Raw genomic sequence first — 55,837 nt, 5'->3', positions numbered from 1 at the left:
CTTCGAATCCGTGAACAACATCCTTTGTAGTTAAGGTAAAATGTACAGTTGAACCAGCTGGTACTTCAATATTGCCTGGATTAAAACTGAATACCTGCAGCGTCATCACCACGTTGTATTCCTTTTCGCCCACTTTGGTAATCCCCGGCTTATCGAATGGCGCTGTTTGATCGACTTTTTGCGGATCGATGAGTTCTTTATTACTTGGAGGTGCCATATCTAACGCAAATGCTTGGTAGCCCGTGATCAGCATAAAGATTACAATGATCCCAAAGCTTAAGGACAGCCATATCTTTTCATCCAAATGCATTTTCATCTCTTTTCCCCCCTAAACCCGATCCATATATAGCCCGAAGAGGACTAAATACGTAAATAGAATGACGGCAGCGACGACTCCTACGGAAATCCAGGTTCCTATATTTGTCTCTTTTTCCGCCGTTTTTTTCTGGTTAACTTTTGTTGCTCCCACCAAAATCAACCCCTTTAATTATTTCTTACCTACATCATAATTGGGAACGGTTTTCACTGAAGTGAACTGCGTCACACGAAAATAACAATTTTAAAAAAATAGGAGGCATTTTGCTTGACAGGAGGTCCTCAAACCGCGCCGTTATTATGGTTTCCAACGTGGCTATGTACTTAAATAGCAAAAATGACAAATCCGTGAACAAAAAAACTGCCTCCGATTGGGGCAGTTTTTAATTATGGTTAATGTGATTTTTGCCAATCTGTTGATTGGAGCGGAAGGCGCGAAGACTCCTGCGGGAGTACGGGGCAGGGGAGACCCCGCAGGCGCTTAAGCGCCGAGGAGGCTCCCCGAACCGCCCGCGGAAAGCGAAGCGCATGGAGCGCAAATCAACAGCCAAGTTTAACAGAACCTTTCATTAAAAAATAGGTAAAGTTACAATCACCGCTAACAGAAAAATAATCATGATATAATTCACGGAATAGAGAAAAACAAGACGAGCCCATTGCTGATCATTTTTTGTATAAAATCCTTTCATGCTCAAAGCTATCCAGCCAACGTTAAGCAGTGAAGCAACGACAACAAACGTCAACCCAATCGGCACTAAGAAAAATGGCAAAGGAAGTAATCAGGCAGCATAGACAAAAATTTGCCTCTTCGTAATCGCAAACCCGCGCACCACCGGAAGCATCGCGACCCCTGCGGCTTTATATTCGTAATATTTCCTCATGGCAATCGCATACGTATGCGGCATCTGCCAAATAAACAAAATCAAAAACAACATCATCGGGACAACATGAAAACCAGACTCTATCGCTGTCCAGCCAATTAAAGGAGAAACCGCACCCGAGACACTTCCGATAATCGTATTAAAGGTATATCTCCGTTTCGACCACATCGTATACAAAAATACATACGTGAACCAACCGACAAAAGCATAAATAGCTGCTTCAATCGTGGTAAAAAGCAACAACGTGAAACCCAAAATCGTAAAAGAAATTCCCATGGTTAAGACAACTTTTAAGGAAATATTCCCAGTTACCGTTGGCCGATGTTTCGTCCTGTCCATGACGGAATCGATATCAACATCGTACCAGTTATTAAGGACAAGGGCTCCGGCCATCACCAACGTACTTCCAATCATCGTTAGTAAAAAATCCCCCCAATAATTGGTTAAGGATGAATCCGTAAAATATAACGCTAACCAAAATCCGGAGAAAACAGGCAATACGTTGGCAATTAACACACTTGCTTTAAAAAGTGCTTTTAAATCTTTAATCAGACTGGTTGGTTTTCCAGCACACGATAATGATGTCCTCTGTATTTGATATGGCAATCCATCCCGGCTCATCGATTTCCCACCATCCTCCTAAATTTTTTGTAGTTTGATTCCATTAAACCATACATCCAAAAACTGATATATGATTTACATCACTCTGGTGTTGTTTTCCCCATATGAAAAGGCACCTAAATTTATAGGTGCCTTTCTAAGCTATATAACCCGAACGTTAACAATACCTTCAATCTGCTTAATTTTTTCTTCCAAGCTAGGAATGATATCGCCGTTTACTTTGTTATCAATATCGATGATGGTATAGGCATAATCCCCTCTGCTTCTGTTAACCATGTCAGCAATGTTCAATTGATAGCTTGAGATTGCTGAGGTAATCTGGCCAACCATATTAGGAACGTTATGATGGAAAGCTGCGACCCGGCGCTTTCCGGTATACGGCAGGGAAGCGTTTGGAAAGTTGACTGAGTTTTTGATGTTTCCTGTTTCAAGAAAGTCCTTCACCTGACGCGCCGCCATAATCGCACAGTTTTCCTCCGATTCTTGAGTAGAAGCACCCAGATGAGGAATAGGCACGGCATTTTTCATTTTTAGCACATTTTCATTCGGGAAATCGGTGATATACTTGCCAACCACGCCGCTTTCCAAGGCAGCTGCCATATCGGTTTCATTCACAAGCTCTCCGCGTGAGAAATTCAATATATGAACACCAGGCTTCAAAAGGCTAAAAGTAGCTTTATTAAACATTTCTCTTGTATCATCCGTTAACGGGACGTGAACCGTAATATAATCAGACTCAGCAAACAATTGCTCAATCGTCATCGCTCTTTGAACATTGCGGGACAAGTTCCATGCTGTATCAACAGAAATAAACGGGTCAAACCCAATCACATCCATATCTAAATCAAGCGCATCATTCGCAACAAGCGCTCCGATCGCACCCAGGCCAATGACCCCAAGCGTTTTTCCCTTAATTTCTTTTCCAACGAATTGCTTCTTACCTGCTTCGACAAGCTTTGGAATTTGCGCGCCCTCGCCTTCCAACGTCTTAGTCCAGGCAATTCCGGCAAAAAGGTTACGGGATGAAGCCATCAAAGAGGTCAGCACCATTTCTTTTACTGCGTTCGCATTCGCACCAGGGGTATTAAAGACAACGATTCCTTGGTCCGTACATTGAGTAACCGGAATATTATTGACACCCGCTCCTGCACGGGCAATGGCTTTGACCTTGTCACCGATTTCTAATGTATGCATGTTAAAGCTTCGAACCAAAATAGCATCTGGGTTTTCACAGTCATTGTCGATAGCAAATTGACCCTTTTGAAAAACCTTAAGCCCGCTTTCTGCAATATTATTAAGCGTTTTAATCGTTTTAACCTTTTCTAAAGTTGTTGTGTTCATCCTTATTCTCCCCTTTTCGCTTGTGGTGGTTTCCTAGAAAACAGAAAGAGGCAAGGGATAATATCCCTTACCTCTGCCCAGGCGAACGGCTGCGACACTATGTGCTCCCTCACGGTGATCCGTGTTTCGCCAGTTACACATAGCCTTTTTCATTTATTTTAATTTACCAAATTGTCACTCAACTTTCAACCCTAAAATTTTTTGTTCTTTTATCAATTGTTTCACTAAGGCCTTATTCCGCTTTTTAAAGAGTTCATTGTGGGAAGAAACCATCCCCGCTTTATGGGCGTCCGGCTGGATATAAAAGGAGAAAAATCCATGGGCTAGCAGGGAATCTTAGTTACCTACAGTGACCGGCAACCTCTTATTGGAACCGCAGCGGGCACTCTGCCCCCACTTACCACGTTATGTTATTTCTACCTTTTGCTGCTTTTCGACAACCGATTTACGCTTCGAGCCCAGCAAATTAACAACAATGACACCAGCAATCGCAATCGCACCGCCATTAATCGAAAGCAGAGTTGGCCATTCATTCAACCAGATTCCCGCAACCAATATAGCAACTACCGGTTCAATATATAACATGCTCGTAACGGCACCAGCCTTTCCTGCCCCAAGCGCAATTGCCCATGTGACGTAACCAATAGCTGTCGGAAAAATCCCAATATAAAGCGCAGATAGATTGGCCTCCATTGTCGCATGTTTGATATCGTCAAACAGACCCGGGAAAAAAATAAAAAATGGCAGCGTTCCTGCCCATGTAAAATAAGCTGTTAATTCCATCGAGGTATACCGTTTCAATAGTGGTTTTTGATAAGCAAACAACACCGACGTTGCTACAGCGGCCATAAGCACTAAATAGGAGCCCTTCGATATTTGAAGTGACGAACCTGCTGTTGCCATTGTAATCAGTCCGATCCCAATAAAGCCTAGAGCTAATCCAATCCAGCCAAACAAACCCATGCGCTCTTTTAAAATAAATACCGAAATAAGAGCGGTAAAAATGGGTGCAGACGACACCAACATACCTGCCGTCGCTGCTGATACGGTTTGTTCCCCGAACGTAACCCCAATATGATAAATGCTGATGCCGACCCAGCCAAGAACTAATAAGCGCAGCAAATCCTCTTTTTTCGGCAGCCTGAATTTTGTCCCCGGCCATAAAGCATAAATAGCGAAAAGGGCCGATGCAATAAGATAGCGGCTGAGGATTAAATGGCCGGATGAATAGCCCCCTTGCAATCCTACCCGAATCGCTGCAAACGTCGAGCCCCAAATGATGACAGTGATGGATGCCATGGTAAATGCTTTGGTGTTCAATTCTTCTCACCTCAATCAAGTATATACAACCTCAAGATTATCACGCGAGAAGAATAGTTACAATAGTTTGAATTGTCGGGATTTCAAGTTCATTTACCTTGGACGATCGTTTTTTTGTCTTTCGGGCAATGAAACGGCTTTTCATTTACCTCGGCTGCTCGCTTTTTGGCTTTTCGGGCAATGAAATGGTCCTTCTCATATGTTTCTATTTAGTTAGTCCAAAAATGTACTACTTTACTATTTCCATATTTTTAACCTATCACTTATGCAATAATTTTGCTAAACTAAATAGCAATTGCAATAAACTTTGTAAGTTTTTAGGAGGTTTTTTCATGAGATCTCAAAAAAGGAAAAGCAAAAAATGGATGAAAGTGACCAGTGCCATCCTTGCCATTATGTTACTAGGCGGAGGAGCATACGGGTACACTGTATATAAATCTTTAAATAACGCGGTTGAAACGATGCATCAGCCGATTGAACGAACACAATCTAAAAAACGGGAAAAGCCAGTCGAAGTGAAGGCCAAGGATCCATTTTCAGTTTTAATGCTTGGTGTGGACGAGCGCGAAGGGGACAAAGGCCGCTCCGATACGATGATTGTGTTAACCGTCAACCCTAATAACAATTCCGTGAAAATGCTTAGCATTCCGCGTGATACAAGGACCGAGATTGTCGGCAAGGGGAAAGAAGACAAGATTAACCACGCCTACGCTTTTGGAGGAGTTCCTATGGCGATGGATACCGTTGAAAACTTTCTTGATATTCCAATTGACTATTACATTCAAGTCAATATGGAGGGCTTCACGGAAATGGTCGATGCCGTTGGCGGCGTAACGGTCCAAAATGACCTTGATTTTACACAAGATGGCATTCACTTTGCTAAAGGCGAATTAACGCTAAACGGCAAAGAATCTTTAAGCTATACAAGAATGCGACATGAAGACCCGAGAGGTGACTTTGGCCGTCAATCAAGACAGCGTCAGATCATCGAAGGAATCGTTAAAGAAGGTGCTAGCCTTTCAAGCTTAACCAAGTTTTCCGATATCTTTACCGTCCTTGGCAAAAATGTAAAAACGAACCTTACTTTTGACCAAATGGTTGCGATCCAACACGGCTATAAGCATGTAGGAACTTCGATTCAACAAATGGAATTAAAAGAGCAAGGAAAAATGATTAATCATATCTATTATGGATTGGTTTCAACAGAAGAAAAGCAGCGCGTTCGTAACGAATTGAGGACACAATTAGAATTATCAGGGAATAGCGAAAGCTGATTGGAGGAATCCAATCAGCTTTTTTATTTCCAAAAATTAAAATTAGATTAAAAAAATTAAAAAACGGTTAAAAAATTAATTTACTAGATTGATATTTTAATAGTAAAATACTCTAGAATCAGATAAATAGGGGGCACTACATTGAAAAAAACATTAAAAGCTGTAACATTAGTAGCTGGACTTACATTGCTTTCTTCACCAGTATCATCCTTCGCAGCAACAAGCGGAACCACTGCTGTTCAGTACCATAATCAGTGGGTAAAGAAAGGTTCTTACTGGACATACTACAATGCAAAAGGAGCTTTGCAAAAAGGCTGGCTTTCACTGAACAACAAGTGGTATTACTTTGATTCAAATGGCTACATGAAAACGGGCTGGGTTTCAGTCAGCGGCAAATGGTATTATTTTGATGCCAGCGGCGTTATGAAAACGGGCTGGGTTAAGGTTTCCACTCAATGGTATTTCTTTGATGCATCAGGTGCCATGAAGACTGGCTGGGTGAAGTCTGGTTCTGACTGGTATTATATGAATGCAAATGGAGCAATGAAAACAGGCTGGCTTCAATCAGGCGGCAAGTGGTACTACCTAAATCCTACTTCCGGTAAAATGGCGCTTGGCTGGAATAACATTAACGGAAAAACATATTTTTTCTACAACACTGGAATTATGGCAGCCAATACAACGATTGAAGGCAAACAAATTGGTGCTGACGGAGCTGTTGTACAAGCTAACCCAACATTAAATAAATTGAATGAAGTGGCTGCTCCATACGGCGTAACAGTTGAATATGACGCAGAAACTGAAGCGTACTATCTATACCATGGTGAAGAAAACATCGCGTTGGTTTTTGCTGATGGGTACGTAAATGGTGATTCTGCATATGGAGAGTTATTGAAAAAAGCTGCTCTTGCTTTAGGAGTACCGGCAACTGAAGAACAGTTAAATGATTACGTTTTACAAGCTCAAGCAAGTGAAACTAGTGAATTCTATAATGACTCTATCTACATTTATGCAGATGAAACAGAACTATGGATCTTATGGGGACCTGAATATTCAGCTGAGTAAGACCTCTTCAAAAAAAATGACCTATTCAACTTCTGAATAGGTCATTTTTTAAACCATTTATTTTTTACGAGCCGCTACCACAAGCGCGCCCAATGATAATACCACTGAAACAATCGATAAAATCAACGGAAGTGAATTAGAATCTGAGTCTTCCTTATCGTCTGCTGCTTTAACCTCTTCTTTTTTCGGCTCTTCCGTTTTTACATCATGATGATCGGCCTCTGCCGCACCCGCCACGATATCCGTAATCGAATGAGGGGAATCCGATCCTTCGTCACCTGTCCATTCTACAACACTGCCATCTTTATAATATTGAAAAGCATCCCAAGCAGCCTTACCGGCATTGTCAGGGTTTTTCCCTACAAATGTGAAGGATTGGAATTGGCCTGGCAAAATCCCTTCTCCTGTTGCTTCAAACGTGAATGACTTTACAATGCCCTTTTCATCTTTTTCATCGGAATACTTCCAGCCAGGAACCGGCTGGTACGACTTAATTTCAATTCCGGCTGGCGCCTTAATGGTAACCTTTGTCGTGGCAACTTCCTTTTCAACCGGAACCTTCACCGTATACGTTTCCCAGGCACCTGTTGTTGATGTTTTTGGAACGACGGTCACGTGCGCACTTGCGACACTCGTAAATAAGAATAACCCCAAAACTGTTGGTAAAAATGCTTTTAAAATATGTTTCATCCTCATATCTCCTCTTCTATTGGCTCCCTACAAGAACCTTAAAATCAGTATCCATTGTTTCTAAATCCTTGGTCAGGACGTGGACACGGACGTTCCAGCGGCCCGACATATTGAAATTCAACCCTTTTGAGCCGTATTTGCCATCCTTGATCTTTAATAAACGAATCGTATCGTCCCCCATCTTCATCTCAAGAGATGTAAACGTCAGCGTGATCTGCTCAACCGCCTTAATCGGTCGGCCGTTTCGGTCTTTCAAGGAAACTTCGAAAGTGTTTTTTCCAATCACATTCGGAGTCGCCGCAAACGTGATGCTGCTGCCTTTAACTTTATTCGTTTCCTTCACAGGCCCAGGCGACGCCATCGCAGTCGGCAGATTCGTCAGGATCACAGACAGAACCAGAACAATGATTCCTGCTGACATTTCCCCCCATAACGAACGTGATATTCCTTTTTCATTATTACGCTTTCCTTTTAAAAAATTAACCCCCGCAAACAGCACCATGATGACTAAGAGCAGAACCTTCCCTAGCAAAGCCTTTCCGTAATCTGTCACGAAAAGCGACCGCCAATTTGGAATGTATAACAAGCTTCCATAAAGGCCTGTTGCGGATAAAATGATCACGATGGCAATTCCCCATTTTGAAAACCGGCGGACCGTTTCAAAATAGGCTTGTTGTTTGCGCAATGGAAGCAAGGCAATCAGCGCAATCAAGCTGCCGATCCAAATGGACGCCGACAGTAAATGAACAAAGTCCATAATCACCGGCAGCATACCACTTTTGGAAGAGGCCGCGTGGCTGGTGAACGTCTTCGTCCTTAGCATCCCTATTCCAAGCGCAAGCGAAATCCAAATCCATATTTGTTTTTGAAAAGGTTTATAACATAGTAAAAATGTTGACGGCCAGAGAATAAGCAGCATCACTATTGCTGTGATCCATGTTTTCCCAAACACACTTTTTGTCAACAGATCCCCTAATACTTTAACGTGGAAAACCTTCCCCCATGATAAGCCCGATTCAATCGTTGCCTGAAGCGGCAAGCTCATAATAATGCTAAAGCATAAGGTTATGAAGGAATAGACGATTATTTTTGTAAAACGACTTCGAACCCATGTGTCTTGACCCAATTCTTTCGGGAGAACAAATAGGTAGAAGAACAGAATCCCAACAAAACCGGCGCTGCTCATATATTGCAGCCAGCGAATCAGGATCAAATCCACTTTAGGCTTATACCCTTTCGACCCCTGGGTAGTGGCTGAACCCTTGGAATCGTGCCCGATTTGGAAAGGAATCACCCCTTCAACTGGGTGTCCATCACCTGATACCACCCTCCATTGGATGCTGTAGGTATCGTTCGGCAGGTTACTATTTAAGTCCGCCTCGATGATGGAGGGATCATTCGGATTGATTCTCTCATTCTTTTGGTCCACCCGCTTCCCGTTCGAATCGAATACCTCAATCGAATGATAATCAGGCTGAATCGGTTCATCAAACTGAATCGTTACTTTTTGCAGCGGTTCATCAAAAACCTCATTTTCAGTCGGCGTTGATTTTTTAATATAGGCATGGGCGGAAGGAATAGTCGGAAATAGAAAAATAACTAGGACCGGAATAAGGAGAAGAAGCTTCCTGCTTACACTCATTCGACCATTCCCTCTCTTTTACTGCAGCCGCAGCCCTTCTGACCGTTCATTCTTGCTTGGTTTTCTTCAATCGCTTCCTCAAATGAAAGTATTATTCCTCCAAAGCCCTTTTGAAATTGCTCGGCCTGTTTGAGCGAAGCAAAGGTCAATACTTGCGGCTGGCAGCAATTCAAATTAAAATCCGCATCCATTAAAAAGTGCGCCATTTTTGCGCTGATGGTCGTATTTTGAAGGAAATCCCGGCATATAATTTGCGAGACCTCTTTTTCAATATCCTTATATCTTAATAATCCACAATGTGGACAGCATAGCTGTTCCACCCTTAAATCATGCGTGATAATTTGAAACGGGTGACGGTTATTCCCTTCCTTGAGACAGTATGTACAAGCGGTCGAGGAAGCATCCGCAGCCGGTGCCAAACTGATGCCGCCTGAAGTTTTGATGATTTTTTTATCATCTATCAGTGGCTTAATGTCACGATAAACGGTCATTTCCGAGACATTTAGACGCTTGCTGATTTCGGTAATCGAAAGCGTGCCTTCTTTTTTCAGCCATTTTAACAATTGTTGCCGGCGCTCTATTGGCAGCATTTTCACACCTCCTACTGTAAGGTTAGATTACTTTCTATCTTTAAACAACACGTAAATGTGAATATTATGTGAAAAAGCAACAAGCTTTTCACATCTTTTAACATGATATTAACAATATGCACCGTCAGGCAGGACTATGACTAAAGTTGGATAGGTAACATAATTCTCAAAAAAGTATCATATATTGCTTTTAAAACAAAGGGGGAGAAGGCAATGGTACTTTTGTTCAGCATACTGTTAGTTTTTCTCCTAACGAGTTATGTTACCTACCTAACGTACCAAAAGAGTAAAAGGATCACCACGATGACGGGCATGATGATTAGCATGTCGAGTTCCATGATAGCAAGCGTCACCCTTGGGACGATTTTGGGCATTAGTCTCCAGGATAATGATTTAACCCTTCCTACGATTATCGCAGTATCCATCGGAATGCTGGTCGGACATCTAACCGGAAAACCCGTCTCCCTTACCGCGTCATTAAACGGCGTACTTTCGGGCATCATGGGCGGAATGATGGGAGCGATGCTGGGCGTGATGTTAAATCCCAACACCGCCGCGGCAATGATTTACTTTATCATTGTTGTCTTTGTTTTTGTTAACATCCTGCTCATTCTATTAATTCATGAACAAACACAACTCTATGGCAGGAAGCCATAGAGTTGTTTGTTATTCTTGAAGATTACCCTTTTTGAGGTCCAGATGGAAATTTATTGGGCGCTATCAATTTTCTTCATCCGGGTCAATAAGTAGATTTAAACATTGAAAGAGCGGCTTGGATAGTCGCTCTTTTTTTATTTCAAAAAAAATTCCCCTCCACCCTGCCCTTTCCGCCTCTAAATTCCTATATAAAAGGTGAAAGGAGGTGAGAGACAATGGCACAAACATTATTAGAAGGAACAAAGCTTCGTATCGTTTTCGAAGCCGGCATGGACGAAAAGGGCAATCCGCTTTACAAAGCCAAATCGTTTAGCAATATCAATAACGATGCAACGGCTGACCAATTATACCAAGCAGCCCAAGCCATCACCACACTAACCAGCGACGTTTTAAACAAAGTAGAGCGAAACGACAGCTCCGAAATCCTAGCTTAGGTGTCAGGCACCGTCCGTGGACATTTGTACACAGCAGACGGACGCGATTAATCAAAGGTAACTTTATTGATAGGAGGTGAAGAAAATGGCTAAAACGTTGGAATTGCAGTTTGGTACGGAGTTTGGCAAAACTGCTCGTTTATCGATCGATAATCCAAAAGAACCGATTGATGAGCAGGTTGTTAAACTTTCGATGGGACAGATTATTGCATCCGAGGTTTTCACTTCTGCCAGCGGCAAGTATGTGGAAGCAAAAGGAGCAAGAATCATAGACCGTAATGTAACTGAATATGAACTTGTTTAATTTTAATAAAGAAGAGGCCGGATTCTCGTCAACGATGAAGCCGGCCTCTTTTTACAAAACTCTTAATTAGGAAAGGAGCAAATACCATGGATCAGATTATCCCGATCATTAACGAGGTGGGATTCCCAATTGCCGTGACCCTCTTCTTGCTTTACCGCGTTGAGTCCAAGCTTGATATGGTCGTCCAGTCGATTCAGGACCTTCCTGACAAAATGAAAGTGTAATTTTGCACCAGTGGTGCGCCGATAGAAATCTACGTGACTGAATTGGGGCGTGGGCAGTAAAAACGGTCACTTAGAGGCAGTCTACGTGACCAGATTAGGCCGCGAAAAGAAAATACGGTCACGTAAACTGACTTATACAAATAATTTCATTTCAAATAAATGAAATTACCCCCAAACTAAAATGGGGGTTTTGATTTCACTCAGGATTATCAATTGGTTTTCGTCGCGGCTGGGATTGATCCAGTTTCTCCTTAATCCTTGGATCAATCCCTTCCGTCCGCGTTTGCCAAATACTATATTTAATCGAATTTGGCGGTTTTGTCCTTTCATTTGTCATCCATGCCCACCTCCATTAAATATAGTTTCTACAATAAATAATTTGGATTATAAGTGGAAAATTATATAAAAACATAGTATTAGGAGCTGAGCAGATGGATCTATCCATCATTTGGAAATCATTAATTTTAATTGCAGCAGGGACTCTCCTGTTAAGAATATCCGGCAGAAAATCGATTGCCCAAATGACCTTGGCACAAACCATTGTTGTAATTGCCATTGGGACAATCATCGTTCAACCAATAGTAGAGGAAAGTGTAACAAAAACCATCGAAGGTGCTGCCGTTTTTGTCGCAATTTTATTGATTTTAGAATACTTACAAATAAAGTTTAATTTTGCTGAAAAACTTCTAAGCGGAAAATCGAAGGTCGTGATTGAGAATGGCAACTTGAATATCCAAACATTAAAAAAGCTGCGACTGACCGTTGACCATCTTGAAATGCGGATGCGCAACGAAGGCATTTCTAAAAACGAAGACATTAAATACGCCACAATTGAACCTAACGGCCTGCTTGGATATGAATTAAAAGATGATGCCAAACCAGTCACAGTCGGTGAGCTGAAAAAACTCCTGGACCTCTATTTTCCTAATGTGAGTGTGACTACACATCCACGAATAAGGAACAGCCAAATATTTTCTCAGAAATCAATCAGCAGCACAAACAGGATCATCCGGACTACTTACAATAAGGTTTGCCCTCGGAAAAGTCTTTTCAGACAGAAGGTCCGGGGGTATTTCTAGTGCCTCGTCCCCCATTTTTACCGAACATCTCACAAATCCCAACTTATCCCATCCTAATAAGAGCAATTTACTGGCCTTTTGAATATCATAACAATGTTAACGGAAAACACAGTGGATAAATTATATTGAAAGGAGAAGTAAGTCATGACCTATCCAATTAAAAAAGATTTAATCCCTGGTTTGCCAAGAGAGCCGTATCGAAACGGTGTTGGCGCATATGAGGGGGTAGTAGCTCATTCAACCGCAACCCCGGAAGCAACGGCAGAAGCAGAATCTGCTTATTTTCACAGAGAATGGGACAATCGTAATGCCTTTGTCCACTTTTTCGTCGATTGGGATTCGATTGTTCAAACAGCCAATACGGACTACAAAGCATGGGGCGCTGGGAAGGGGAATCCTCGTTATGTCCATGTGGAATTATGTGAGACAAGCGACCATGCTAAATTTATAGATTCCTATCATCGCTACGTCTGGCTAATTGCCCATCTTTTAAAACAAAAAAATCTAGATGTTATCAATGGCCAAACCCTGGTATCACATGCATGGGTCTCCAAGAATCTAGGCGGAACAGACCATATGGACCCGTTAGCCTATTTAACTTCCCATGGGGTGACCTGGACAGAGTTTGTCAATGATGTACGGGCCGCCAATGATACCCCGAAAAAAGGCTGGGTAAAAGAAAATTCAACATGGTATTTCTATGAAAATGGCAAAAGACGGCTTGGCTGGCTGCAGGACAAAGGAAAATGGTATTACCTCAATGAGGTTACCGGGGCTATGGTAACTGGATGGTACATTGCCGGAGAAAACTGGGCCTACTTTGATAAGCAGGGAGTCATGCAGACAGGCTGGACCCGTTCCAGCGGAAAATGGTACTATCTCGATGAAAAAGGGAAAATGGTCACTGGAGAACGCGAGGTCAATGGAACGAAATATACCTTTGACAGCAACGGCGCTTTAATCCAATAATGCGAAAGGCCCTTCTCATTGGGAAGGGCTTTTTCAGTGGCAATCTAAATTTGGTTTTCCCCTTTAGCCCCATTAATAGAGTAGCTGACGGTTATTTCGGCATTTAAGGAATGCGAAACGGAACAATATTTATCCTTCGACAATTGAATCGCCCGTACAACCTTGTCCTCAGGCAGTTCCCCTTCGAACGCATAATGAATGTTAATAGCTGTAAATCGCTTAGGATGCTCCTCGGCCCGTTCGCCTTTAACCTCCATATGAAAAGACGAAGGCTCAAGCCGCATCTTATGCAGGATGGAAATAATGTCGATTCCGGTGCAGCCCGCAACCGCCTGCAGCAGCAGTTCCGTCGGCCTTGCGCCGGAATTCTCTCCACCCACCTCGGGAGCCGCATCCATGATAATTTCATGTCCAGAGGGAGTCACACCCGAAAAGGCCATTTTCTCTTTCCACTTAATCGTTAAATCCATATCCATACCCCTTTCCCCTGATATTCTTACCAATCGGGCAATTCCATATTTAAGTCATTTTAAGTTTTGTCTTTTTTTCAAGGTGTTTTGTCTATTTTTTAAGCCGGTTTGTTTATTTTTCAGGCAGGATTGTCCATTTAGACAGAAATTGGAACCTCCCCATCAAAAAATTCCCGCCGATTACGGCTGAATTTCAAACAATGGCGTAACCTTCGCATCCGCCGCAATATGCTCGGGAAAAATAAATCCCATCGGATCTCGCCCAAATACAATATCCATTTGCTTGAAGCATACATCCACAAATTCCGAGCAAATAAACGACTTATCATCCTTGTGCTTGCCGATCCCTAAACCTACACGGGCTACAATACGGGCGATTTCGTCTTTATCATAATTATAATTAAGCAAGTCCACGGCATTTCCCAGCATTTTATTGATTTTTCCTAAATCAAAATGAGGACTGTCCACCTCTTCATGGCGCGCCAAGTACATTTCACCATTATACTTTTTATTACTATTTTCATAGTTATAAAGGTAATGAGACAACGGAACCGCCCTGACACCATCATTCTCCACACTTTCTAAAACTACTACGCGATCATTCCAATAGCATAACAAGGCCACATGGCTAAACATCGAATCCGAAACCTTCTTGATCAACTCACTAACTATATGCCGTCCGCTGCAAAATAACAGGTCCCCCGTCCTGATCTCTTGTCGCGCCAATTGATACGACAGCTGCTTAGTACCAATGAATTTACTTGTCCCCATCAGAAACCCCCTCAATAGTTCTTCCCTAAGGCATACCCCGCCATTTTTAAATATTCATTAACGGTAATCATGATGCTTTTGTTATTGCTCCACCACTTCGTCTTGTTAAAATAACGATCCTTCACACCGGCGTAATAAAGCTTGACTCCACTATGTTCAAAGTCGCGGTCAAAAATCATTTTGACTCTTTTCATATGATAATTGGACGAAACAACAATGGCAGAATCGATAGGATAAGACTTAATGACCCTCCTTGTGAAATCGGCATTTTCGTAGGTGCTATCAGCACGGTCTTCTAGGATAATCACACTTTCCGGAACCCCGAGCTTTAAAGCATGCTCCTTCATCAACTCGGCAGCCGTCACATCGTTATAGATGATGCCGCCAGAAATAACAAAATACTTGCCATATCCCTGATGATACAGCTCTGCGGCTTTTTCCACTCGTTCGCCGCGGTCGCCGCTTAAGACAATAATGGCGTCTGCCTTTTGTACGGTGTCCTTAGCAACCAGGAACTTCCCGGCATTCACCAGCAACAGGAGCAATACCACCGCAAACGCTATTACAATGACAAATTTCTTTTTGTTCATGAAATTCCAATTCCTAACCTAATCTATTATTTTTAATCTTAGTATATTAAAGGCAAGGGCCAGATTCAATTAGATCTAGGCCTTGCTAAAAAAACTATTCCGCTTTTTTAATATCGCTTAGCTGATGTTGCCCATTTTCACTTTTTACCGTGTAGATTTGCCCCAACAAACGAATAATTTTTTTAAAAAGAAGAAAAATAACTAAAAAATGGTAAGGTGAATGATTTGGCAAAAATGATTAAACCAATAAAGATTGGTTCCAAAAAGACTACTCCCATCGAAAATCTTTTAACTTCAGAAAAAGGTTCCGTATCAGAAAAATTAACAGCAGCCGAAATAGCGAAGCTTTGGGCGACCTATATGGGAAATAGCATGTCTAGATGTATTTTAAGATATTATCAGCAACACGTAGATGATGAAGATATAAAAAAACTGCTGAATCATGCTTTATCGTTAACAAATGAATTTATGAGTTCAATCGCAGGAATTTTTAAAAAGGAAAACTTTCCGATCCCGGCTGGGTTTTCAGATGAGGATGTTAATCTTGGTGCTCCCAGATTATTTGAAGATCAGTTCTACGTCCATTATTTAAAATATGCCGCAAAAGCGGGGCTCAGCATTTATGGTGTGGCGATCCCACTAATGTATAGAGAGGATGTAAAGGAATTTTTTATTCACTGCATGAATTCCACCATTGAATTGATGGAACACATAAATGATTTATTAATGAAAAAAGGCTTTATTATGAAACCGCCTGCCATTCCAATACCGGAAAAAGTAACTTTCGTCCATCACGATTTTCTAAATGGATATTTTGGTCAAGTACGTCCTTTACACGCTTTAGAAATCACCCATCTTTATGACAATATTGAAAATAACGTGACAAGCAAAGCGCTGATTTTGGGTTTTAGTCAAGTAGTAAAATCGGAAAGGGTCCGTGATTTATTTATAAAAGGCAGAGATATTACACATAATGAGTTAGAGCGGTATATGAATAAGCTACATGAAGAAAACTTACCATCACCGTCTTTTCTTGACCATTTAGTCACAACATCCACCTATTCTCCTTTTTCGGATAAATTAATGTTGTATCATAAGGTAGATATGTTCTCGATGAAGATTCGGGCATTTGGAAATTCTGCAGCTGTAAATGGAAGACACGATATTGGGTTCATGTACACAAGAGCGTTAATGAATATCTCATTATTTGTAGAAGAGGGCGCAAAAATCATGATTGATAACGGCTGGATGGAACAGCCGCCCGAAGCGGTCAATCGAGATAATTTAGCATCAAAATAGAACGTACTCCTCCCGTATAATCTATGAAAAATTTGTCCATCCTTATTTTAAAGAAATAGATTAAAAATTTGGGAGGCTTCAAGATGGGGAGAGAATTAGGAAATATTTTCAATGAGCTTAAATTAGTTAAAAACAGGGAACTGGATGAATGCAACGCGGAGCTTAGCAACGAAAATTATAGCTCCATCGTCAAAAAAGCGCTGCTTGCCTACAAGCACGAACTTCTTGAGAATCTGGAAATGTATGACCACTATCTTGATTTAAAATAAGCTATAAAAACAAAAGACTCCTGCAATATGGAGTCTTTTGTTTTTGACAAAGTACATTGCGTGAAAGGGACCCTATCTCGTAATCACTCTTTCTTTCTTATCCTTCGAACGAATGAATACCTTATACGCATCATCCTTAATAATCTCCTTTGTTTCCTTGGAGGTTAAAAATTCCCGAATGGTGTCTTCGATTCTGTCTGTCACTTCTTCATAATCGGCATCTTTGGAGGATACCGAGGTACTAATCGTAATTTGCATAAATTCAGCCGAGCGATTTGTGTATCCTACTCCGATTACTTTATATTTCTTACTGCTGAACATGCCATCTGCAATGGTTGTAATGATGTCCGACCAGCGCATTTCCCGCTCTCTTTTTTTGACATTATACACGACAGCGTTAACCGTGAACGTTCCAAGTCCTTTCTCAGCAAGCTGGCTTTGGATTTTTTGCTTGATTTCATCCTTTTTTGTTTCCGTATTCGGCAAATTGATTTCAATCGTCTTATTCGCTAAGCCTATGGGTTCTTCATTGCCATAGCTCTTTAGTACATTGGATACAACATCAAATACCTGTTTGTTTAACTCCTCGATTTTCTGTTCTTCTTCGCTTAGTACTGGCGGTGTAAATTGGGACGCTTCGACCCTCACTCCGTAGGCATCAAACCCTCTTGACAGCAACAGGTCTTTCACAATCTTCTTCACTTCCGGTTTATCCTTATTTACCTCTTCCTCCGTTCCCTGAAGCCTCACGGACATTACTTTCTTTGGCTCGTATCGAACGCCGATTCCATCGACTTTATACCCTTTTTCGGTGAGCGTCGTGAGAATGACATCCGAAATCGGCTGCGATTTAAAAATCATATTTAAAAATGGCACTTTTGCCGCCACCTCGGCCACTGCCGGCGAGAAAAAGGCCAACACCACAAACACTCCGAAGGCTGCCACCGCCGCACCGCTGAAATAGAACAGCCTTCTCCACCAGTTAATCCGTTTCGGTTGAATCTGTTGTTGAACCCGGTCTTTAATTCTATTAGCGATTTCGTCATGGAAATAATTTTGCTGGTAGTAATCTTTTACCTCTTTAAGATCTTTTTCCAAGCAGATCACCTCCTGAAAAAGAATGTAACTTCTCTTTTAACATTGCCCTAGCCCTTGATAGTCTTGTTTTCACCGTATTAAGGTTTAAATTCAAGATTCCGGCAATATCCTCCAGTTTTTCATCCTGAAAATAATAGAGGACGATTAGCTCGCGATATTTAGTGGGCAGACTAAGGACAGTTTGCAGAACCGCTTCCCGCTCATCCTGCTGGATCTTCTCCTCCTCAGGGCTCTGACTCTTTGTAAAATTTTCAAAAAAGGCTTTCGGAAACTTAAGGCATTGAAGCCCTTCGACCGGAGCATATCCTTCGCTGTATTGACCGTAATCCGATAAATCCAGCTCGAAATCTGCGACTCCCCTCTAAATTGATTGAGAGACTTATAGCATTTGATAAACACTTCCTGCGAAATATCCTCCGCCAGCCCGCGGTCTTTCACATAAGAATAAGCCAGCAAATAGACCTTTTGGGAATACAAATTCATCAGATCATCAATCTGTTTCTCTTTATCTAGATTATAAGGCAGATCTGCAATATCAACTTTAAGCACCTAACCGCTCCCCCTTTCTAACACCTTTAAGACTGAAAAAGCATGATATTAGTTTCATTTTTTTCAAAAAATAAGAACCATTTTATGGGGGTTTTCCTTTTACTCGCCAACACCTGAAATCTATCACTCGGGCATTAGGGGCCCTTCCTAATTACCGTACTTGCTTAATTCTCTTCCACCCAGGCATTAGGCGCCCTTCCTTATTAATGACCGAGAAAACAAAAAAACCAAGGAAAAATATCCCTTGGTTCAGACCTCAATTAATTTCACCATTTGACCCGGCTTCAGCAAGGAAAGCAGCGGCAAATCGCCCTCGACAACTTTCCCAACCACATTCACCCGCTCATCCGCCGGCAGATCATGAAGCGTGATTTGCACCTCGCCGCGATACCGGCCATAACGGTCGTTGTCCATTGTAATCGTTCCCCTTGGCCGCACCCCCGTATTCTCAGGGGCTACTGCCTCCGAACTCCTCGTATCCATGAACCTTAACACATCGCGGGAAAAATCAGGACGGAGCCGGAACTCACCTTCTTGAAAACCTTCGACTTGAATCGAAATCCGGCCAAAAAGGTCAAAATCCAATAACCTCCCAAGAAGCTCCTCGCTGACCTCGGGATCGCCGAGATAAACATCATAGGCACCGGCCCGGAACAACTCCAGGGCCGCCACAAACGGATCGACACCACGATGCGCCTCCAAAGTCGGCAGCCCTTCAAACAACGGACCGCGTTTCTCTCCGTCACCTGCAATATAAGCACTGACCGGAATGCCATACCGTCCAAAAAGTTCATTTTGCGCTCGAAAAAACGATTCCGCTAACCCGGTTTCTCTCCTTGGATAAAAATTATGCCAGGCCATAAGCTGCCTTGCCTCAAGCCCGCCATCCAAAAGCGCACTCAGCTCTTCTTCAAACATAATGCTAGCATTAAGCGCAAGCTTGAAATCCTTCGCTAACTCCAAAATCGTTTCATTATCAAAAAAATCATCCAGCCGCAAACCGCCCACACCTAATGATTTTAACGAAGATAAGCTCTCCAGTCCCAAATGTGCGGGCGTCCGCGCCGACACATCCGCATAAACCTCGATTCCAGCTTCCTTTGCGGTTTGCAGCAGCATTGCAGCACGGCCCGCTAAATCTCCGGATTCTTCAGGAATGTGAAGGGAGGTAAACGCCCGCTTCACACCCTTTTTTCCTGCAAAAATAATCCGCTCTTCCGCCAAAGGATCATTTAAATAGAAGGAAATGCCGATCAATCAAATTCACCAGCCATCTCATCTTTGAAACCGAATAAATAAGTGAATAGAAAACCAGCCGCGTACGCAATGACGACCCCTGCTAAATACAGCAGCACCTGACCAGTTACAACTAGGAAGGCAAGCGGTAAACCAGATACCCCTACTGCAATCGTAGCTACATGGAAGGCTGCCTGGAACGCACCGCCGACACCGGCCCCTAAACACGCTGTTAAGAATGGACGTCCTAATGGCAGCGTCACACCGAAGATTAACGGCTCCCCGATACCAAGAATACCGGCAGGAAGACCCCCGCCAATCGCTCTTTTTAAGCGAGTTTTCTTCGTTTTAAAATAAATCGCAAACGCCGCACCGACTTGGCCGGCACCGCCCATTGCCAGGATTGGAAGAAGCGGGTCATTGCCTAATGAATTGATCAATTCAAGGTGGATTGGGGTTAAACCTTGATGCAAGCCTGTTACAACGAGCGGCAGGAAGGTTGCCCCAAGGACGAAGCCTGCAACGACACCACCCATATCAAGTAAGGAAGTTAATCCTTTTGTAATCGCATCTGAAATAAAACCACCAAGCGGCATAAAAACAAGATAAGTAACAATGCCAGTAACCAATAAAGCAACCGTTGGTGTGATAAACAGATCAAGTGATTGTGGAACAAACTTGCGAACTCGTTTTTCAACAAGGGCAATGAAAATAGCGGCAAATAGGACGCCAATCAACCCCCCGCGCCCCGGAAGCAGCGCTGTATCAAACAATTTGATTCCTGCAACAGCCGGATTAATGATCAAGATACCTGCAATCGCTCCAAGTGCTGGTGAACCGCCGAATTCTTTCGCTGCATTGATCCCAACTAAAATTCCAAGGTATCCAAACAACCCTCCGCCAATGACAGACAAAATCGTTGCCAGTTGCGAATCTCCTGCCAGCCATCCCGCCTGTACAATCGCTTTCGTGATCCCCGTGATCAAACCGGATGCTACAAGAGCCGGGATTAATGGAATGAAAATACTAGAGATTTTTCGTAAAAACAGCTTAAATGGTGTGGCATTTTTTTGATTAATTTCCGCCTTCTTGCTCGCGGCCTTTTCTTTCAAATCAATTCCGCCGGCTGCCTCTATTAATCTGCCAAACTCCTCAGTCACTTGATTTACTTTTCCAGGGCCAAGGATAATTTGCAGGGTTTCCTCTTCGACTACCCCAATGACCCCTTCTATTTTCTTAATGGCCGCTTTATCGATAATCGAATCATCCTTCGGTGTGACACGAAGTCTTGTCATACAATGTGTATAATTGCCGATATTCGCTGGGCCGCCTAATTGTTCCAGAATCTTTTCTGCTAAAATCTTATTCTCTCCAGCCATGTTTTTTCCCCTCTCTCTGTTGTTTTATTTTTTTTAAAAAAGTCAACGGAATGGACGTCACATCACCCCCCAAAAGGATTATTTACCTTCCTTAATAAATCGGATTGCTTCTCTTGTTTTATCAATCGAATGAATCGTGTCCTCATATTGAACCGTTGCCATCGATAAAAACAAAATATCCATGATATATAACTGGGCAAGCCGTGATGACGTGGCGGCACTTCGAAATGGCGCCTCGCCGGAATAAGAGGTAAACAATTTAATATCCGCCAGGGATGAAACCGATGATTGTCCGTATTTCGTTAAACTGATCGTTTTCACGCTGCGCTCTTTCGCCAGTGTCATAATTTTTATCACTTCAGAGGTTTCGCCTGAATGGGAGATTCCAAACACAACATCCTCCTGACTGGCATTCGCGATTAGAGTAGCGACAAGATGGGTATCCGTGAAAGCGGTCGCATTTTTATGAACCCGAAGGAGCTTTTGCTGTGCGTCACCAGCAATAATGCTGGAGGCGCCAATGCCAAAAAAATGAACATTTTGCGCACCCGACAAGGTGTGAACAGCACGTTCCAATTCCTCATAATTGATCATCTCTTCTGAATCGCGAATGCTTTGGATGCTGTTTGAGGTCGTCTTCTGAACAATCGAGAAAAACGATTCCCCCGGCTCGATATCACGATAGCCTTGTTCGACCGGTTTCACTAAATCCCCGGCGATTCGTACCTTTAAATCCTGAAATCCATTTATGCCAAGCGACTTGCACAGCCTAATCACAGCTGCACCGCTTGTATGGGCCTGTACGCCAATGTCCTGGACGGTACTGTTTAAAACCGTTTGCGGATTTTCAAGAATAAACTCAGCAATTTTTCGCTCCGAAGCCGGAAGCTGCTCCAGCATATTTTGAATCATTTTTAAGCCGCCTGCTGCCACACCAAAGACCACCTTTTACATTTGGATTGCTTTTTTTACATAACCGTTTGCTTCTTTTAATAATCGTTCTGCTTCTTGTTTCGTTCTATTCGTCTTAATCATGACAATCGCCGTTTTCACTTGCAGATCGGCTTGTTCCAATATTTCCGAAGCCGTTTCATAAGAAACCCCGGTAATTTTTCGGATGATGCCAATTGCTCGTTCCTGCAGCTTTTGGTTGCTCACATGAACATCGACCATTAAATTTTCATAAGCTTTTCCTAAAAGAATCATTGAGGAAGTGGAAATCATATTTAAAATCATTTTGTGAGCCGTACCCGCTTTCAGCCGCGTCGAACCAGTTAGTACCTCTGGACCGACAATCACTTCGATGGCCTGGTCGGCTTCTTTGCTAATCGCCGCATTTTTATTGCAGGATAAAGCGACGGTTTTTGCGCCAAGGCTCCGTGCATAGCGAAGCGCTCCAATCACATAAGGAGTACGGCCGCTCGCTGCGATGCCGATAACGGTATCGTTCTTTGTCAGCCCCAGTTCCTTCAGGTCACTGACACCAAGCTCCGTCTGGTCCTCAGCCCCTTCGACTGCTTTTAAAAATGCTCCTTCTCCCCCTGCAATCAGGCCTTGCACCATTTCAGGGTCCGTGCTGAAGGTCGGCGGACATTCTACGGCATCCAGTACGCCTAAGCGCCCGCTCGTGCCTGCGCCCATATAGATGAGGCGGCCGCCTTTTTGAAAGGAATCCACTACAAATCGAACCGCCTCCTCCACTTCTGGCAACACTTCCTTGACCGCTAAAGCGACCAATTGATCCTGCTCGTTCATGATTCGTAATATCTCATTCGGATTGGCTGTATCAATCTGCATCGATTGTTCATTTCGTGATTCTGTCGTTAATAATTCGAGATTTTCGTCCATTGCTGCGTTCTCCTCCTGTTAGTTTGTCTAAGATGTAAGCGATTACCCGTACCTTCATTATATTACGTTTGAAATTTCATTTCAATATTTTTATAAAAATAATGAAATATTATTTTAAAATCTTATTCTAATAAATAGCGGCTGATCGCCTTGGCAACCCCCGCTTCATTGTTTCCCCCGGTTATCTGATCCGCCAATTGTTTCACTTTTTCCGGCGCATTTCCCATGGCAATTCCAAGGCCTGCTGTTTTGAGCATAAGCGAATCGTTATAATTATCACCAATTGCCGCGGTTTGCGAGATGGGAATCCCGAGTTTTTCGGTGAGCTTAACCAGGGCAGATGCCTTTGTCACTCCGCTCGGGGTAATTTCTAAATTAAGAAAATCGAAACTGCTGCTGATTTCCATGTCCACGATTCGCTTGGAAAAATCATGGAGCTTATTTTTCTCGTCAAAAACGGCAATTTTTGTAATGCTTGGTGTTTGTTCCTTCATGTATTGGTAGATATCATCAATCACTTTCACCTGGCACTGCTGCCTGAATTGCTCGCAGTTTTGCCGGCTGCCTCCCGAACTTTCAAGAGTTGGAATGTTATTTTCAATCCATCTTTCGTTCCATTTATTCACTTGCGGGACCAGAAGCGTATCCCCTTCGTAAAAATGAGCATATATGCCATCGGCTTCACATAGTTCCCAAAAGTTGATAAGCGATTCTATCGAAAAAACGGATTGCGCGCTGATTTCTCCGTTTTCATCGATGAGGATCGCCCCATTATAAGCAATGATCGGCTCACTCTTAAGGCCGATGGTACTGGCAATCCATTTGGTTGAAAGCGGCGAGCGGCCGCTGCAAATCACGACCCTGCCGCCTCTTTGGCGATACTCCTGAATTGCTTCGATGGTTTCTATAGCAATCTCCTTTTGATCATTTAATAATGTCCCATCTAAGTCCGTTGCCAATAGTGGATACTTCATTTTTATTTCCCCTTTGTGATGTCATTTTGGTATTATTATATTTTTTGTGGAATTTTATTTCAAAATAGGGTTTGGATGAAGGGGATGCGCGACTCTGAGAAGTGATTGGACATTTTTTGGGGTGCTTTGGACAATTTTTGCGGCGCTTTGGACAATTTTACATACACATTGGACATTTTATGCGGCTCTTTGGACATTTATTTAGATGATTCGGACATTTTAACAGTAACTGGAAAAACAAAAACAAAAAAACCGAAGGAATACCCCTCGGTTTAAAAAACTCCAGACCCATACTTCCCCAAAACCCACTTCGGAAAAAGAAACCTTGCTGTTACCAGCGGGTCCACCACCTGGCAGATTTGCGTCTGGCCAATGGCACTACACAACATATTGATTTGATTGAAAGAAAGATCAATCCGATCCTCTAAAAATGAAACCATGTCTTCCACTGAACGCTTAACTGCCAGGTCCAGCGTCTCCTCAGAAGCAATCGTACTAATAAATTCTTCCGATTCCAAAATCGGATTTTCAATACTAAATCCTTTAATGACCTTTAATGTGACGGTTACCTTCGCTGCAATTTCAATTCCCGTCACGCCAATTTCCCCGTCCCCCATAGCGGCATGTAAATCGCCCAATGCAAACAGTGCACCATCTGCATGAACCGGAAAATAAAGGGTGGCACCCGTGGTAATCATTTTATTATCCATATTCCCGCCATGAGAACCCGGTGTCCCACAGGAAACTGCTCCATCCTTCGGCGCCACACCGATTACCCCAATCATCGGGTTTAAAGGGATTTCAATTAAATCATTAAAAATCGCCTTGCCATCACGGATCGGGATGATCTTCGCTTCAAACTCTTCAAAACGGTCACCAAGTACCCCCATACCAGGACTAACCGCCATCACACCTTGATCCGCAAGCTCTATCTCATCAATCGTAACAGCAAGAATATCTCCGGCTTCAGCTCCATTCACATAAATAGGGCCGGTCGCTGGATTGACCTTATCCCAATCCATCGCATGATAAGAAATATCCTCTGAAACGATCTGGTTCTCAAAACAATCACAGGTTTCGATGACAACCTGTGTGCCGGAATCCACCTGTAAAACCGGTTTGTTTTCCTTACTGAACGCATAAATCAAATTGGACCGACTTACTAACATAGTTATCCTCCTGTTACACTTTTTTTATAAAAACAGCGCCCCATATGCTAATGAGCCCATGATCACGTATGCCGGGTGCACCTTAAATTTTTCCAAAAGCAACAAACTCGCTGCTATTAAGAAGACCGTTTGGAGCACACCAGAATTATGGTAGGACGTGAAGAAAAAGTTAAACGTCATCACACCCAACAAAACTGCAATCGTCGGGCGGATATAGGTCGTCATCCGCTTCACTTTCGGCGAATCCTTGTACTTATATAATATACCTAAAAGAAAAATCATTAAGATCAGCGAAGGGGCAACGGTCGCAAACACCCCGACCACCGAACCGACGACTCCGCCGACTTCGTAGCCAATATAACCGGCCATTTTCGTCGCAATTGGTCCTGGCAAGGCATTGCCGAGTGCCAATACTTCACTAAACTCTTGAACGGTCATCCAGCCGTAATGGCCGACAACTTCATTTTCGACAAGCGGAATCGAAGACGGACCGCCGCCATAACCGACTATTCCCGGTATGAAAAAGGCAAGGAAAATATGCCAATATAACATCATCCCACCCCTCTTTCTACATTTTTTTCCGCACCCTTAGGGGCCTTATCCCTCTTAACAAGGGCAAAAATTAATATTGCTGCAATTAAGATCCCTGGATGGATCCCCAAAACCTCTAATACTAGCAAACTGCCAACTACCACTAATCCCGCTTTTATTTTTCCAAGCGTTTGATACGATTTCCTGAAAAAATCCCAGGTTAACGTAGCCATCATCACGCCTACAACCGGAACAACAGCTTTCGTCATCCCCGCTACCCATGGCAGGTCCTTCACAGAGGACAAAGAGGTCAGCAAAATGATCATGAGTAAAATGGTTGGGAGAATCGAAGACAGGATGGCATTGACCATTCCCAAGTATCCTCCAACCCGGTACCCGATATATCCTGCCATTTTGGTATTAATCGGACCTGGGAGAGTATTCGCTAAGGCTAATACGTCGCCAAACTCATCATCATCCATCCACTTAAACCGCTCGACCACCTCTTTATGAACGAGCGGGATCGAAGATGGCCCTCCCCCGTAGCCTAAGATTCCGGATCGAAAAAATGCAATACTGATATCAAGCTGTTTCATCATTTATTCAACACCTTTTTTGAATTTACCAAGCTGCAATCGTACCGTCCGTTCTCGATTCTGTTCCGCCTGAAAGCACACCTGTACTTGAGTCGCGCCAAATGATCTGGCCTCTTCCGAATGGACCGCCATCTAAAGCAATCTCGATGTCATGCCCTTTTCTTGCCAGCGCCTGTGCAATATGGGCAGGGAAGGTATTTTCAACAATAATTTTCTTGCCCTCCATCCATTGCCATCTTGGCGAATCCAAGGCCGCTTGCGGATTTAAATGGAAGTCGATTGTGTTCATGATGACTTGAGCATGACCTTGCGGCTGCATATATCCACCCATGACACCGAATGGTCCAACCGCTTCACTATCCTTTGTTAAAAAGCCTGGAATAATCGTATGGTACGTCCGCTTACCCGGCTCAAGGCGGTTTTCATGCGAAGGATCCAACGAGAAATCTGCGCCGCGATTTTGTAGCGCAATGCCTGTTCCCGGTACCACGATTCCTGAGCCAAAGCCCATATAGTTGCTTTGGATAAACGAAACCATATTACCTTCGCCGTCGGCCGTCGCTAAATAAACGGTACCGCCTTTTGGAGGAGTTCCTGGTTCAGGGGTCAGCGCTGAATCCCCAATCAAGCTTCTTCTCCCCGCGGCATATTCTTCCGATAATAATTGCTCGGACGTTACTGACATTTTTTCCGGGTCTGTCACATATTTTTGGGCATCGGCAAAGGCTAATTTCATAGCTTCAATTTGTTTATGATAGGTTTCGAAGGATTCTTTTTCAACAAAATCATAGCCTTTAAGCATGTTTAGCGCCATTAATGCCACAATTCCCTGGCCGTTTGGCGGAATCTCCCAGACATCATAGCCCCTGTAATTCACTTTAATCGGCTGCACCCACTGAGGCTTGTAAGTCGCTAAATCTTCTTTGGACAAGAAGCCGCCGTGCTGCTTGGAAAACTCGTCAATTTTGTCAGCTAGATCGCCGCGATAAAAGCTTTCAGCCTTCGTTTCCGCGATTTCGCGCAGTGTTTTCGCGTGACCTTCCGATTTCCAAATCTCCCCGATTTGCGGCGCCTTGCCTTCTGGAGCAAAGGTTTCGAACCAGCCCTTATACTCATCACCTGTATATAAATCTTTAAATCTATTAAAAGCTGCGTTCCAATACTGTCCTAACACAGGAGAAAGCGGGTAACCTTTTTCGGCATATTCAATGGCGGGCTGGAGGACCTCTGTTAATGGCAGCCTGCCGAATCGTCTGGACAGTTCTGCCCATGCAGCCGGTGCACCCGGAACCGTTACAGGCACAAGGCCAAATGTTGGCATTTTTTCATGTCCCTTTTCCTTTACAGCTTCAATCGAGATGCTTTTTGGCGCCGGACCGCTGGAGTTCAAGCCGTAAAGCTCGCCATTTGTCCAGACTAACGCAAACGCATCGCCGCCAATCCCATTGGAGGTCGGTTCCACCACCGTCAAACAGGCAGCCGTAGCAATCGCCGCATCAATGGCATTTCCGCCCTTTTTTAAAATATCAAGACCAGCTTGGGCGGCTAACGGCTGAGAAGTGGCGACCATCCCATTCCTGGCGATGGTCGCCATTCGTTGGGATGGATAGGGATAATTTAAGTAATCAAAATGCATGATGTTTCTCCTTTCATTCATATCGTATGTTAAGTGGATTATTTAATTTCCTTTTGTAAACAATTTTATCTTATTTGCCTTACAAACGAAATATGTATTTTTACAAATAAATACTTTTGTTTTATAATTTTAAGTAAACAAGGGAAATGTGGTGGGCTGATGATAATTGATGAAGTCGATCGAAAAATACTTCAGTTGTTAAGTGAAAATGGCAGAATGTCATACGTTGATATAGGCAAAGAATTGAACTTATCCCGTGTCTCCATCCGTGAACGGGTTTATCAATTAATTGAAAATGGCGTGATTGAAAAATTTACGGTCGTTATTAATTCCGATAAAGTGGGGAAAGGAGTGTCCGCTTTCTTCGAAGTCGATTGCGAGCCGGCCTCCCTGGTCAGAGTGGCGGAAACCTTAGCCAATAATCCCGTTGTAGCAAGCTGCTACCAGATGACGGGGCCAAGTACCTTACATATGCACGTTCTGGTGGAGGACTTTGTGCGCTTAGAGAACTTTATCAATGAGGAATTATATAGCTTGGAAGGCATCACACGAGTAGAAAGCCACATTTTATTACGCAGATTTAAAAGCAGGACAGGGTTGAAATTATAAACTTTTCCCGTTCTGGAGGGTTTGTCTATTTTTAAGGCCTGTTTGTCTATTTATTTCGGGGTTTTGTCCATTTTTGATGGAACTTTGTCTATTTTTTAAGGGATTTTGTCTCATTTTTTCATGGGATTGTCGATTTTTATAAAAAAAGGAAATTAGAGACATAATAAACAAAACGAAACCGGGGAGTATCCCTCGGTTTCGTTTTGTTTATTCAATTCGATAAAAACCAAGGCTTCCCCTTGGTTTCTTTCAGCTATTTATTTTTAGTCCAACGACCGCGAAATTGATTAATAACATAATAGATTGCGATGCCCAACAAAGCTCCCGAACTATCGATGAAAACATCCTTCACCTGCGGCCCCCGGCCAGGAACAAATATTTGGTGTATTTCATCGGACGAGGCGTAGAGGACGCATATCCCCTGAGCTAGGAGCATCATCAACCCACTTAATTTTCCGCCTCTCCTCAAAGCATGCACCGTCAAAACAGCGAGTACTAAATAAGCAAAGAAATGCGCATTTTTTCTCACCACATGATTGACCGTTTCCATGTTCAAATCTGCTCCCGGTTTCAATTTGTTCACCGTTTCGATGACTTTCTCGGTTACTCCCATACTAAGAGAGTTAGATTCAGTAGCCGGTTGAGCGGACATATTAAATATAAGAAACATCCAAAGGAATACCAATAGCCATGGGAATAAGGCTTTGATCCTCTGATTAACAGATACCGTCTTTTCCATTCTCATTTGCAAGTTAATTACTCCTAAACTATTAAGATAAAACCTATTCTATCATTTTTTTAAAATATGTCCTATTAACAGTGCACAATTCCCAGTCAATTCCAAAGCCATCAAAAAAGAGAAGTGCTCATAACACTTCTCCATACTACTGCTTTTTCGCACCCGCCCCGCTCAAATCGATAAACGGAGTAGCCCCGCCGGTAACGCTTGGCAAATGTCCATCCCATTTTTCCAAAGCCTTCTCCTGGACCTCAATTTGCTTCAATTCAATTAACTCAGGCGTGACTTCCTGCTTTTTCAGCTTTAACGCTTCCGCCTCAGCACCGGCCTGTGTGATTTGCTGCTGGGCCTCGATTTTGATTCTTTCTAAATCTCTTTGTGCCTTTAATGCATTTTGTTCAGCGGTCTGTTTTTGTTCAATCGCCTTATTGAATTCCTCGCTGAAAGCAAATTCCTTAATATTGATATCTTCAAGTTTCATATAATACTTGGTTAATTTTTTCGCCAGCATATCCTTCACTTGCGCCGAAACCTCCGGCCGTTTCGAAATCAGCTCTTCTGCAGTGTACTGCGCCGTAATCGCCTTAAGGGATTCGGCAATGGCCGGGTCGACAATGCGGGAGCGATAATCCAAGCCAATTTCTTGATACAGCTTATTCACGGCCTCGGGATCCACTGAAAAGTTAACAGCCACCTTTGTCGTTACCATTTGCAGATCCTTAGAAGCAGCCGACTGCGAGCTTTCTTCCTTTTGAACCCGGACTTCAACCTCCTGAACAGATTGTAGAAACGGAAGCTTAAAGTGAAGCCCTTCCGTTAAAATCGTTGGCTTAACCTCACCCATTTGCAACAGAACTCCTCTATTCCCAGCAGCAACCGTAGTAATCGAAGCAGCAATAAGACCCAAGACAACAAACACGATAATACCAGTAACCACATATCGTGTGTACTTCATGCTTACTCCCCCTCTACAAACGGATCATGCAAAAAGAGTTACATTTAGATAAATTTATGAAAATAGTACCAAATTTATACAATATTTTGTTGTTTCAGAACCGTTGGCTTTCATATTTTATAGTCTTATTGATGAGTAGGGAGAAGTTGCAAGAAAAAATGGATACTCACTATTCCCAAAACCACTGCTAAAGCGACTTTTGCTTTCGGAAGGTATTTTGATTTTTTCCAAAGAAGTTCATAAAAAGTGACATAACCAATGGTTCCAATTGTCATTCCCATTATGATGGTAGACCACTTTATGGAATCTACTCTCATATTCATACCCATAAGTATGTTAAGGCCGATTACAATGGAGAGCATAGAACAAAAGGTTACAAACAATTTATTTTTCTTTTTTATTAGTGGCATTGATGCCATGATCACCATACCCTCTGGTACATTATGAAGAATAAAAGCAATCAATAATCCATAGTTCATAATTTGACCTGGTTGTAAGCTCATGCCAAAAGATATTCCTGTTGGAATGCTATGAATCAGCAAAGCAACTAATAAAAGAAAAATGGTATCTGTGTGCCTCGTTTGAAAAGTATTCCTATGTAAGAAAATTTCCATCATAAACATAATAAAGATACCAATTGAGATTCCTGTAAAGATTCCGATCATCTGAAAATCCCTAAATACATCTGGAAGTAATTCAAAAGCAAATAAGCCTACTAGCAATCCTCCGCAAAAGATCTGTAAATACAACGAGTTTCTTTTTAATAAAAGGGACATGAATTGGATTGAACTTCCCCCTAAAAACATGCCACTGAAAATAAGCAAAGTGACAAAAGAGCTTAACTTTATTTCTTCAATCATTCAAGTCCCCCCTTTTAACCATCATATGCGAATAACTTTATGCTTAGACGATTCTAAAGTTTTCCGGCTTTATAAAGAGGTTTCATCAAACAAAAAATAAAAAAGATTCGGCATCGAGCCGAATCTTTAACAAGGGGGTTGGTTTAAAAGACTTGCAAATTGTCCTAGCTTGCAAAAATTATATTACACCTAAAATATGAATATCATATGAACAGAGTTTTACAATATAATAAACGTTTTATAAGTGTACATTGGCTCTAAGAATGCTAAGAAATACAATTCTTCAGTACCTTGCCCTTCTACTTTTTTTAAACTCATGAATTTCTATTTTCAAGCAATCATTTATTCGATTTTGCATCCACACGTTCAACATCCTGCTTTAACATGAAAAAGGTACACACGCCTGATAGGAGTGCCCCTCCGACAGCTATAAGTATACGCAATTGAAGCGGTACGGCTGAATGATACTTTCCCAGCATCCATATTGCCAAAACAGCTACAAGTATCATAGTAGGTATTACGATTTTGAATCGTTTCATGCTGACACTTCCTTTATTCGTTCTTTTCAACGTAAATATAACCTGTTCAAATGGACAGGGACATGATCAAACCAAAATACAAAGCAACAATAAAACCAACACCAAACACTACTCCCAATATAGGCTTATACCTTTTAAAACTAATGATAATCAATAACAAAAATAGTATAGATATAATGATTAGCAATCCCGATTGGATTGACGGTACTAAATGCAGCTGTAATGTTGAAAGGATATTCTTCCCCAATAACCATTCCACCCATTTAGATGCCCCCTCCGACTTCACAGTGAATTCCACTTCATGCGGTGGCGATAACGTTCCCATCACAGCTGTAAAATAGAAGACAATTAATAATATAATGCTTTCTGCCATTATCCAGGGTTTAGGATTGAAAGAAGGAAGTTTTAATGCTTTTCTTGAAAGTACACCATTTATAAAGGCAAAAACCAACACAGGGATGATACTAATATGCTTTAAAAGGAGCATTTGTCCATATGGCAACACCCAAGACTTTACATAGTCTTTAGGTTCAACAACAAATAACATTAGGTAGATTCCACTAATAATAATGATGACAATGCAGAAAACGGCAAAGGGAGTAAACCATCGTAAAAATTTAGACCAATTTGCTTCTTCTTTGGAGAACCAAGCAGCATGAATCAATATGCCTGTCCATAATGTAATGATTAAAAAATGCGTGCTATGAGATAGCAAGCCAGGCCAAAACGAAAGAGAGGCTACATGACTGGAATATCCAACAGCTGCTATCATCAATAATAGAAATATGGATTGCACGTATTTTGAGCCTTTTAGCAAAATGGCTAGATATAAGAACGTGGCCATAAACCCTATAAAAATCCAAGCTCTGCCAACTTGAAAGTCAAATAAGACAGATTTTATCGCTAATGCAAGGCCGACTCCACCTTGGAAATAAGTAACCGTCTGAACGATCGGTCCTAAAGAGAAAATAATAATGCCAAGTGTTGAAAGAAGTAAAATAGGTATGGGAATATTTACTTTAGGTTTATTTGCTTCAGGTACAAATTGTAAAGCAACATGTCCGACAAGAATAGAATACAATAAATAATTTCCGAATTCTGCAATAGGAATGAAATAACTCATAATTAGCGATTCTTTCTAAATAACAGGAACAACCCAATGACTAAAATGGCAGCAATGGCCACAGTTATAATGGTTTTAAAATTAATGGATGAAGCAGTTGTTTCCTTATTGGTTTGTTCCTGTTGTGTATTATCTTTTTTAGTTTCTTCTTTTTTTGTAGTTACTGGGGTTTTGGTTTCCGTTTGTTCTTGTTTTACTTCCTTCTGTACAGTAAAAGGAAATTCCCCTTTTAAGGGATGCCCATCTTCTCCAGCAATACTCCATTGAACCGTATAGGCGCCATTTTCTAAGGGTGATGATAAGGTACCTATTAGTTGATTGTCTTTTGGAGTCACACTAACTAGGGGTATTTCCTGGCCATCTTTTACTAAATTCATTGTACTTAAAGATTCAATCTTACCTTCATATGTAATGACAATTTCTTTAAGGTCTTCTTTAACAACTTGTCCTGAAGCAGGATTTGAAGAAGTTATTTCTGTATGTGCACTGGCAATCGTAGGAATCATTACCAGCATTCCAATTAAAATGAATAGTATTTTTTTCAATTCAAATATCCTTTCTTTTTACAACAATTTTTCTATACATCCCATTCAACAAAACCTCTTCACATGGGTCCCTTCCCATTAAAAGGCTCCCCATAATGGGAAGCCTCATGTTATTTATCTTTAACTCGAAGAAGCCGTAAACCATTAAGTGTAACAATCAGTGTTGCTCCCATGTCTGCAAAAATCGCAATCCATAATGTAAGCCACCCTGGAATCACTAATAACAAGGCTAACAGTTTGATTCCAAGTGAGAAAGTGATATTTTGTTTGATGATAAATAAGGCTTTTCTACTTAACTTAACCGTAAATGGCAGTTTGCCTAAATCATCAGCCATCAAAGCAATATCTGCTGTTTCGAGAGCCGTATCCGTCCCAGCTCCTCCCATAGCAATACCGATAGTTGATGCCGCTAAAGCCGGAGCATCATTCACACCATCTCCCACCATGGCCACTCGTTCGTACTTATTTCTTAATTCTTTAATAAAGGTAAGTTTATCGTGAGGTAAAAGGTCTGCCTGAATATCAGAAACCCCTACCTGATGGCCAATGGCATTAGCAGTCCCTTTATTATCGCCAGTTAACATGATTGTTTTATTAATACCTAACGAGTGAAGTTTCTGGATAACCGATTTGCTGTTTTCTCTCACTTCGTCCGCAACTGCAATCAGAGCTAAAATTTCTGATTCAGAACCAGCTGCCATAACCGTTTTGCCTTTGTTTTGCAGGTCAGAAATGGTCGTTTTAAGAATTGATGGAATTCCGTTAGATAAAATTTCATCGAACAAATGAGGACTGCCCACATAATACACTTTATCGTTGACTCTACCTTTGATCCCTTTACCTGTAATGGAAGAGAAGTCTTCAATAGCAAGGTCCTGATAAGGTAAATTTTCTTGTTCTGCTTTTTTCATTATCGCTGAAGCAAGTGGATGCTGCGAACCATTTTCTAAAGCAGCAATAATGGTTAGCAGTTCATTTGCATTTGTATTACTTTGAGGAAGATAATCCGTTACTACAGGAATTCCTTCCGTTAAGGTTCCTGTTTTATCAAAGGCAATGGCTTTAATTGCTCCCATTTCCTCTAAATGGATTCCTCCTTTGATCAGAACCCCATTTCGTGCCGCATTACCAATCGCAGTTACAATCGATACTGGAGTAGAAATGACCAGTGCACAAGGACAGCCTACCACTAAAGCTGCTAGACCTTGATATATCCATTTACTCCAATCCCCATCAAATAATAATGGTGGGAGTACGGCAACTAATAAAGAAACCAACATTATGACAGGTGTATAATACTTAGCAAAGCGATCGACAAACGCTTGAGATGGAGCCCTTTCTGCTTGAGCTTCTTCTACAAGATGAATGATTTTTGCAATTGTTGTATCGTCTACATGCTTGGTAACTTTAACTTCAAGAAGCCCTTCCTCGTTAAGAGTCCCAGCGAATACTTCATCATCAATTGTTTTAGAAACAGGGACAGATTCCCCTGTAATCGCTGCTTGATTGACAGACGAAAGTCCTTTTACAACCGTTCCATCCATGGCGATTTTCTGCCCAGGTTTTACGATTAAAATATCGCCGATTCGGATATCATCCACTTCAACGTTAAACTCTTGATTACCCCGACGAATTAAAGCTTCCTTTGGAGCAATATCCATTAAGGAACGAATGGATTGTCTAGCTTTATCCATCGAGTAAGACTCTAGAACCTCACTAATGGCAAACAGGATGACAACTGTTGCTCCTTCTCCCCACTCCCCGATAATAGCTGCTCCAATGACGGCGATGGTCATCAATGTTCTCATATCAAAATCTAAACGGAATAAGTTTTTCAATCCCGTGGTAAAAAGGCGATAACCACCAACTAAAATAGCAGCACCATAAGCTAAAATTGAGTTTATATTTGCTTCCCCATTCATTTGTGCAGAAAACCAACCAATGAGCAAGAAAACCAATGAGACAATAACATTTGAATGTTTTTTTAAGAAAGGCTCTTTTTTCTCTTCAAACCGTTGCTTTTCAGGAATGACTTTTATATTTTCAAAAGCACCTGCTTTTTCTATTTCCTGAATTGTTGTTTCACCATAAACCGTAAGTTTAGCAGCTCCGAAGTTAACATTTGCATTAACAACACCATCCAGGTGCTGTACGTTCTTTTCGAACTTTTTCGCACAGCCAGCTCAGGTGAATCCCTGTACACGGAAAACTGTTTTTTCTATTGATTTTTCAATCGCCTCACTCAAGAGGTTTCAGCTCCTTTTGATGCTCAAAAGCAATTTGAATCAATTGTTTTACATGGTCATCATCTAAAGAATAGAAAACCAGTTTGCCTTCTTTTCGATATTTCGCTAATCCTAAATTTCGAAGAAGTCGTAAATGATGGGATGCCGTTGCAGTTGTACTCCCTACAATATTAGCTACATCACATACACACAATTCATCTTCCTCCGTTAAAGCATAAGCTATTTTAATCCTAGTGTCTTCGGACAACGCTTTAAATATTTGTGCCACAGACAAAGTATCTTGTTGTGAAATTGATTCTCTTACTCTTTTTACTTTATCTCCATCCACGCAGGTTACTTCACATACATCATCGTGCTTCAAGATTGCACCTCCATAATCAAACGCCTATTTGATTATTAGTATATGAACTTTCGTGAAAATGGTCAAACAATTATTTGAATGTTTTTTCAAATCCGTATTGACAAAAAGATTGTCTTTGTCTTAAAGTATTGGCAAATACAAATAATTTTGCATTAAGGAAACTTTTTAGGAGGAGGTAAAAAGCATGTCAGACAAAAAAATTTCTCGGCGGGATATTTTAAAAATCGGTACTACGGGGGCAATTGGAATAGCAGGAAGTATTTATTTAAATAAAGTATCCCCGTTCACTGGAGTCGTTCATGCTGAGAATCATTCATCCAGTCATAATAATCATTCTACAAATCACTCCAACATGGATGATACATCCAAAACAGAAGGCTATAAGATGGCTCAACGTCTTTTAACCGAGTTTGATTATGGAAAAGTTTCCAAGCAATTAGACGGTCGTACTTTACGTGAATACGAAATTGTAGCGATTGATAAGGAAATTGAAATTGCAAAAGGAATTAAGTTCCCTGGGTGGACCTATAATGGAACCATTCCTGGTCCAACCTTTCGTTGCACTGAAGGTGATCTTTTAAGATTTCATTTTGTAAATCAGGGAAGCCACCCCCACTCTATTCATTTTCATGGTATCCACCCACCAGAAATGGATGGTTTAGACCCTATCCCTCCTGGTCAATCATTCACATATGAATTTGAAGCAAAGCCATATGGAATGCAGCTTTACCATTGCCATGTACTACCTTTACGCAGACATATTCATAAAGGGTTATACGGGAATTTTATTATTGATCCAAAAACACCTAGGGAACCAGCTTTAGAATTAAATATGGTCATGAATGCATTTGATTTGGATTTAGATGGCGCAAATGAATTTTATACGGTGAATGGGTATGCGTTTGCCTTTATGAGTCATCCAATAAAAATCAAAAAGAACGAGCTTGTCCGCATCTATTTAAGTAATTTCACCGAATTTGATTTACTTAACTCCTTCCATTTACATGCAAACTATTTTACTTATCTTCCAACTGGAAGAAATGACAACCCTTCACAGTTTACTGATACCATTATGCAATGCCAAGGCGAACGCGGGATTATTGAAGTTCGTTTTCCGTATAAGGGAAAATATATGTTTCATGCTCATGTCAGCGAATTTGCCGAACTTGGCTGGATGGGATTCTTTGAGGTTGAATAGGAAGGAGTGTAAATCATGAAATCAAAATGGTTGATTACTGGTCTCATACCACTGGTTCTTTTAGTGCTTGTTTTGGGATGGGTTTTTAAAAACGGCGCTGGTATCGAACGGGATCCGGCTGCTCCGATTGAAGTACTAAATGTTGAAAAAATAAAAATTATACCTTCTGGATTTGAGCTAGATGTAAGTAATACTGGACCAAAAGCACTGACAGTCTCCCAAGTGATTGTGGATGATTCAGTATGGAATTTTTCGATGACACCAAGTCCAACACTTAAACGGTTTCAAGATGGAAAGGTCACGATAAATTATCCATGGGTTGAAGGTGACCCACATACTATATTATTAATATCAGAAAATGGAATCATCACAGAAGCGGCTATCGATGCTGCTACCTTAACACCTGAATTCTCATGGGATAATGTGTTGAATTATGGATTTATCGGTTTTTATGTAGGAATTGTTCCCATTACTTTAGGGTTACTATGGTATCCGTTTATGAAACGATTGAAAAAAAGATGGATTAATGCCATTCTTGCTCTCACAGTAGGTCTCTTATTATTCTTATTTTTTGGCACCCTATTTGATGGCTTTGAAATAGGAGCTGAAGCACCATCAGTCTTCCAAGGCAACATGGTCGTAATCGTATGTACGGTTCTATCTTTTTTATTACTAGTTGGATTTGATCAATACCAACACCATAGACAAAAACGAACTGGGTATACACCGTTAGGCATAGCCTTATTAATGGCCACAGGGATTGGCCTCCATAATTTTGGTGAAGGATTGGCCATTGGGTCATCATTTGCACTCGGTGAAGTTGCATTGGGAACTTTTTTGATAATTGGTTTTACTCTTCATAATATTACGGAGGGGATTGGGATTGCTGCCCCACTATTGAAAACTAAGCCAAAGATGAGCCAATTTATTATTTTAGGCACTATCGCAGGTGCACCAGCAATTGTAGGAACATGGTTCGGAGGGTTTATTTTTTCACCAATTTGGGGTGCAGTATTTTTAGGAATCGGTGCAGGGGCTATTTTACAGGTTATTTTCGTAATCTCCAAAATGTTGATGGACGATCACAAAAAGAATAATGAACCTTACGTGTCATGGATGAATTTTGCTGGATTTACAGCAGGAATCTTAATCATGTATTTTACGGCTTTTTTCGTAAAATAAACAGGGGGAATTTAATATGGGGAATATAGGAATCAGCGGTGCTATATTAATTTTTGTGATTGTATTAATTGTTTTTGGACCGAAAAAACTCCCAGAGCTCGGTCGTGCGGTGGGATCTACACTTAGGGAATTTAAAAAGTCAACAAAAGGAATAATGGATGAAGATTACGATAAAGAAAAATAATTAATTTTTTTGAGGTGGTTCGTTGATTTACACAGCGAACCACCTTTATTATTAATCTTCTTCCTGTTTACTTACCATATTTCCAAAATTAGGGCTTGTGTCGTCGACATTTAAAACACTCATACCATGTGGGTATTCATCATTAATAATTACGTTTGAGCTACTTTGTGTAGAAGTAACATTACTTGCTTGTGCGTCATTTTTCATAAAAATCACCTTTATTCTTCCTTCGTGTTATTTAAAAGCCTTATAAATGTTACATTTAACAGGTAAAAACATTTTTTACCTAATCATTTTTAGATAACAGTTACAGATCCAGGAGTTCTTATCTCAAGTGGGTCTAATGATTTTAAGGTTGATTCACTTTCAAGAATGGGCTCATTCGATTCCATACTCGATATGTCCCTAATCGGACTCATTTCTGTTGGTACACCCTTGTCATTCATTGCTGTAGGATATTTATTTTGTTTATCCAAAAGGATCACCTCTACTTTTATTATTTCTTTTTTGAAATCAATTAAAATGAACCTTCCAATCTAAATTGTGGTAATTAGAACTTTTTTAACAACAGGAGGAATTTTTAATTTCTACATTTGATGATGGTGTTGTTGTGCAGCATGTCTTTTCAGAAACCATGGTCTCTACATCACCTTTTGTATAAAAAAACTCCCACTCATTCCCATCTGGATCAGTTACCCAAAATTTATCTTGAGTCGCATAGCAGCAATTAACGTCCATCTCTTCACGAGCAAAGAACCCTAATTTCTCTAAACGGTGTTTATGCTGTAGAACTTCTTCATGGTCTTCCACTTGAAAGCCAAAATGTCCGACTTGGTTACCTGAAACCTCATCCTTTAAATTTAAAGTGAAATTGAGACCCGGATTATCAAGTAAAAACTTCACATAATCTGGTTTTACTTTTACTGGCTCTGAATGAAATACTTTAGAATAAAATTCAATCGACTTATTTAAATTGGTGACATTAATCCCTACATGCATTTTCATCGTAAATCCCTCCAATTTTATTAATCAACTTTTTTTGATTTTATAATTTAAGTATATTAGCAATTTTTTCTAATTACAACTCCTAAATCAAAAAAAATTGATTAAAGTAATTGACACAAGAAAATATTGGTTATAATATAAATGTATCAAGATTATTTGATTTATGAAGAAGGTGAAAAACGTGAACGAAGAAATCCCCTTACAGGACATAACATTAGATAAAGTATTTGAAAAATACGAGCTAAAATTTAAGGCGATAGCAGACAAAAAGAGACTACAGATTATGAACATTTTAACTCAAAAAGGTACTATGTGTGTCTGTGATCTTGCTCCGATGATGGATATGGCCCAATCCAAGCTTTCTTACCATTTAAAGATTTTATTGGATGCCAACATTATCAGAAAAGAAACCCGGGGAACTTGGAGTTATTACGAACTGAATCAAGAGGAACTCAATCATTTGTTATCCCATGAACTTTGTTGCCTATTCAAGCCGACAAATTGCTAAATTTTTTTAATTAATTCATCAATTTTTTTTGATTAATATATCAATATAATTTGATTAACAGGAGGAATTTATGATGTTTAATGAGTATTCAGTATTTCAGATGATGAAATTTCGCCAGGAAGAAATCGAGAGGAAAGCTAACGAAGCTTGGAAATTTTATGATCAGGCCGAGGATAAAGAATTAATGATGCACTCGATTCCTTCTGTGAACCCAGGTTGCCAGTGTGCGTGTGCACAGTAATATTATTTTTCCGGCCACAGAAAAACGGGACCTTCTGTGGCCGTGGTTTATTTAGTAAGCCTTCACTAACAACATCTTCCTGTATTACCAATCAATGAAATCCCTTTCCCATCCCCGCTGCGATCAAGGATAAGGTCTACTACGTTTGGTTCAATGATGGGGTCAATGGCCACCTTTATTTCATTAATTGTAACCAGTATATCATCTGCTTCCGGCTCATCCAGAGCCAGTCCAATTCGTGGCTGTCCTCAGCCGTAGCCGTCAAAAAAGATACGAATGTTATTAACATTCTCTTCTCTGAACAATTGTAAAAACATATCACGAGCTTCATCTGTAATTTTCATGTCCAAGTCCTCCTATCTTTATAATTTCCTCTCATTCTACTCTATTTACTCTCCAGTTTCAGCAAAACGCTTTATACGATCTCCTACTTCGTCACGGACCCGTTGAAAGAAAGCCCATTTTTCTTCATCTGTTCCTTCAGCTTTAGCAGGGTCATCAAATCCCCAATGTACACGTTTTACGTGAGGTGGAGTTACAGGGCAATGGTCTGCTGCATGACCGCATAATGTAACCACTAAATCTGAGTTATTTAGAATTTCAGGATCGATTACATCAGATGTTTGATTTGAAATATCAATACCAGACTCCTTCATTGCCTTAACTGCCTTTGGGTTTAATCCATGTGCCTCAAGACCAGCACTTTTCACTTCCCACTCATCTCCTAAATAGTTTTTAGCCCAGCCCTCTGCCATTTGGCTGCGGCATGAATTACCAGTACAAAGAAAATAAATTGTTTTTTTAGACATGATGTATGCTCCTTTATTTTTCGTGAAGTATTTTATATATAATTGCTGCACATCCTGCTCCTAAAATAGTTGCGACAATATACACCCATAGATGCTGAGTTGTTCCTGATACGAGTGCTGGCCCAATGGATCTTGCCGGATTCATTGAAGCGCCGCAGATTGGTCCTGCAAACATGGCTTCTAAGCCGACAGTTGCACCTATAGCAATTGCTGCAAAGGATTTAACAGCTTTCCCATGTACAGCTGAACCGAAAATAACCATCATTAAGAAAAATGTAAGGATAAATTCCAATAAAAATGATTGTGACCATGAACCGCTTGGCAGGGTGGCACCGAGTGTGGCAACATTCCCAAATAAGCACAACAAAGTGGCACTAGCTGTAATTCCTGCCATGATTTGAATAATAATATAATAAAGTGCTTCCTTCTTATTTATATCCCCATGGATTAAAAAACCGATGGTAACCGCCGGATTAAAGTGGGCACCAGAGAGATGGCCAAACGTGAAAATCAATGCCGTAACCACCAGCCCAAATGTAAGTGCTACGCCTACATGCGTTAAACTTTTAGTAATCGAATCGATTACTACTGCACCCGTTCCAGCAAAAACAAGAAAATAGGTTCCTAAAAATTCACTGATTAGCTTTTTTTTCATTTAAGTCTTATCCCCTTGATGTTAACAACCACAACGAACCGTAGGATTGCTTTTTTCAATCTGTTTGATTTTCTCTGTCTGAACTGGTACATGCTCTAAAATATCTTCAATAAGTCCATATAAATCGCTTTGTAAATTCAAGGAATAGTAAATCCACTGACCTCTTCGCTCCTCTTTAACCAACCCTAAATCCTTCAGTTTTCGAAGATGCTGACTGATTGACGGCTGACTCATATCAAACACTTCAAGAAATTCACACACACAGCATTCCCTTTGTTTTAAAATGGCCACCATGGTTAAGCGTGTTTTATCGCCTAATAGTTTTAAAACGTTAGCAGCCTTATCCACATCTGATTTCACCATATTAAACACCTCTAAATAAATAAGTAAATAATCATCTACTTATTTATTATTTCTTTTGTATCCACGACCATTCATGGATTTCTTCTTGTATATTAATATATAACTATTTGCTTATATATTAAATCTACTTTCAATTGTTTTCAATCACTTTAATGTTAAGTTATCGTAAATAAAAAAGATTGAGAACCGTAGTTATCAATCCATTCTTTGGAATTATAATTTTATTTCTTTAAGTAAAAGTTGTTTTTTAGATGTAGAGTTTGCTATAAAAACACCAGCTAAAATGAGCAACGCACCAACATACCCTTGCATCCCCATATTTTCATGCAGGAAGAGGAAGGCAAATACGGCTGAAAAAATGGGTTCGAGGGAAAAGAGAAAACCAGTGCTTTCAGGTGTCGTGTACTGCTGGGCAATGGTCTGCATGACAAAGCCATAGGCTGAGGAGATGAGTGCCAGCGCCAGCAGAGCAAACCAATGAATCGCTTCATGCGGTAAAACAGGTGTTTCAAACATAAAAGTCCCGATGACGGCATAAAGGCATGTAAATCCAAGCTGATAAATCCCAAGCTGTAAAGCATCAACCCCTCGTGTAAAGAGGTTTGTGACCACGATGTGCAGCGCATAAAGGAGGGCGGCAGCCAAGCAATATAGCGAGCCATCAGCAAAAGTAAAATCATTCCGAATAGTAAGTAGTCCTAAGCCAAGCGAAACAACCAGAACTCCTAATATAATTTTATTACTAGGTCTTTTTCGAGTAATAAATGCTTGTAAAATCGGCACTAAGATCACAGTTGTGCTCGTCAAAAAACCAGCAGAAGAAGCTGTTGTATTTTTCATACCATACAAAAGTGCCATGAAAATACCGAATAGCAGCGCTCCGACAATCGCGCTGTATTTCAATGTTTTAACGTCAATACGGATCATTTTTTTGAAAAATATCGCCATCATCACGATAAAGGCAATTCCAAATCGTAAGGCAATAATGGTAAAGGGAGATACCGTATCCACACAGAGTTTCATAAAAATATAAGATGTTCCCCACCCCATTGAAACAGTAGCTAATATCAGGTTTGCCTGTTTTTGCGTCATCCTTGTCGCCCCAAACTTTCAAGATTGGCTCTATCGTAACACCCGCATTTACATTAGTAAAACGAATATTTATAATAGAACTATTAGAAATCCTAATGTAGAGGACGCTGGTGAGGTTGAATTCGTATTATGCTTTTATCAAAGCAATCGAAACAGGCAGTTTTACCAAAGCTGCGGAAGAACTGGGCTATACGCAATCCGCTATTAGCCAAATGGTCCATTCCTTAGAGGAGGAACTTTCTACTACTCTTATTCTACGCTCTCGGACAGGTATTACCCTGACACCGGATGGCGAGGAATTCTTGCCTTTTATTAAAAATATTTGTAATTCACATAGGGAACTCCAGGAAAAGCTTAAAGAGATGGAAGGGCTGAATAGCGGACTTATTCGCATTGGCACCTTTTCTAGTGTTTCCTGTCATTGGCTGCCCGGGTTGATCAAAGATTTTAAGCAAAAATACCCGAATGTACAGTTCGAATTGCATCAAGGGGATTATACGGATATCTTTCATTGGATTAAAGATGGGAGCGTGGACTTTGGCTTTGTGAATCCAAAATCAGTATCGAATCTGACGACCATTCCCTTGCAAGAAGATGAGATGCTCGCCGTATTGCCAATAGAACACCCTTTAGCTGCTCACCACAAAGTCTCATTGAAGGAATTAACCAATGACCCTTATATCCTTTTAGATGAGGGAGAAATTAGTGAACCCTTAACGATATTTAACCAACATAACTTTCAACCGAATATTCAATACCGTGTATATGATGATTATTCGATTATGTCGATGATCGAACAGGGGCTTGGCATTTCCATTTTGCCAAAGCTTGTTTTAAGCAGGTGTCCCTATAAGATTGTCGCAAAATCCATCTCTCCATCTGTTGTTCGAACCATTAGTCTGGCATACAAAGACAAAAGAGTTTTGCCGATCGCCAGCAGGTATTTTATTGATTTTATCATGGAGAGGTATAGCAAAACCATTTAAAAAGCGTTCCTGCTGATTGCAGAAACACTTTTTATACAGGATTTAATGTATTTCCGCATTGGAGATTAATTTGGACAAACGCTTCGGCGCTGCCCGGCAATATCCTTCATAAATGTATCCCTTAAGGTCTTCCCAGTTTTGATTTTCAATGATGAAAAGGGAGGTCCAGCCATGCTGACCAATGTATGGTGTCTTAAAATACCCTGGCTGCTGAATCAGAAACTCTTGCGTGGTCGGCAAAGTCTTGATTGCTGCCGAAACACCCTCCTTATTCTCCCCCATCATGACAAACGGTTTATCCTTCACGCGGAACGAAGTATGGCCAAATCCATCGATTTCCTCTGTGACCTCAGGCAGTTCCATACAAATTTGCCTAATTCTATCCAATGCCGCTAAACCTTCTTTGGATGAAACCTGTTTATGGTGTTCCATGAATTTAGCCCCCTCTTTTTGTCTAAATAAAATCATACCCCAAAGAAGGCTAAAACTTCCAAATGATTTGCCTACTCAACTTTCATTTTTCAAATTCAAAAAATCACTTATTCCCTTAACATGTTCCCCTTTAGGATAGTTATGGTACAGTAGACTCGATAACCGCACCGGATCGCCAAAGAAATACCGTTCATAATGAGTTTGTCTAGAGCCGAAGGAGCTCATCGTCAAATCCCATGCTAAGCGGAATATCTTTACCCGGTCGTCCGCAGACTTGCTTGCCCCCTGCAGATATTTATCGAGATCTGTCCGAATTTCAGAATGAAAGTCTTTTTCGGTTGGCAATGATACCATTCCGCTTGCCCCAATTAACTGAATGATTTCAGTGAAGCGGGGATAAAGGCGCGGGAAGACACTATTAGCCACTTGAAGAGGGATCATACTCGGTCTCATAAATCCCCATTCATCCAGATCCGCATCATTTTCTGATTTCTCTAAGAGTGCTTTCATCGTTTCAAGACCAGTAATGATTTCAGACAGCTTTTCCTGTATATGCTGATACTCACTGACATTAATCGTCTTCACCAGAAGCTCCGCAACACCGAGCATAAATTCTGTTTTGGCAATCTGCCTTGTCACCGCTTGATGAGTAGCAAATGGCTGAAATGAGCATCTCTGCATAAAATCAGCAGCCGCTTCGACATTATCGTAAAAAAAGACGCGCTCCCATGGCACCAGGACATGATCAAAAACAAGGATTGTATCCATCTCTTCGTATCTTGAACTAAGCGGATGATTAAAAATCGATTCACCGCCGACAAACGATTCGCGGCAGATAAATTTTAATCCTTTTGTATCTGTAGGAATCGAAAAGGCAAACGCTTCATCTGTATCAAAGTACATTCTTGGTGCATTATATACCAGGATTTCATCTGTTAAACCGCCTTGAGTAGCTAGGAGGCGTGCCCCATGAATCACTATTCCCTTTTCATTTTTATCAATAATCTTAGCCGAAATCGGCTCCTTTGAACTTCCATAATAGAGCTGTGAACGATTCACTTGCGGGGTAATAAAGGTATGAGTAAATGAGAGGTCGTTTTCCCTTGCTCGTTCATATAACGCCCGGATATTTTCAGGAAAGCAATTTTCTCTATTTTCTAAAATAGCCGCGGAGGAGGAAAAACTCATGACCACAGAGTTCATGTAGTCAGGGCTTCTCCCCATCATGCCATTCGTGTGCCTTGCCCAGATTTCCATCATCCTTCGTCTACGTCTTAAATCCTCTTTCGTTTTTGGCTGCAAAAAAGAAAGACCAATTGACTCCTTGGTTTCGGGGGATGTATAGGTCATGATCTCTTTTAGATCAGCGTTTTGCTGCAAATCATAAAGGGATGCTTTTGTTTGGAGGATCCCTTTGAAAGCCGGATGTTCAGAGATGCTACCCGCAATTCTTTTTCCGTCAAACCAAATTTCCGTCTTCATTCGATTTATTCGCTCAATAAATTCCTTTCCATTTATAACACCCATAATTCCACTCCCATATTCGTACGAGTTAGCTAGTTTCATTTTATTGACAAACAGTGAAGCCTGTTCCTCTTTTTTCAGAAAGGATAAGCCTTGATTTAAATCGTCTTTTTATCAAAAATAAAAAAGGGCACGATTCTAATTTGAATCGTGCCCTCTCTTCACCTGGTTAGCCCATTACAAGAATGAAGCACCAACGATGATTAACAGAATGAACAATACTACGATTAACACAAAGCTGCCGCCGCCATAGCCGTAGCCGCCGTAGCCATAACCGCCGAATCCGTACCAACCCATACTTTTCACCACCTAACTGAAAAATATTCTTCTTTCATTTTTATATGTATTGCGAAAGACAAGTATTGATTGGACAAAATCACTATGATTTCGACAAAATAAGTAATTTGACTACAAAAGCTCGGCATTTTTGGATTCGATTTGGCAGGATTAAGTACGTTCACGTTTGAATGGAAGTCTATGGGACAAAACCACTTCGCTCTCTTCATGAAATGTCCCATAGACTGGTTCTATGGGGACAAACCTCATTGATTTCTTCATGAAATGTCCCATAGACTGGTTCTATGGAACAAAGCTGTATTGAAGTCAGCTCGAAATGTTCCATAGACTGTTTCTATGGGACAAAACCTCTTTGATTTCTTCACGAAATGTCATATAGACTGCTTTTATGGGACAAAACTTCAAAGATTACTTCAAGCAATGTCCCATCGACTGCTGTAAAACTTTTTGGAAACCTTATTCATCTGTCTTACAACGAAAAAAAAAGAGAAGTAACTAAACACTTCCCTCCCGCAAACATTACGAAATTTTCATATTACGCTTGCCAATCTTTAGTTCGTTCTTTTCCTGCCAGAGAAGAAATAGGAAGGTAAAGAAAAAGGCAATAAAAATAATAATGATTATCAGCCCCAGAATAGCAGCTGGTTCGTTCAGAGACATATAATGTACTAAACGATGCCCGAGTCCTTCATAGGAAGCAAACATCTCTGCTAAAATTAATCCTAAAAAGCACAGACTAAAGCCCATACGAAGCCCTGCCACTAACTGAGGCATAATTGCGGGGATTAGAATTTGCCTTGCTTTTTGTATAAAGCTCATTTGGTAGGATTTTGCCAATTTAAGATAAATGGCAGGGATCGTTCTTGTTGCTTCCATACAGATAATCATAATTGGAAAGATACCGTGAAAGACAGAGAATGCAACTCTTCCCTGCATCGTTAATCCGAAGATTAATAGAAAAATGGGATAAAGGGTCACTTTTGGAATGGAATATAGCCCTAATAGCAAAGGTGATAATGTTTTAGTCCAAAAGGGGCTTAATCCAATAAAAAAACCAAGAATGACACCAAATACGGACGCAATAATAAATGCAATTAACAGAGTCATAAGCGTATTCCCTATATCCCCCAACCAATTGGAGAAATTTCCTCCTAAATCAGCAAAACTTTGCACCGGAGAAGCCATCGCTGGTGCACCTATGATCTGATAAATAATTTGCCAAAACAAAAGAATGATGATAGGGACCATATATCTTCCAACTTTATACCACTTTTGACCTGAAGTGATGGTATTCATCAAGTTCTCCTCTCTTTCCATGCATGTTCTTCAACCACGCCATTACATGTTTCTTTTGTACACTTTATTTTCGATTAAACCAAGAACAAAATTTACCACTAAAGCAATCATAATGACGAGGAGTACAGAACCATACATCCCTTTAATATCAAAGTTGTTATAAGCATATGAAATGATATAGCCGATCCCGCGTGAAGACAGGATAAACTCCGTTGCAATTACACCGATGATCGAATAAGCTGCCGCGAGTTTAATTCCTGTAAAAATGAACGGCCATGCTGCAGGAAAATAAATATGGATCAGCATTTGGCGGAACGATAGATTTAAGGAGTAACCAACCTTCACCAGCGATTTACGGATTTCCCGAAACCCAATAGCAGTGTTGGTGATCACAGCCGGCATCGAAAACAGCATTCCTATGATGATGACCGGTAATGGTCCAACCCCTAAAACACTAATAAAAATAGGATATAAAGCAAAAAAAGGAATTGCATAAAATAGCATTAAGTACGGTTGAAGAACATGATGTGCTAAATCTGAACGCCATAGAATGATTCCAAGTAGAATGCCAAATACCATTGCTCCAATAAAGCTAGCCAGAATTTCCAGTGCTGTAATCCCAAAATGATTCGTTAGGAAATCAGGATTACTTAAACTTTCAATCATGTTCATAAACATAGTGGAAAAGGGAGTAAAGGTAAACGGGTCCAGCCATAACATACGTGTAGCAATTTCATATAAGCTTAAAAGGAGCACAACAATGAGAATTTGGACAACTCTATGCAGGCTCATTGTCCAACCACCTTGTTTTCCTTATACTCGAGTACTGATTTTTTCGTTAAGGATTCTTCCTCCAGGCTGGACCAAAGCTTTTGAGTAATTTCTGCAAATTCAGGAGTTGTCAAAGCTTGGGCATCACGTGGTTTTTGTAATGAACTTTCAATCAGATGCTTAATTCTGCCTGGTCTAGCCGACAAGACGACAATTTTGTCTGAAAGCAGGGCCGCTTCCTGAATGCTATGCGTTACGAGTACGACCGTAGCCTTTGTTTTTTCAACAATTTTTAAAAGTTCTCCTCCTAATATCAGCCGAGTCTGTTCATCTAGTGCGCCAAACGGCTCATCCATGACCACGATTTCCGGCTCGGTCACAAGCGTTCGCGCAATGGCTACTCGCTGTCTCATCCCGCCTGACAATTGATGCGGATAAGAATTTTCAAAGCCTTTTAAACCTACGAGCTCAATCATTTTTAAGGCCTTTTCACGATACTCTGACTTAGGTTTGCCTTGCATTTGAAGTCCAAACTCAACATTTTCTACCACCGTTCTCCAAGGGAAAGTAGACTCCTCTTGAAAAACAATCCCAATGGACGGCTGCGGGCCCGTTACAGCTTCACCTTTGATTTTAACCGAACCGGAAGAGGCCAATCGCAGGCCGGACAATACTTCCAGCAAGGTTGTTTTTCCACATCCGCTCGGGCCTACAATCGAGATAAATTGCCCTTTTTGTACAGTAAAATTAATATCCTTTAAAGCAACCACATCTTTTGAGCCGCTTGTATACACTTTTGTTAAATTTTCCACTTTCATTAATGGTTCAGACATCATTCTCCGCCCCTTTTTACTTTATCGTAATGACAGCGGCCACCCAGACCGCTGTCACTAGAAAATATTATTTATTAGAATCTAATTGGGATGGATCCAGCCTTTGGTCTTTTGGCAGGAACCTCATGTCTAAAACTTCATCCCATACAATTTCCTGTCCTTTTTTTAATGTATTAGCCATTTGCATACCCTTTACCACATTATTGATCGCATCTACCTCAATTTTGCTGCCCCAGTGTTTTGCTTTTGTAAGATTAATAATAGCGGCCACAGAGGCTTTTTCGTCGATTTCCGCTGACTTTGCAAAAATCTTACCTGCTTCTTCAGGATTCGCGTAAGTCCATTCTACCGATTTCTGATAGGCAGCGATGAATCGTTTAACAAGACCTGGGTTTTCCTTAATGAGCTGCGGACTCGTAATGAGTAAGCTTTGTTGGTATTTAGGGACCAAATCAGATACTCGTACCAACGTTTTCCAGTCATCCTTTTGAACCGAATAAGCTGGTTCTAACATCAGTGCTGAGTCTACGTCTCCTGCTCCGAGTAGAGTTAATCCCTCACTTACGCCACCGGATGCCACTAGTTTCAAGGACTTCGGATCAATCCCCGCGGCTTTAAAAACCAGCTGTGATGTCGTCTCTGACACAGATCCTGGGTTCGTAAACGACCATTTTTTCCCGACCATATCTTCAACTTTGTCAATCTTGGCATCTTTTCTAGTGACAAAAACTACATCCCCAACACTTTGTACCCCTCCGCTTACAATTTTCAATGGGGCACCTGCTAAATAAGATTGAAGTACGGCAGACGCTGACACGTCACCAAATGGAAGATCACCGGATAAAACGTTCCTAACGGTTGTTCCTCCACCGTTGCTGCCAACAATCTTATTAATTTTGATTCCTTCTTCCTCAAAAAAACCTTTCTCCATCCCTACATCATAAGGAACCGCATATAGGCCAGTTGGATAGTGCGTGACCGTAATCGAAATTTCATCTAATTTCTTTTCACCTTTACCTTTTGAAGTGGTACCAGCCGCTGATTCTTTTGCACCGCACCCTGACGCTATCAGCAAAAGAGACAAACCTAGAGCAGCAACCTTACTAAATTTCAACGTTTTTTTCCAACTCATCATAATCCTCCTCGAAACTAAACGACTTTTATTAAAATAAATTAAATGTGAGAATCTAAACGATAATAAACTTTATTATGTTTCTCATAGGAGGCAATTTGTTGTTCATATTGAAGGGATGAGCCAATTTCGTCCAGTCCTTTTAACAAAAGCTCTTTTCGGTATGGAGCGACTTGGAATGAACACTCAAATCCTTCATTGTCTGTTAAACTTTGATTTTCTAAATCTATTGATAACTGATAGCTCTTTGTCCTGACCGTTTTTTGAAATAACTCCTCGACTTTTTCATCGCTTAACAAGACGGGCAAGATTCCATTTTTAAAGCAATTGTTGTAGAAAATATCGGCGAAGGACGGTGCAATGATCACTCGGATTCCATAATCCGCAAGGGCCCATGGCGCATGCTCTCTCGATGAACCGCATCCGAAATTTTTGCGGGTAAGTAAGATTGGAGCATTTCGGTATGGTTCCTTGTTCAGGACAAAATCTGCCTTCTCTTTTCCATTTTCATAACGCCAATCATAAAAAAGGAATTGCCCGAAACCTGTTCTCGCGATTCTTTTTAGGAATTGCTTTGGAATGATGGCATCTGTATCCACATTCACGGCATCAAGAGGGGCTACAGTTCCCTTAAAGCTTGTGAAAGCATTCATTAACTGCTGACCTCCTTCATTTCTGTGGCCGTCCACTTTCTTACATCTACAAAATGGCCGGCAATCGCTGCTGCTGCTGCCATCTCCGGACTAACCAAATGGGTTCTGGCATTTCTGCCTTGTCTCCCCTCAAAATTCCGGTTGGAGGTCGAGGCACAGCGTTCTTCAGGTGACACGATGTCGTCATTCATCCCAAGGCACATACTGCATCCGGCTTCACGCCATTGAAATCCGGCCTGCAAAAAGATTTGATCCAATCCCTCTTCCTCAGCCTGTCTTTTTACTAGCTGTGAACCAGGGACCACGAGAGCTTCTACATGATCAGCTACCTTGTAACCGTTTACGATTCTAGCCGCATTACGCAAATCTTCAATACGGCTGTTTGTACAAGACCCAATAAACACTTTATTGATTTGTAAATCAGTCATTGGCGTATTAGGTGTAAGCCCCATATAATCCAAGGCTTTTTCTACTGGTCGACATTGGCTTTCAGGAAGGTTTTCCAATGAAGGGACCTTTTCCGTTACTCCAACAACCTGGCCTGGATTCGTTCCCCATGTTACTTGGGGAATCACTTCATCAGCATCAAATTCTATTTCTAAATCAAAAACCGCATCTTCATCCGTGTAAAATCCTTTCCATGCTGATAGAGCCTCTTCCCATTCTTGATCCTTTGGGGCAAAGGTCCGGCCTTTCAGATAGGCAAAAGTCTTTTCGTCCGGCTGAATCAGCCCTGCTCTGGCGCCCATTTCAATGGTCATATTGCAAACCGTCATTCTCCCTTCCATGGATAAGTTACGAATCGCTTCACCACGGTATTCAATGACATAACCGGTTGCAAAATCATGACCGAATTTTCCTATAATCGAGAGAATCAGGTCTTTTGCCGTCGTTCCTTGTGGCAAAGATCCTTTTACATGAATTCCTAATGTTTTAGATTGGTATTGCTGCAAGGTTTGGGTGGCAAATACATGTTCCACTTCACTTGTCCCAATTCCAAAGGCAAGGGCGCCAAATGCCCCATGTGTGGAAGTATGGCTGTCTCCGCAGACAATGGTTTGCCCCGGCTGTGTTACCCCCAATTCCGGAGCGATTACATGGACAATCCCCTGATACCGGCTATTCAAATCAAACAGCTTGATCCCGAATTCCTTACAATTTTCTACAAGTGCTTCAACCTGTTTCTTCGCCACTTCATCCCTGATCGGCAAAGACCGGTTTGTGGTAGGAATGCTATGATCCATGGTTGCCAAGGTTAAATCCGGTCTTCTCACCTTCCGGTTATGGCTTCTCAACCCTTCAAATGCCTGTGGTGAGGTTACTTCATGAATTAAATGAAGATCAATATACAATAGGGAAGGCTGATTTGCTTCTTCCGCCACAACATGCTTTTCCCAAATTTTTTCGTATAAGGTCTTACCCATTTTCAGCCCCCTAAATGATATTCTTTTCCTGTAATTCTCTTAATCTTTCTTCCGTGAATCCTAGCAGCTTCTGATACACCTCGTGATTATGCTTCCCCATCACTTCAGGGCCTGGATGCTTGACCTCGCCAGGTGTCCTGCTTAACTTGGGAACGATTCCTGGCATAGGGAACTCTCCTAATTCAGGATGATCGACCTTTATGATCATCTCCCTCTCCTGATAATGAGGATCTTCAAGAATGTCCTTTGCCGTATAAATCAATCCCGATGGTACACCTTTTTCTTCTAGAATGGCGAGTGCTTCTTTAGCTGGAAGTGATTTTGTCCACTCTTCAATCATGGAATCTAAAAGCTTCATATTCTCCCCTCTTCCATTATGGGTAGAAAAACGAGGATCATCTGCTAATTCTGGCTGATTCATTGCCTCGCAAAGCCTGCGGAAAACACCATCAGCATTTGCACCAATAACGATATAGGTCTTGTCTTTTGTAAAATAAATATTCGATGGAGCTACACCAGGAAGAATGTTCCCCATTCTCTCCCTAACATAACCCGCCAGCAGGTAATCCGGGATAATGCTTTCCATGATCGAAAACACAGATTCATATAAAGCCGTATCTACAACCTGCCCCCTGCCCGAATGCTTTCGTTCATGCAAGGCAACAAGACAGCCTATCGTAGCAAAAAGAGCCGTCAAAGTATCTCCAATGGAGATACCAATTCTCGAAGGCGGACGGTCCGGGAAACCGGTTACATTTCTCAGCCCGCCCATTGCTTCACCCACACTTCCAAATCCTGCGCGATGCTTATATGGACCTGTTTGTCCATAACCTGAAGTACGAACCATTATTAATTTTGGATTAACTTCAGATAAAGTTTCATAGGATAGGTTCCATTTTTCCATTGTCCCAGGGCGAAAATTTTCAATTAGCACATCCGCTTCTTTGACCAGTTCCTTTAACACCTTCTGGCCTTCTTCCTCGCGTAAATTCAAGGTAATCGATTTTTTATTTCTTGATTGAATAGGCCACCAAAGTCCTACTCCATCTTTAGACTTTCCCCAATTTCTCATCGGGTCTGACATGCCAGGAGGCTCTACTTTAATGACTTCAGCTCCAAAATCTCCGAGAAGCCTGCCGGAAAATGGTCCTGCTAAAAGAGTGCCAAGCTCAATTACGCGTACATCTTCTAAAGGCAGCCTTGTTTCAGTCATCGTACTTTCTTCAGTCAAAATCAATGCGACCTCTCCCTTCTTCTGTAGAAAATCCACTAATCTAAATTTTCATAATCTTGTATACAAATTTAATCCTTTGTATACATTAAGTCAATAAAAATTTTTTATAAATTTTGGAATCTTGTATAAAATACGGTAGTTTAGGTGTTATTTGTTTTATTTTCAGAATATTAATTGAATTCTAATTTCAGTTTGTATACAATAGTGATGAGGTGTTAACATGGATGCATACGAATTTATAAAAGATGCGATTATTCAAGGGAAATTTGAACCGGGTATGAGACTCGGGGAAGAATCACTCGCAAAGGAAATGAGCTTAAGCCGAACCCCGGTCAGAGAAGCCATTAAACAACTGGAAGCGGAAGGATTAGTGGTTCCTTTAAAACGAGGAGTAAGTGTTAGACATTTCACGAAAGAGGATATTAAACAAATTTATGATTTAAGGACATTGCTTGAAAGCTATGCTGCAAGCCAGGCAGCCATCCACAGAACTGACAAACATATAACCGAAATGGAAGAAGCTATTGAATTATATGAAAAAGCAGTTGATCGTTATATTGAATCAGATTTGGCCACGACACAGGATATTGTTAAGGTTAACCAAAAATTTCACGATGCCATCGTAGCGGCCTCCAACAATTCACATATTCATTTTCATATTTCAAAAGTAGTGGTTGTACCCATTGTTTTCAGATCCTTCTATTGGTATAACGATTTTCAGCTTAGACAATCTTTAGAAGTTCACAAAACCATCCTCGAAGCTATTAAAAATAAAGAACCTGAGCGCGCCCGAATAGCGATGCATGAACATATTTTCCAGGGACGCGACCATGTTTTAAGGCATCTTGAACAAATTGAGGAGATTAGAAAAGTAAAGGAGGCTGTAAATTGATAGAAATCTGTGAGGTAGGCCCGCGTGATGGACTGCAAAATGAATGCAAAATGATATTCACTGAAACGAAGGTTGAGTTAATCACAAGATTAATAGATGCAGGGATTCGAAATATTGAAGCAGTTTCTTTTGTAAATCCCAAAGTGGTACCTCAAATGGCAGATGCCGAAGAAGTATTAAAGCTATTGCCAAATAGAAAGGATGTCCGGTATGGAGGACTTGTATTAAGCCGGTCAGGACTGGAGCGCGCACTGAAAACAAATGTTGATTATTTGCATGTCGTTACCGCAACAAGTAATGCCTTTAACCTGAAAAATGCCAAAAGAACAGTCGAGCAGGCTGTTGAAGAACTGTCAAAGGTCATCCATGAGGGAGCCGCAACTAATAAAGGAGTGGCTGGAGTCCTAGGTACAGCATTCGGATGCCCGTTTGAAGGAGAAGTTCCATTATCTAGAGTCCTAGTCGTGGCTGAGAAATTTATGAAAGCAGGCTGTTCAGAAATTACGTTGGCGGATACAACAGGGATGGCGAATCCATTTCAAGTACAGAATGTGGTTACAGCCTTTTATGATGAATTCGGAAAAGAGCTTTCACTCGGACTTCACTTCCATAATACCCGCGGTCTTGGTCTTGCTAATACTCTAGCAGGCTATCAAGCAGGTGTAAGAAAATTTGATTCTTCCATTGCCGGACTTGGCGGATGTCCCTTCGCCCCAAAAGCAGTTGGAAATGTTTGCACAGAAGATATGGTCAATATGTTCAACGGTATGGGAGTTGAAACCGGAACAAATCTGAACCAACTGATTGAAATTGCAAAATGGATGGAAAATAATATGGATCGTCCCTTGGATGGAATGCTAATGAAGGCTGGAATTGCTTAACGCTGGCTTGACCAATTGACGAATTCACGATCATTAAAAGCAGTCGCCAGACATGGCGGCTTTTTGCTTTTTATTAAATTCAATTCGACAATTTTCGTATGGTGGTAATGGTTGCCCCCCCTTATAATGGACATATAAGATAGTATGAAGATACGACAGACTGACATTTTTAGGGGGGAAATATCATGACAAAGAAACGTTCATTTTCACATACTAGTGCCGAAGTTAAGTTGGAGGCGGTACTTCAAATATTAGAATCTAAGAAATCAGTAATAGAGGTTGCGAACGGTTTAAATTTACACCGTGATACCGTAAACCGTTGGGTTAATGCGTATAAGGATAAGGGGAAGATTGGTTTAGAAAACCAACGTTCTCACACATCCTCTCAACCTAAAAATGATAATAAAAAGGTGAAAGAGTTAGAGAGAAAATTAAAAGAAATAGAAT

Annotated in this window: 69 protein-coding genes and 1 riboswitch (1 of these 70 cut by a window edge); of the genes, 20 read left to right on the top strand and 49 right to left on the bottom strand. The window is 41.1% G+C overall.

Features of this window, described 5'->3' with window-relative positions:
- From ACIFOT_RS19085 to ACIFOT_RS19065, 5 genes are all read right to left on the bottom strand, one after another.
- Positions 1–316, bottom strand: partial view of a cytochrome c oxidase subunit II gene (locus ACIFOT_RS19085; protein WP_430066925.1) — the 5' portion only. 152 nt of this gene lie to the left of the window's left edge; the window shows 316 of its 468 coding nt (coding positions 1–316); the start codon lies at positions 314–316; its stop codon lies off the left edge, out of view.
- Positions 317–328: 12 nt separating this feature from the next.
- Complete coding sequence (locus ACIFOT_RS19080) at positions 329–469, bottom strand: hypothetical protein (protein ID WP_430066924.1); 141 nt, start codon at positions 467–469, stop codon at positions 329–331.
- A 625-nt stretch (positions 470–1,094) separates the two neighbouring features.
- Positions 1,095–1,817, bottom strand: a complete 723-nt coding sequence (gene cyoE / locus ACIFOT_RS19075) for a heme o synthase (RefSeq protein ID WP_430066923.1) — start codon at positions 1,815–1,817, stop codon at positions 1,095–1,097.
- A 141-nt stretch (positions 1,818–1,958) separates the two neighbouring features.
- A complete protein-coding gene (locus ACIFOT_RS19070; protein WP_430066922.1) occupies positions 1,959–3,158 on the bottom strand; it encodes a phosphoglycerate dehydrogenase in 1,200 nt (399 codons plus the stop codon).
- Positions 3,159–3,226: 68 nt separating this feature from the next.
- Positions 3,227–3,305: riboswitch (ZMP/ZTP riboswitch) on the bottom strand.
- 258 nt (positions 3,306–3,563) lie between these two features.
- Complete coding sequence (locus tag ACIFOT_RS19065) at positions 3,564–4,478, bottom strand: DMT family transporter (protein ID WP_430066921.1); 915 nt, start codon at positions 4,476–4,478, stop codon at positions 3,564–3,566.
- Positions 4,479–4,810: 332 nt separating this feature from the next.
- Between ACIFOT_RS19065 and ACIFOT_RS19060 the strand changes: the two genes are divergently transcribed.
- Together ACIFOT_RS19060 and ACIFOT_RS19055 are read left to right on the top strand one after the other, a co-directional pair.
- Complete coding sequence (locus ACIFOT_RS19060; RefSeq protein WP_430066920.1) at positions 4,811–5,752, top strand: LytR family transcriptional regulator; 942 nt, start codon at positions 4,811–4,813, stop codon at positions 5,750–5,752.
- A 141-nt stretch (positions 5,753–5,893) separates the two neighbouring features.
- Positions 5,894–6,817, top strand: coding sequence for a hypothetical protein (locus ACIFOT_RS19055; RefSeq protein WP_430066919.1), 924 nt, complete (start codon positions 5,894–5,896; stop codon positions 6,815–6,817).
- A gap of 57 nt (positions 6,818–6,874) precedes the next feature.
- On the opposite strand, the gene ACIFOT_RS19050 is transcribed toward ACIFOT_RS19055, so the two are convergent.
- From ACIFOT_RS19050 to ACIFOT_RS19040, 3 genes are read right to left on the bottom strand one after another with little or no spacing between them, the layout of a single operon-like run.
- A complete protein-coding gene (locus ACIFOT_RS19050; RefSeq protein ID WP_430066918.1) occupies positions 6,875–7,507 on the bottom strand; it encodes a YcnI family protein in 633 nt (210 codons plus the stop codon).
- A 16-nt stretch (positions 7,508–7,523) separates the two neighbouring features.
- Complete coding sequence (locus ACIFOT_RS19045) at positions 7,524–9,149, bottom strand: copper resistance protein CopC (protein ID WP_430066917.1); 1,626 nt, start codon at positions 9,147–9,149, stop codon at positions 7,524–7,526.
- Positions 9,146–9,739 carry a DeoR family transcriptional regulator gene (locus tag ACIFOT_RS19040; RefSeq protein WP_430066916.1) on the bottom strand — a complete coding sequence of 198 codons (594 nt, stop codon included), beginning with the start codon at positions 9,737–9,739 and terminating at the stop codon, positions 9,146–9,148. Before ACIFOT_RS19040 ends, ACIFOT_RS19045 begins: the two co-directional genes overlap by 4 nt.
- Before the next feature lie 222 nt (positions 9,740–9,961).
- Between ACIFOT_RS19040 and ACIFOT_RS19035 the strand changes: the two genes are divergently transcribed.
- From ACIFOT_RS19035 to ACIFOT_RS19020, 4 genes are all read left to right on the top strand, one after another.
- Positions 9,962–10,396 carry a hypothetical protein gene (locus ACIFOT_RS19035; protein ID WP_430066915.1) on the top strand — a complete coding sequence of 145 codons (435 nt, stop codon included), beginning with the start codon at positions 9,962–9,964 and terminating at the stop codon, positions 10,394–10,396.
- Between the two features lie 215 nt (positions 10,397–10,611).
- Positions 10,612–10,830 carry a DUF1659 domain-containing protein gene (locus ACIFOT_RS19030; protein WP_430066914.1) on the top strand — a complete coding sequence of 73 codons (219 nt, stop codon included), beginning with the start codon at positions 10,612–10,614 and terminating at the stop codon, positions 10,828–10,830.
- 85 nt (positions 10,831–10,915) lie between these two features.
- On the top strand, positions 10,916–11,134 hold the full coding sequence (locus ACIFOT_RS19025; RefSeq protein WP_430066913.1) for a DUF2922 domain-containing protein: 219 nt from the start codon (positions 10,916–10,918) through the stop codon (positions 11,132–11,134).
- Between the two features lie 86 nt (positions 11,135–11,220).
- Entirely contained in the window at positions 11,221–11,358 is a 138-nt protein-coding gene (locus tag ACIFOT_RS19020; protein ID WP_223594024.1) for a YvrJ family protein, read from the top strand.
- Between the two features lie 196 nt (positions 11,359–11,554).
- Here the strand turns inward: ACIFOT_RS19020 and ACIFOT_RS19015 are convergent, their stop codons facing one another.
- On the bottom strand, positions 11,555–11,695 hold the full coding sequence (locus ACIFOT_RS19015; protein WP_430066912.1) for a hypothetical protein: 141 nt from the start codon (positions 11,693–11,695) through the stop codon (positions 11,555–11,557).
- Positions 11,696–11,789: 94 nt separating this feature from the next.
- On the opposite strand from ACIFOT_RS19015, the gene ACIFOT_RS19010 reads away from it, so the two are divergent.
- A complete protein-coding gene (locus ACIFOT_RS19010) occupies positions 11,790–12,437 on the top strand; it encodes a DUF421 domain-containing protein (RefSeq protein ID WP_430066911.1) in 648 nt (215 codons plus the stop codon).
- A gap of 144 nt (positions 12,438–12,581) precedes the next feature.
- Positions 12,582–13,406 carry an N-acetylmuramoyl-L-alanine amidase gene (locus tag ACIFOT_RS19005; protein WP_430066910.1) on the top strand — a complete coding sequence of 275 codons (825 nt, stop codon included), beginning with the start codon at positions 12,582–12,584 and terminating at the stop codon, positions 13,404–13,406.
- 44 nt (positions 13,407–13,450) lie between these two features.
- Here ACIFOT_RS19005 and ACIFOT_RS19000 read toward each other — a convergent pair whose 3' ends face one another.
- From ACIFOT_RS19000 to ACIFOT_RS18990, 3 genes are all read right to left on the bottom strand, one after another.
- Positions 13,451–13,876 (bottom strand): OsmC family protein, encoded by a 426-nt coding sequence (locus ACIFOT_RS19000; protein WP_430066972.1) that lies wholly within the window; start codon positions 13,874–13,876, stop codon positions 13,451–13,453.
- Positions 13,877–14,056: 180 nt separating this feature from the next.
- Complete coding sequence (locus ACIFOT_RS18995) at positions 14,057–14,647, bottom strand: YiiX/YebB-like N1pC/P60 family cysteine hydrolase (RefSeq protein WP_430066909.1); 591 nt, start codon at positions 14,645–14,647, stop codon at positions 14,057–14,059.
- Between the two features lie 11 nt (positions 14,648–14,658).
- Complete coding sequence (locus ACIFOT_RS18990) at positions 14,659–15,237, bottom strand: YdcF family protein (protein ID WP_430066908.1); 579 nt, start codon at positions 15,235–15,237, stop codon at positions 14,659–14,661.
- A 234-nt stretch (positions 15,238–15,471) separates the two neighbouring features.
- Between ACIFOT_RS18990 and ACIFOT_RS18985 the strand changes: the two genes are divergently transcribed.
- The gene (locus tag ACIFOT_RS18985) at positions 15,472–16,536 is read left to right on the top strand and encodes a DUF3231 family protein (RefSeq protein ID WP_430066971.1); all 1,065 of its coding nucleotides are present in this window, start codon (positions 15,472–15,474) and stop codon (positions 16,534–16,536) included.
- An 83-nt stretch (positions 16,537–16,619) separates the two neighbouring features.
- Positions 16,620–16,805, top strand: coding sequence for a hypothetical protein (locus ACIFOT_RS18980; RefSeq protein WP_430066907.1), 186 nt, complete (start codon positions 16,620–16,622; stop codon positions 16,803–16,805).
- A 72-nt stretch (positions 16,806–16,877) separates the two neighbouring features.
- Here the strand turns inward: ACIFOT_RS18980 and ACIFOT_RS18975 are convergent, their stop codons facing one another.
- The 12 genes from ACIFOT_RS18975 to ggt all read right to left on the bottom strand — a co-directional run bounded on the left by ACIFOT_RS18975 (position 16,878) and on the right by ggt (position 27,821).
- Entirely contained in the window at positions 16,878–17,903 is a 1,026-nt protein-coding gene (locus tag ACIFOT_RS18975; protein WP_430066906.1) for a DUF4030 domain-containing protein, read from the bottom strand.
- Positions 17,887–18,117, bottom strand: a complete 231-nt coding sequence (locus ACIFOT_RS18970; RefSeq protein ID WP_430066970.1) for a sigma-70 family RNA polymerase sigma factor — start codon at positions 18,115–18,117, stop codon at positions 17,887–17,889. Before ACIFOT_RS18970 ends, ACIFOT_RS18975 begins: the two co-directional genes overlap by 17 nt.
- Positions 18,048–18,452 (bottom strand): sigma-70 family RNA polymerase sigma factor, encoded by a 405-nt coding sequence (locus ACIFOT_RS18965; protein ID WP_430066905.1) that lies wholly within the window; start codon positions 18,450–18,452, stop codon positions 18,048–18,050. Before ACIFOT_RS18965 ends, ACIFOT_RS18970 begins: the two co-directional genes overlap by 70 nt.
- Before the next feature lie 249 nt (positions 18,453–18,701).
- Positions 18,702–19,709, bottom strand: coding sequence for a MupG family TIM beta-alpha barrel fold protein (locus tag ACIFOT_RS18960; RefSeq protein WP_430066904.1), 1,008 nt, complete (start codon positions 19,707–19,709; stop codon positions 18,702–18,704).
- On the bottom strand, positions 19,706–21,067 hold the full coding sequence (locus ACIFOT_RS18955) for a PTS transporter subunit EIIC (RefSeq protein ID WP_430066903.1): 1,362 nt from the start codon (positions 21,065–21,067) through the stop codon (positions 19,706–19,708). Before ACIFOT_RS18955 ends, ACIFOT_RS18960 begins: the two co-directional genes overlap by 4 nt.
- 78 nt (positions 21,068–21,145) lie before the next feature.
- Positions 21,146–22,000, bottom strand: coding sequence for a MurR/RpiR family transcriptional regulator (locus ACIFOT_RS18950; protein ID WP_430066902.1), 855 nt, complete (start codon positions 21,998–22,000; stop codon positions 21,146–21,148).
- A gap of 15 nt (positions 22,001–22,015) precedes the next feature.
- The gene (murQ, locus tag ACIFOT_RS18945; RefSeq protein ID WP_430066901.1) at positions 22,016–22,915 is read right to left on the bottom strand and encodes an N-acetylmuramic acid 6-phosphate etherase; all 900 of its coding nucleotides are present in this window, start codon (positions 22,913–22,915) and stop codon (positions 22,016–22,018) included.
- Between the two features lie 122 nt (positions 22,916–23,037).
- Positions 23,038–23,889: a Cof-type HAD-IIB family hydrolase gene (locus ACIFOT_RS18940; RefSeq protein WP_430066900.1), complete on the bottom strand. Its 852-nt coding sequence runs from the start codon at positions 23,887–23,889 to the stop codon at positions 23,038–23,040.
- A 272-nt stretch (positions 23,890–24,161) separates the two neighbouring features.
- On the bottom strand, positions 24,162–25,058 hold the full coding sequence (locus ACIFOT_RS18935) for an acetamidase/formamidase family protein (protein ID WP_430066899.1): 897 nt from the start codon (positions 25,056–25,058) through the stop codon (positions 24,162–24,164).
- Between the two features lie 24 nt (positions 25,059–25,082).
- Positions 25,083–25,610, bottom strand: coding sequence for a chromate transporter (locus ACIFOT_RS18930; protein WP_430066969.1), 528 nt, complete (start codon positions 25,608–25,610; stop codon positions 25,083–25,085).
- Positions 25,610–26,185 (bottom strand): chromate transporter, encoded by a 576-nt coding sequence (locus ACIFOT_RS18925; protein ID WP_430066968.1) that lies wholly within the window; start codon positions 26,183–26,185, stop codon positions 25,610–25,612. Before ACIFOT_RS18925 ends, ACIFOT_RS18930 begins: the two co-directional genes overlap by 1 nt.
- Before the next feature lie 25 nt (positions 26,186–26,210).
- Positions 26,211–27,821: a gamma-glutamyltransferase gene (ggt, locus tag ACIFOT_RS18920; protein ID WP_430066898.1), complete on the bottom strand. Its 1,611-nt coding sequence runs from the start codon at positions 27,819–27,821 to the stop codon at positions 26,211–26,213.
- 159 nt (positions 27,822–27,980) lie between these two features.
- Here ggt and ACIFOT_RS18915 point away from each other — a divergent pair, with 159 nt between their 5' ends.
- Positions 27,981–28,430 (top strand): Lrp/AsnC family transcriptional regulator, encoded by a 450-nt coding sequence (locus ACIFOT_RS18915; protein ID WP_430066897.1) that lies wholly within the window; start codon positions 27,981–27,983, stop codon positions 28,428–28,430.
- 253 nt (positions 28,431–28,683) lie between these two features.
- On the opposite strand, the gene ACIFOT_RS18910 is transcribed toward ACIFOT_RS18915, so the two are convergent.
- The 8 genes from ACIFOT_RS18910 to ACIFOT_RS18875 all read right to left on the bottom strand — a co-directional run bounded on the left by ACIFOT_RS18910 (position 28,684) and on the right by ACIFOT_RS18875 (position 35,798).
- Complete coding sequence (locus ACIFOT_RS18910; protein ID WP_430066967.1) at positions 28,684–29,175, bottom strand: VanZ family protein; 492 nt, start codon at positions 29,173–29,175, stop codon at positions 28,684–28,686.
- Between the two features lie 139 nt (positions 29,176–29,314).
- Positions 29,315–30,124 carry a prohibitin family protein gene (locus ACIFOT_RS18905; protein WP_430066896.1) on the bottom strand — a complete coding sequence of 270 codons (810 nt, stop codon included), beginning with the start codon at positions 30,122–30,124 and terminating at the stop codon, positions 29,315–29,317.
- Between the two features lie 125 nt (positions 30,125–30,249).
- Entirely contained in the window at positions 30,250–30,984 is a 735-nt protein-coding gene (locus ACIFOT_RS18900) for a ZIP family metal transporter (protein WP_430066895.1), read from the bottom strand.
- A gap of 338 nt (positions 30,985–31,322) precedes the next feature.
- Positions 31,323–31,523 (bottom strand): hypothetical protein, encoded by a 201-nt coding sequence (locus tag ACIFOT_RS18895; protein WP_430066894.1) that lies wholly within the window; start codon positions 31,521–31,523, stop codon positions 31,323–31,325.
- Positions 31,524–31,569: 46 nt separating this feature from the next.
- Complete coding sequence (locus ACIFOT_RS18890) at positions 31,570–32,646, bottom strand: copper resistance D family protein (protein ID WP_430066893.1); 1,077 nt, start codon at positions 32,644–32,646, stop codon at positions 31,570–31,572.
- 2 nt (positions 32,647–32,648) lie between these two features.
- Positions 32,649–33,191, bottom strand: a complete 543-nt coding sequence (locus ACIFOT_RS18885) for a copper resistance CopC family protein (protein ID WP_430066892.1) — start codon at positions 33,189–33,191, stop codon at positions 32,649–32,651.
- A 110-nt stretch (positions 33,192–33,301) separates the two neighbouring features.
- The gene (locus ACIFOT_RS18880) at positions 33,302–35,437 is read right to left on the bottom strand and encodes a heavy metal translocating P-type ATPase (protein ID WP_430066891.1); all 2,136 of its coding nucleotides are present in this window, start codon (positions 35,435–35,437) and stop codon (positions 33,302–33,304) included.
- Positions 35,430–35,798, bottom strand: coding sequence for an ArsR/SmtB family transcription factor (locus ACIFOT_RS18875; RefSeq protein ID WP_430066890.1), 369 nt, complete (start codon positions 35,796–35,798; stop codon positions 35,430–35,432). Before ACIFOT_RS18875 ends, ACIFOT_RS18880 begins: the two co-directional genes overlap by 8 nt.
- Before the next feature lie 184 nt (positions 35,799–35,982).
- Here ACIFOT_RS18875 and ACIFOT_RS18870 point away from each other — a divergent pair, with 184 nt between their 5' ends.
- Genes ACIFOT_RS18870 through ACIFOT_RS18860 form a run of 3 tightly spaced genes read left to right on the top strand, consistent with a single transcriptional unit; the run spans position 35,983 to position 38,362 of the window.
- Positions 35,983–36,996 carry a multicopper oxidase domain-containing protein gene (locus ACIFOT_RS18870; RefSeq protein ID WP_430066889.1) on the top strand — a complete coding sequence of 338 codons (1,014 nt, stop codon included), beginning with the start codon at positions 35,983–35,985 and terminating at the stop codon, positions 36,994–36,996.
- A 15-nt stretch (positions 36,997–37,011) separates the two neighbouring features.
- Complete coding sequence (locus ACIFOT_RS18865; RefSeq protein ID WP_430066888.1) at positions 37,012–38,178, top strand: ZIP family metal transporter; 1,167 nt, start codon at positions 37,012–37,014, stop codon at positions 38,176–38,178.
- 16 nt (positions 38,179–38,194) lie between these two features.
- Complete coding sequence (locus ACIFOT_RS18860; protein WP_430066887.1) at positions 38,195–38,362, top strand: twin-arginine translocase TatA/TatE family subunit; 168 nt, start codon at positions 38,195–38,197, stop codon at positions 38,360–38,362.
- Between the two features lie 51 nt (positions 38,363–38,413).
- Here ACIFOT_RS18860 and ACIFOT_RS18855 read toward each other — a convergent pair whose 3' ends face one another.
- The 3 genes from ACIFOT_RS18855 to ACIFOT_RS18845 all read right to left on the bottom strand — a co-directional run bounded on the left by ACIFOT_RS18855 (position 38,414) and on the right by ACIFOT_RS18845 (position 39,367).
- Positions 38,414–38,569, bottom strand: a complete 156-nt coding sequence (locus ACIFOT_RS18855; RefSeq protein WP_430066886.1) for a hypothetical protein — start codon at positions 38,567–38,569, stop codon at positions 38,414–38,416.
- Between the two features lie 89 nt (positions 38,570–38,658).
- Positions 38,659–38,838, bottom strand: coding sequence for a hypothetical protein (locus tag ACIFOT_RS18850; protein WP_430066885.1), 180 nt, complete (start codon positions 38,836–38,838; stop codon positions 38,659–38,661).
- An 85-nt stretch (positions 38,839–38,923) separates the two neighbouring features.
- Complete coding sequence (locus ACIFOT_RS18845) at positions 38,924–39,367, bottom strand: ArsI/CadI family heavy metal resistance metalloenzyme (RefSeq protein ID WP_430066884.1); 444 nt, start codon at positions 39,365–39,367, stop codon at positions 38,924–38,926.
- Between the two features lie 181 nt (positions 39,368–39,548).
- Here ACIFOT_RS18845 and ACIFOT_RS18840 point away from each other — a divergent pair, with 181 nt between their 5' ends.
- Both ACIFOT_RS18840 and ACIFOT_RS18835 read left to right on the top strand, forming a co-directional pair.
- On the top strand, positions 39,549–39,875 hold the full coding sequence (locus tag ACIFOT_RS18840; protein WP_430066883.1) for an ArsR/SmtB family transcription factor: 327 nt from the start codon (positions 39,549–39,551) through the stop codon (positions 39,873–39,875).
- 70 nt (positions 39,876–39,945) lie between these two features.
- Positions 39,946–40,116: a hypothetical protein gene (locus tag ACIFOT_RS18835; RefSeq protein WP_430066882.1), complete on the top strand. Its 171-nt coding sequence runs from the start codon at positions 39,946–39,948 to the stop codon at positions 40,114–40,116.
- Positions 40,117–40,505: 389 nt separating this feature from the next.
- On the opposite strand, the gene arsC is transcribed toward ACIFOT_RS18835, so the two are convergent.
- The 4 genes from arsC to ACIFOT_RS18815 form a co-directional block, all read right to left on the bottom strand.
- Positions 40,506–40,925: an arsenate reductase (thioredoxin) gene (gene arsC / locus ACIFOT_RS18830; RefSeq protein ID WP_430066881.1), complete on the bottom strand. Its 420-nt coding sequence runs from the start codon at positions 40,923–40,925 to the stop codon at positions 40,506–40,508.
- Between the two features lie 13 nt (positions 40,926–40,938).
- Entirely contained in the window at positions 40,939–41,580 is a 642-nt protein-coding gene (locus ACIFOT_RS18825) for an MIP/aquaporin family protein (protein WP_430066880.1), read from the bottom strand.
- A 21-nt stretch (positions 41,581–41,601) separates the two neighbouring features.
- Positions 41,602–41,943 carry an ArsR/SmtB family transcription factor gene (locus ACIFOT_RS18820; RefSeq protein WP_430066879.1) on the bottom strand — a complete coding sequence of 114 codons (342 nt, stop codon included), beginning with the start codon at positions 41,941–41,943 and terminating at the stop codon, positions 41,602–41,604.
- A gap of 213 nt (positions 41,944–42,156) precedes the next feature.
- Positions 42,157–43,035, bottom strand: a complete 879-nt coding sequence (locus tag ACIFOT_RS18815; RefSeq protein WP_430066878.1) for a DMT family transporter — start codon at positions 43,033–43,035, stop codon at positions 42,157–42,159.
- A gap of 116 nt (positions 43,036–43,151) precedes the next feature.
- Here ACIFOT_RS18815 and ACIFOT_RS18810 point away from each other — a divergent pair, with 116 nt between their 5' ends.
- A complete protein-coding gene (locus tag ACIFOT_RS18810; protein ID WP_430066877.1) occupies positions 43,152–44,021 on the top strand; it encodes a LysR family transcriptional regulator in 870 nt (289 codons plus the stop codon).
- Between the two features lie 42 nt (positions 44,022–44,063).
- Here the strand turns inward: ACIFOT_RS18810 and ACIFOT_RS18805 are convergent, their stop codons facing one another.
- From ACIFOT_RS18805 to ACIFOT_RS18760, 10 genes are all read right to left on the bottom strand, one after another.
- Positions 44,064–44,453, bottom strand: a complete 390-nt coding sequence (locus ACIFOT_RS18805; protein WP_430066876.1) for an MmcQ/YjbR family DNA-binding protein — start codon at positions 44,451–44,453, stop codon at positions 44,064–44,066.
- A gap of 75 nt (positions 44,454–44,528) precedes the next feature.
- Positions 44,529–45,980, bottom strand: a complete 1,452-nt coding sequence (gene hpaB, locus ACIFOT_RS18800; protein WP_430066875.1) for a 4-hydroxyphenylacetate 3-monooxygenase, oxygenase component — start codon at positions 45,978–45,980, stop codon at positions 44,529–44,531.
- Between the two features lie 174 nt (positions 45,981–46,154).
- Positions 46,155–46,274, bottom strand: coding sequence for a YjcZ family sporulation protein (locus ACIFOT_RS18795; protein WP_430066874.1), 120 nt, complete (start codon positions 46,272–46,274; stop codon positions 46,155–46,157).
- Positions 46,275–46,793: 519 nt separating this feature from the next.
- On the bottom strand, positions 46,794–47,570 hold the full coding sequence (locus tag ACIFOT_RS18790; protein ID WP_430066873.1) for an ABC transporter permease: 777 nt from the start codon (positions 47,568–47,570) through the stop codon (positions 46,794–46,796).
- Between the two features lie 42 nt (positions 47,571–47,612).
- The gene (locus ACIFOT_RS18785) at positions 47,613–48,362 is read right to left on the bottom strand and encodes an ABC transporter permease (protein ID WP_430066872.1); all 750 of its coding nucleotides are present in this window, start codon (positions 48,360–48,362) and stop codon (positions 47,613–47,615) included.
- A complete protein-coding gene (locus ACIFOT_RS18780) occupies positions 48,359–49,177 on the bottom strand; it encodes an ABC transporter ATP-binding protein (RefSeq protein WP_430066871.1) in 819 nt (272 codons plus the stop codon). Before ACIFOT_RS18780 ends, ACIFOT_RS18785 begins: the two co-directional genes overlap by 4 nt.
- A 64-nt stretch (positions 49,178–49,241) precedes the next feature.
- Entirely contained in the window at positions 49,242–50,309 is a 1,068-nt protein-coding gene (locus ACIFOT_RS18775; protein ID WP_430066870.1) for an ABC transporter substrate-binding protein, read from the bottom strand.
- A gap of 38 nt (positions 50,310–50,347) precedes the next feature.
- Entirely contained in the window at positions 50,348–50,959 is a 612-nt protein-coding gene (leuD, locus tag ACIFOT_RS18770; protein WP_430066869.1) for a 3-isopropylmalate dehydratase small subunit, read from the bottom strand.
- Positions 50,959–52,383, bottom strand: a complete 1,425-nt coding sequence (gene leuC, locus ACIFOT_RS18765) for a 3-isopropylmalate dehydratase large subunit (protein ID WP_430066868.1) — start codon at positions 52,381–52,383, stop codon at positions 50,959–50,961. The genes leuD and leuC overlap by 1 nt, the downstream gene beginning before the upstream one ends.
- Before the next feature lie 10 nt (positions 52,384–52,393).
- Positions 52,394–53,596 (bottom strand): CaiB/BaiF CoA transferase family protein, encoded by a 1,203-nt coding sequence (locus tag ACIFOT_RS18760; protein ID WP_430066966.1) that lies wholly within the window; start codon positions 53,594–53,596, stop codon positions 52,394–52,396.
- A gap of 241 nt (positions 53,597–53,837) precedes the next feature.
- On the opposite strand from ACIFOT_RS18760, the gene ACIFOT_RS18755 reads away from it, so the two are divergent.
- The 3 genes from ACIFOT_RS18755 to ACIFOT_RS18745 form a co-directional block, all read left to right on the top strand.
- On the top strand, positions 53,838–54,509 hold the full coding sequence (locus ACIFOT_RS18755) for a GntR family transcriptional regulator (protein WP_430066867.1): 672 nt from the start codon (positions 53,838–53,840) through the stop codon (positions 54,507–54,509).
- Complete coding sequence (locus tag ACIFOT_RS18750) at positions 54,506–55,390, top strand: hydroxymethylglutaryl-CoA lyase (protein ID WP_430066866.1); 885 nt, start codon at positions 54,506–54,508, stop codon at positions 55,388–55,390. Before ACIFOT_RS18755 ends, ACIFOT_RS18750 begins: the two co-directional genes overlap by 4 nt.
- Before the next feature lie 185 nt (positions 55,391–55,575).
- Positions 55,576–55,837: transposase (locus ACIFOT_RS18745; protein WP_430066865.1), on the top strand; the 262-nt coding region annotated here is incomplete at its 3' end.

Source organism: Neobacillus sp. NRS-1170 (genome assembly GCF_050468025.1).
The sequence above is the reverse complement of the archived record's forward strand: the minus strand, read 5'-3'. Positions and strand labels throughout refer to the sequence as shown.

Coding starts and splice junctions, on each gene's coding strand:
- ACIFOT_RS18780 (WP_430066871.1), bottom strand. CDS start 49,177: ATGATGTCTGAACCATTAATGAAAGTGGAAAATTTAACAAAAGTGTAT.
- ACIFOT_RS18925 (WP_430066968.1), bottom strand. CDS start 26,185: ATGAAACAGCTTGATATCAGTATTGCATTTTTTCGATCCGGAATCTTA.
- ACIFOT_RS18915 (WP_430066897.1), top strand. CDS start 27,981: ATGATAATTGATGAAGTCGATCGAAAAATACTTCAGTTGTTAAGTGAA.
- ACIFOT_RS18820 (WP_430066879.1), bottom strand. CDS start 41,943: ATGGTGAAATCAGATGTGGATAAGGCTGCTAACGTTTTAAAACTATTA.
- ACIFOT_RS18930 (WP_430066969.1), bottom strand. CDS start 25,610: ATGTTATATTGGCATATTTTCCTTGCCTTTTTCATACCGGGAATAGTC.
- ACIFOT_RS19025 (WP_430066913.1), top strand. CDS start 10,916: ATGGCTAAAACGTTGGAATTGCAGTTTGGTACGGAGTTTGGCAAAACT.
- ACIFOT_RS18860 (WP_430066887.1), top strand. CDS start 38,195: ATGGGGAATATAGGAATCAGCGGTGCTATATTAATTTTTGTGATTGTA.
- ACIFOT_RS18795 (WP_430066874.1), bottom strand. CDS start 46,274: ATGGGTTGGTACGGATTCGGCGGTTATGGCTACGGCGGCTACGGCTAT.
- ACIFOT_RS19005 (WP_430066910.1), top strand. CDS start 12,582: ATGACCTATCCAATTAAAAAAGATTTAATCCCTGGTTTGCCAAGAGAG.
- ACIFOT_RS18865 (WP_430066888.1), top strand. CDS start 37,012: ATGAAATCAAAATGGTTGATTACTGGTCTCATACCACTGGTTCTTTTA.
- ACIFOT_RS18805 (WP_430066876.1), bottom strand. CDS start 44,453: ATGGAACACCATAAACAGGTTTCATCCAAAGAAGGTTTAGCGGCATTG.
- hpaB (WP_430066875.1), bottom strand. CDS start 45,980: ATGGGTGTTATAAATGGAAAGGAATTTATTGAGCGAATAAATCGAATG.
- ACIFOT_RS18955 (WP_430066903.1), bottom strand. CDS start 21,067: ATGGCTGGAGAGAATAAGATTTTAGCAGAAAAGATTCTGGAACAATTA.
- cyoE (WP_430066923.1), bottom strand. CDS start 1,817: ATGAGCCGGGATGGATTGCCATATCAAATACAGAGGACATCATTATCG.
- arsC (WP_430066881.1), bottom strand. CDS start 40,925: ATGTCTAAAAAAACAATTTATTTTCTTTGTACTGGTAATTCATGCCGC.
- murQ (WP_430066901.1), bottom strand. CDS start 22,915: ATGGACGAAAATCTCGAATTATTAACGACAGAATCACGAAATGAACAA.
- ACIFOT_RS18985 (WP_430066971.1), top strand. CDS start 15,472: ATGATTAAACCAATAAAGATTGGTTCCAAAAAGACTACTCCCATCGAA.
- ACIFOT_RS18935 (WP_430066899.1), bottom strand. CDS start 25,058: ATGTTAGTAAGTCGGTCCAATTTGATTTATGCGTTCAGTAAGGAAAAC.
- ACIFOT_RS18890 (WP_430066893.1), bottom strand. CDS start 32,646: ATGAGTTATTTCATTCCTATTGCAGAATTCGGAAATTATTTATTGTAT.
- ACIFOT_RS18990 (WP_430066908.1), bottom strand. CDS start 15,237: ATGAACAAAAAGAAATTTGTCATTGTAATAGCGTTTGCGGTGGTATTG.
- ACIFOT_RS19030 (WP_430066914.1), top strand. CDS start 10,612: ATGGCACAAACATTATTAGAAGGAACAAAGCTTCGTATCGTTTTCGAA.
- ACIFOT_RS18755 (WP_430066867.1), top strand. CDS start 53,838: ATGGATGCATACGAATTTATAAAAGATGCGATTATTCAAGGGAAATTT.
- ACIFOT_RS19040 (WP_430066916.1), bottom strand. CDS start 9,739: ATGCTGCCAATAGAGCGCCGGCAACAATTGTTAAAATGGCTGAAAAAA.
- leuD (WP_430066869.1), bottom strand. CDS start 50,959: ATGAATGCTTTCACAAGCTTTAAGGGAACTGTAGCCCCTCTTGATGCC.
- ACIFOT_RS19045 (WP_430066917.1), bottom strand. CDS start 9,149: ATGAGTGTAAGCAGGAAGCTTCTTCTCCTTATTCCGGTCCTAGTTATT.
- ACIFOT_RS19000 (WP_430066972.1), bottom strand. CDS start 13,876: ATGGATTTAACGATTAAGTGGAAAGAGAAAATGGCCTTTTCGGGTGTG.
- leuC (WP_430066868.1), bottom strand. CDS start 52,383: ATGGGTAAGACCTTATACGAAAAAATTTGGGAAAAGCATGTTGTGGCG.
- ACIFOT_RS18790 (WP_430066873.1), bottom strand. CDS start 47,570: ATGAATACCATCACTTCAGGTCAAAAGTGGTATAAAGTTGGAAGATAT.
- ACIFOT_RS18775 (WP_430066870.1), bottom strand. CDS start 50,309: ATGATGAGTTGGAAAAAAACGTTGAAATTTAGTAAGGTTGCTGCTCTA.
- ACIFOT_RS18895 (WP_430066894.1), bottom strand. CDS start 31,523: ATGAAACGATTCAAAATCGTAATACCTACTATGATACTTGTAGCTGTT.
- ACIFOT_RS19020 (WP_223594024.1), top strand. CDS start 11,221: ATGGATCAGATTATCCCGATCATTAACGAGGTGGGATTCCCAATTGCC.
- ACIFOT_RS18785 (WP_430066872.1), bottom strand. CDS start 48,362: ATGAGCCTGCATAGAGTTGTCCAAATTCTCATTGTTGTGCTCCTTTTA.
- ACIFOT_RS19010 (WP_430066911.1), top strand. CDS start 11,790: ATGGATCTATCCATCATTTGGAAATCATTAATTTTAATTGCAGCAGGG.
- ACIFOT_RS18905 (WP_430066896.1), bottom strand. CDS start 30,124: ATGAAGTACACACGATATGTGGTTACTGGTATTATCGTGTTTGTTGTC.
- ACIFOT_RS18825 (WP_430066880.1), bottom strand. CDS start 41,580: ATGAAAAAAAAGCTAATCAGTGAATTTTTAGGAACCTATTTTCTTGTT.
- ACIFOT_RS19060 (WP_430066920.1), top strand. CDS start 4,811: ATGAGATCTCAAAAAAGGAAAAGCAAAAAATGGATGAAAGTGACCAGT.
- ACIFOT_RS19070 (WP_430066922.1), bottom strand. CDS start 3,158: ATGAACACAACAACTTTAGAAAAGGTTAAAACGATTAAAACGCTTAAT.
- ACIFOT_RS19015 (WP_430066912.1), bottom strand. CDS start 11,695: ATGACAAATGAAAGGACAAAACCGCCAAATTCGATTAAATATAGTATT.
- ggt (WP_430066898.1), bottom strand. CDS start 27,821: ATGCATTTTGATTACTTAAATTATCCCTATCCATCCCAACGAATGGCG.
- ACIFOT_RS18815 (WP_430066878.1), bottom strand. CDS start 43,035: ATGACGCAAAAACAGGCAAACCTGATATTAGCTACTGTTTCAATGGGG.
- ACIFOT_RS19050 (WP_430066918.1), bottom strand. CDS start 7,507: ATGAAACATATTTTAAAAGCATTTTTACCAACAGTTTTGGGGTTATTC.
- ACIFOT_RS18910 (WP_430066967.1), bottom strand. CDS start 29,175: ATGAGAATGGAAAAGACGGTATCTGTTAATCAGAGGATCAAAGCCTTA.
- ACIFOT_RS18995 (WP_430066909.1), bottom strand. CDS start 14,647: ATGGGGACAAGTAAATTCATTGGTACTAAGCAGCTGTCGTATCAATTG.
- ACIFOT_RS18835 (WP_430066882.1), top strand. CDS start 39,946: ATGATGTTTAATGAGTATTCAGTATTTCAGATGATGAAATTTCGCCAG.
- ACIFOT_RS18980 (WP_430066907.1), top strand. CDS start 16,620: ATGGGGAGAGAATTAGGAAATATTTTCAATGAGCTTAAATTAGTTAAA.
- ACIFOT_RS18900 (WP_430066895.1), bottom strand. CDS start 30,984: ATGATTGAAGAAATAAAGTTAAGCTCTTTTGTCACTTTGCTTATTTTC.
- ACIFOT_RS18760 (WP_430066966.1), bottom strand. CDS start 53,596: ATGACTGAAACAAGGCTGCCTTTAGAAGATGTACGCGTAATTGAGCTT.
- ACIFOT_RS18845 (WP_430066884.1), bottom strand. CDS start 39,367: ATGAAAATGCATGTAGGGATTAATGTCACCAATTTAAATAAGTCGATT.
- ACIFOT_RS18855 (WP_430066886.1), bottom strand. CDS start 38,569: ATGAAAAATGACGCACAAGCAAGTAATGTTACTTCTACACAAAGTAGC.
- ACIFOT_RS18940 (WP_430066900.1), bottom strand. CDS start 23,889: ATGAAGTATCCACTATTGGCAACGGACTTAGATGGGACATTATTAAAT.
- ACIFOT_RS18870 (WP_430066889.1), top strand. CDS start 35,983: ATGTCAGACAAAAAAATTTCTCGGCGGGATATTTTAAAAATCGGTACT.